Below are 57,671 nucleotides of genomic sequence, written 5' to 3'. Positions count from 1 at the left end.
AAATCCGCCGGGTCGAAGGCGTGGGCAAGCTGCAATTCTTTGCCTCGGAAGCGGCCATGCGTATCTGGCTCGCCCCCCAGAGCCTGGTGGGCTACGGCTTGTCCATCGATGACGTGAGCCGGGCGATCAGCGCGCAGAACGTCCAGGTTCCAGCGGGCAGCTTCGGCAGCTCGCCCGGCGCCGTCGGCCAGGAATTGACCGCGACCCTGGCGGTCAAGGGCACCCTGGACAACCCCGAGGAATTCGGGCGCATCGTACTGCGCGCCAATCAGGATGGTTCCAAGGTGACGCTGGCCGATGTGGCGAGGATCGAGGTCGGCAGCCAGGACTACAACTTCACCACGCGCCTCAATGGCAAGCCGGCAGTGGGTGCGGCGGTGCAATTGTCGCCGGGGGCCAACGCGCTGAAGACGGCCAGTGCGGTCAAGGAGCGCCTGCAGGAGTTGTCAGTCAATTTTGCGCCCAACGTCGAGTTCTCGGTGCCGTATGACACCTCGCGGTTTGTCGACGTGGCCATTGAGAAAGTGATCTATACCCTGGTCGAGGCCATGGTCCTGGTGTTCCTGGTGATGTTCCTGTTCCTGCAGAACGTGCGCTACACCTTGATCCCGAGCATCGTGGTGCCGGTGTGCCTGTTGGGCACGCTGATGGTGATGTACCTGCTGGGCTTCTCGGTGAACATGATGACCATGTTCGGCATGGTGCTGGCCATCGGCATCCTGGTGGACGACGCCATTGTGGTGGTGGAAAACGTCGAGCGGATCATGGCCGATGAGGGCCTGTCGCCGGCCGCCGCGACGGTCAAGGCCATGGGCCAGGTGTCGGGGGCGATCATCGGGATTACCGTGGTGCTGTCGGCGGTGTTCCTGCCCCTGGCTTTCATGGCCGGTTCGGTGGGGGTCATCTACCAGCAGTTTTCCCTGACCCTGGCGGTGTCGATTCTGTTCTCCGGCTTCCTCGCCCTGACGTTCACCCCGGCCCTGTGCGCGACCCTGCTCAAGCCCGTGGCCGAGGGGCATCATGAAAAACGCGGGTTCTTTGGCGCCTTCAACCGCCTGTTCGGGCGCCTGACCGACCGCTACAGCGCCCTTAATCATCACCTGGTCAAACGCACCGGGCGGGTGATGCTGGTATACCTTGGGCTGGTGGCCCTGCTGGGCTTTACCTACCTGCGCCTGCCGGAATCCTTCGTGCCCGTGGAAGACCAGGGCTACATGATCGTTGACGTGCAACTGCCGCCCGGCGCCTCGCGGGAGCGAACCTCGGCCACCGGCCAGGCAGTGGAACAATTTCTCGCCTCCCGCGAGGCGGTCGCCAATACCTTCCTGGTACTGGGCTTCAGCTTCTCCGGGATGGGCGAGAACGCCGGCCTGGCCTTCCCGACCCTCAAGGACTGGTCACTGCGCGACAGCGACCAGTCTGCCGAAGCCGAAACCGCAGGGGTCAATCAACAATTTGCCAACCCCAGCGACGGCACGATCATGGCGGTGAGCCCACCGCCCATCGACGGCATGGGTAACTCCGGAGGCTTCTCCCTACGCCTGCAGGACCGTGCTGGCCTGGGCCGCGAAGGCTTGCTGGCGGCACGGGACCAACTGCTGGGCCAGGCCAACGGCAACCCGAACATCCTCTACGCGATGATGGAAGGCCTGGCCGAGGCCCCGCAATTGCGCCTGACCATCGACCGGGAAAAAGCCCAAGCCCTGGGGGTCGGGTTTGATGCCATCAACCACACCCTGTCGACTGCGTTCGGTTCGGCGGTGGTCAATGACTTTGCCAATGCCGGGCGTCAGCAGCGGGTGGTGGTACAGGCCGACCAGCGCGACCGGATGACGCCTGACAGCGTGCTCAAGCTGTTCATCCCCAATAACCTCGGCGCCCTGGTGCCCCTGAGTGCCTTTGTCAGCACCCAGTGGGAGCAAGGCCCGGTGCAGATTGCCCGCTATAACGGCTACCCCTCGATCCGTATCGCCGGCGATGCCCCACCCGGGGTCAGCACCGGGCAAGCCATGGCCGAGATCGAGCGCCTGGTGGCCGGACTGCCGGCGGGTATCGGTTATGAATGGACCGGTTTGTCGTACCAGGAAAAGATCGCCAGCGGCCAGGCCTTGCAGTTGTTTGCCCTGGCTTTCGTGGTGGTGTTCCTGCTGCTGGTGGCGCTGTATGAAAGCTGGGCCATCCCCTTTGCGGTGATGCTGATCGTACCGGTGGGCGCCCTCGGTTCGGTGCTGGCCGTGACCAGCCTGGGCATGCCCAACGACGTGTACTTCAAGGTCGGACTGATCACCATCATTGGCCTGGCGGCCAAGAATGCGATCCTGATCGTCGAGTTTGCCAAGGACCTGTGGGCCCAGGGCTACTCCCTGCGCGACGCCGCCATCGAAGCCGCGCGCCTGCGCTTTCGCCCCATCGTCATGACCTCCATGGCCTTCATCCTCGGCGTCGTGCCCCTGGCCATCGCCACCGGCGCAGGCGCCGCCAGCCAACGTGCGATCGGCACCGGCGTGGTCGGCGGGATGCTCAGCGCAACGATACTGGGAGTGGTTTTTGTGCCGGTGTTCTTTGTCTGGGTGCTGTCGATGCTCAAGCCCAAGACCGTCCCCCGCGTGGATGACAACACACTGCCAGCCGCACGGGTCGAGGAGTAGGCGGTAACGAAAATCAACTGTAGGAGCTGTCACAGCCTCGCTGGGGCTCGACAGCTCCTACAGGGGTTCATGGAACAGCACCCAGACCGCCACATGATCCAGCAGCAGCCAGGCTCAGCTATGCAACGCCCGTTCGTAGGCGGCCAGCACGGCCTCATGCATCGCTTCTGACAGCGTCGGGTGCGGCAGGATGCTGTCGATCAGTTCGGCCTCGGTGGTCTCAAGGCGCCGCGCGATGGTGTAGCCCTGGATCATCTCGGTGACTTCCTCGCCAACCATATGCGCGCCCAGCAACTCGCCACTGTGCGCGTCGAACAGCACCTTGACGAAGCCCTGGGTAGCGCCCATGGCAATCGCCTTGCCGTTGGCCGCGAAGGGAAACTTGCCGACCTTGAGCGCCTTGCCGGCACTGCGGGCCTGGGCCTCGGTGTAGCCGACGCTGGCGACTTGCGGGTGGCTATAGGTGCAGGCCGGCACGCTGCGCGGGTCCAGGGGATGGGGGTTGAGCCCAGCGATTTTCTCGACACAAATCAGCGCTTCGTGGCTGGCCTTGTGCGCCAGCCACGGCGCTCCTGCCAGGTCGCCAATGGCGTACACGCCCGGCTCGCCCGTGCGGCAGAACTCGTCCACCAACACATGGCTATGCTGCACCTTGACCCCGGTGCCCTCCAACCCCAGCTCCTCGACGTTGCCAACAATGCCCGCCGCCACCAGCACCACGTCGGCCTGCAGGGTCTCACTGCTCTTGCCCTCAAGGCGCAACTGCACCGCGCCCTGCACCACCTGGCTGCCTTGCAGCGTACAGCCGGTGTAGAGGCGGATCCCGTCGCGGGTCAGGGCCTGGGCTACATGGGCACTGACCTCATGGTCTTCCACCGGGAGGATCCGCTCGGCCATTTCCACCACGCTGACCTGGGCGCCCAGCGCGTGATAGAAACTGGCAAATTCGATGCCGATTGCCCCGCCGCCAATGATCACCAGGCGCTTGGGCACATTGTCCGGCACCAGGGCCTGTCGGTAGCTCCAGAAATGCTTGCCGTCCGGTTCCATGCCCGGCAGCATCCGGGCCCGGGCCCCGGTGGCAAGAATAATGTGCGGCGCCGTCAGGCGCAGGCCGCCCTGCTGACCACGGACGTTCAGGCACCGCGGCCCATCCAGGCGCGCATGGCCGTTGAACACCTGGATGCGGTGTTTTTTCATCAGCCCGCTGACGCCCCGCTGCAACTGCACCGCTACATCGCGGGAGCGCTTGACGATCGCCTTGAGGTCCGGTGTCGCCGGCCCGACCTCGATGCCAAAGCTCGCCGCACTGCCGATAAGGCGCAGCACGTCAACGCTGCGCAGCAGCGCCTTGGTTGGAATGCAGCCCCAGTTCAGGCACACCCCACCCAGTTGGTCCTTCTCCACCAACGCCGTGCGCAGGCCCAACTGGCTGGCGCGGATAGCCGCCACGTAGCCGCCGGGGCCGCCACCGACGACGATCACATCGAATTTCATGTCGCTCATGGGTACTTCCTCAGATCAGCATGCCCAGCGGGTTTTCCAGCAGGCCCTTGAACACCGCCAGCCATTGCGCCGCCAGCGCGCCATCCACCGCCCGATGATCCACGGACAGGGTGCAGCGCAGCACCGAACCGACCTTCAGCTCAGCGTTTTCCACGACCGGTTTTTGCTGGGTCGCGCCCACCGCCAGAATCGCCGCGTGGGGTGGATTGATGATGGCGCTGAACTGCTCGACGCCGAACATACCCAGGTTACTGATGGTGAAACTGCCGCCCTGGTATTCCTCGGGGCGCAGGCGCCCGTCGCGGGCGCGCCCGGCCAGTTCAGCCACATCCGTGCTGATCTGCGACAGTGCCTTGCTGTCGGCATTGCGCACTACCGGGGTGATCAGGCCGCTGTCGGTGGACACCGCCACGCAGACATCCGCCTGCTGGTAGCGGCGCAGCGCGGTGTCGGTCCAGGTCACGTTCATCGCCGGCACTTGGCGCAGGGCCACGCCGACAGCCTTGACGATAAAGTCGTTGATCGAAATCTTCCGTGGGGCGGTCTGGTTGATCTGCTCGCGCAGGGCCAGCAGCGCCTCCATGCGACACTCCACATCCAGATAAAAATGCGGCACCGTGGCCTTGCTCTCCACCAGACGCCGGGCAATGGTCTTGCGCATGCTGCTGTGGGGGATGTCCTCAAACTCGCTGGCCGATACCGGTGTCGCCGCAGGCACCAGGGCAACCCCAGCAACGGCTGACGCCTCGACGTCGCGCTTGACGATGCGCCCATTCGGCCCACTGCCCTTGAGGCTCGCCAGGTCCAGGCCCTTGGCCGCTGCCAGGCGACGGGCCAGGGGGCTGGCAAACACCCGCGCGCGGCTGTGCCCTTGCCTCAGCGGCGCGGCCTCGACCGCAGGTTGCGGCACAGGCGCATCAACCAGCACCGACGCACCGGCCTTGGCCAGCAGCGCGGCGATATCAACCTCGGTTTCGCCCCGGGAAAACAGCACCCCGATCGGCGACCCCACTTCCACTTCGCGGCCCGGTTCGACCAGGATCTTGCCCAGCACCGCATCTTCTTCAGCCGTCAGTTCGACCAAGGCCTTTTCGGTTTCAATCTCGGCGATGCAGTCGCCGGCGTTGATCGTGTCGCCTTCCTTGAGGGTCCAGGCCTGGATCGCGGCGTGGGTCGCGTTGGCCGACACCTCGGGCATATGTAAGAGCTTGGCCATCAGGCACTCCGCTGGTTGAACAGGTCAGGACGGTAGGCGGCGATGTCGGTGTACTCCACCAACTCCAGCACGTTGCCTTCCGGATCGCGGCAGAACAGCGCCTTGACGTCAGGGCGCAGCTGGATCGGCGCGTCGCCGGCAAAAAAACTCGCGCCGGCGGTTTTCAGGTCGGCCACCAGGCTGGCGATGTCTTCAACAATGAATGTCAGGTAACTCGCGTTCTGGCGGTCGAGGATCAATCCCGGCGCTTGCCGGCTCGGCGTGTGCTCTGGCGCCAGCAGCTTGATGCGTTCGCCATAGGGCGTCTGCAGGCGCACTACGCTGTAGCCGCCGTCGCTCAGGCCGACTTGCTGCGCGGCGGCAGCGGGCATTTGCACCTGGGTGACAAAGGTGAAACCCAGCACCTGCTGGTAGAACCGGCTGAGGGCCGGCAGATCGACACAGCAAATCCCTACTTCCATTGGAACCAGCATCTTCACGCTCATTGGTGCGCCCCTTTTTCGCGGATGACCTGTTGCAGGCCTTCGATCACTTCCTCGGTGCGGGCACACGCGGCGCGCTCCAGGACTTTGGAAATACTTGGCGAGCCTTCGCCGCCGGTTACGCGCTGGATCGGCTGGTCGAGCCAGTCGAAGCAACGGCGCTGCAATTCGTCAGCCAGCCAACCCCCATAGGATGTCCCCCGGGCACCCTGCTCGACGATCAGTACATTGTTGGTCTTGCGAATGCTCGCCTCCACCGTGGCCCAGTCGAAGCTGGCGCGGTCGAGGAAGCGCAGGTCAATCACTTCGGCGTCGACACCAGTCTGCTCCACCGCCTCCAGGGAATGCCCGACCATGCTCAGGTAGGTGAGGATCGTCAGGTCGCGGCCTTCGCGGCGCACGGCGGCGGTGCCGAATGGGATCTGGTAGTCGAGGTCGTCCACCGGCACCTCGCCGCTGTGGCTGTAAAGGTCGACGTGCTCGATCACCAGCACCGGGTCCTTGCAGGCCAGCGCGGCATTCATCAGGCCGATATAGTCGAACGGCGTGGACGCCGCGACGATGCGCCAGCCCGGGTTGGTCACGTAGATCCCGGCCGGATCCATGGAGTGCTGCGAGCCGTAGCCGGTGCCCATGGCGATCTTGGTGCGCAGCACGAGCGGCACATCACTTTGCCCGCCGAACATGTGCCGGGCCTTGCCGATCTGGTTAAACACCTGGTCGGCGGCAACCCACATGAAGTCGGGGTACATGAATTCCACTACCGGCTTGAAACGCCCGTCCAGGGCCATACCGCCACCCAGCCCGCAGAAGGCGTTTTCACTGATCGGGGTGCCGAGGATGCGCTCTGGAAAGCGCTCTTTCAGGCCACGGGTGGCACCATTGGTGCCGCCCTTGAGACGGTGTACATCCTCGCCCATCACGACGATGCTGGCATCGGTTTCCATGCGTCGGTTCATCACATCAGCGATGGCGTCAATGAACTTGCGTGGCTCCATGGCGCCGCGATAGGTGGCCTGTTCACTGGTGCGCGCAGCGGCCAGTTCGCTGAGATCGCCCCGGATACCGACATCGCGAAAGTCCGGCGATGGCCACAACTCAGGGCGAATCCGCCGCTTGCCCGGCTTGCCCGCGGGGTCGGCTTCCAGCAGAGCCGCTGCCGCCTGGGCCATTGCCTGCTTGACGGTGTCACGCAGGTTGGCCAGGCCGGCATCGTCGATCAGCCCGCGCTTTTGCATTTCCCGGGCCAGGCGCTCCAGCGGATCACGGGCACGCCAGCTCTGCTCTTCTTCCTTGCTGCGGTAACCGAATGCACTGCCGGGGAACGGGCCATTCTGATGGAAGAAGCGGTACACATCAGCCTCGATCACGGTCGGACCGTTGCCGGCGCGCATATGCGCCAGCGCTTGCTGCATGGCCAGGTACACCGCCAGCGGGTCCATGCCATCGACCTTCCAGCTCGGGATATTGAAGCCCAGCCCGCGTGCCGACAGGCGTGGCTCGGCCGTGGCCTCATCAACCGTGGTCGACACGGCGTACAGGTTGTTCTCGATAAAGAAACACAGCGGCAGCTTCCAGGCCGCCGCCAGGTTCATGGTCTCCAGCACCGAACCGATGTTCACCGCGCCGTCACCAAAATAAGTGACCGCCACGGTGTCGGTCTGCGCATGCCGGTGAGCCCAGGCGGCACCGGCGGCCAGCGGCACGCCGCCACCGACGATAGCGTTAGTGCCCAGGGCCCCTGCCTCGGCCCACTGCAGGTGCATCGAGCCGCCACGGCCTTTGCAGAAGCCCTGGGCCAGGCCGAGGATTTCCGCCAGAGTGCGTTGCAGCAGGTCCTGGATCGGCGCGTTGACCGCGGCGTTCGGGTCGATCCCTTCAGGCATCAGGTACACCAGCGCCTTGGCCAGGAACTGGTGGTGCCCGCGGTGCGAGCCATTGACTTCATCGGCCGCGCCCAGGGCGACAATCGAACCGACCGCGCCCCCTTCCTGGCCGATACTCGAATGTGCCGGGCCATGCACCAGGCCTTCACCGGCCAGCTCCAGCACGGTCTCCTCGAAGGCGCGGATCAGGTGCAACTGGCTGAGCAAAGTGCCCAGCAATGCAGGGTCGGCCTGCTTCCAGTCGGCGTCGGTGGTACTGAGCTCGACCCACGGCGAGGCCGGCGACAAGGCAACACTTTTCGGCATTTTACTTCTCCACAAATGAGTTCAATCGCGGGTCACGGCGGGCCCGCACAACGAGGGGCGAACTAAAAGCCGTTGGCCGTCCAGCCGCCGTCCGACACATAAATCTGCCCGGTGATAAAGGTCGCGCTGCTGGACGCGAGGAACAGCGCCAGCTCGGCCATCTCCCCCGGCTCGCCGAGGCGTTGCAAGGGGGTGCGCTGGCGCAGGGCCTCGACGTCGAGGCGCCCGGCCCGTTGCAGTTCTTCCACCAGCGGGGTACGGGTATAGCCTGGGCCGATGGCGTTCATTCGGACGCCGTGCCGTGCCCATTCCACGGCCAGGCATTTGGTCATGGAGACCACGGCGGCCTTGGTCGCGCAGTACGCGGTGCGATCGGCAGCGTGCGACACGCCCCACATCGACGAGGTGTTGATGATCACCCCGGCCTGCTGTTCTACCATGTAGCGCGCCGCCACCTGGGCGCAGAAGAACACGCTGTTGAGATTGATCTCGATGGCGCGCCGCCATTCGCTGGGGGTGATGTCCAGGGACGGCTTGTTGATCGACACGCCAGCGTTGTTGAGCAACACGTCGATGCGTCCAAAGCACGCCTTGGCATGCGCGAAAGCGGCCTCCACAGCGGCTTCGTCGGTGACTGAGGCCTGGAAACATTCGACCCGGGTCGCCGGGAAATTTTCCTGCAGCGCAACCTTGGCGTCCGCCATGGCCTGGGCGTTGATGTCGATCAGCAGCAGGTGCGCGCCATTGCGCGCAAAGCCTTCGGCCAGGGCCAGGCCGATACCGCTGCCGCCACCGGTCACCACCACCACCTTGCCGTGGATTCCGGCGTAGGCGCTGTGTTGAAAAACGTCGGCATCGTGCTGGGGCGTAGCGGGAGAATGATCTGGATGGGACATGGGGTTCTCACTTGTTTTTATGTCTGGTCATACATTTAAACAAACTTGTCAGACCAGTAGATAAAAGCTAACTCGCAGCCAGGGGTCTGTCAAAGGGATTTATCGAAAAAGTAGTACCCGAGCAATTAGAACAACGCCAGGTTGTAGCTGACGATCAGGCGGTTATCGTCCACCGAAGGGCCGAAGTTGGAGCGCACCATGGCATTTCTCCAGCGCAGCCCTAGGTTCTTCAATGGCCCGTTCTGGATCACATAGGACAGGTCGAAGTCCCGCTCCCATTCCTTGCCTCCGTTGCCACCGGCCACCGCCACATTGTCACCATTGACATAGCGCACAAAGGCGCTCAACCCCGGCACGCCGAGGGCGGCAAAGTTGTAGTCGTAGCGCACTTGCCAGGCCTTCTCTTGGGCGGCGGCGAAGTTGCGCACCTGGATATCACTGGGCAGCACGGTGGTGGTCGGGCTCAACCAGATAGTGCCGTCCTCGCCATACATGCGTTGCCAGGCGGCCATCAGGGTATGCCCACCGGTACCGGCACTCAGGGCGGTATAGAACGAGCGGTTATCGATCTGCCCGGCCTTGGCCTGGCCTTCCTCCTCGGAGTCCAGCAAACCGATATTGGCGCCCAGCGTCCAGGCGCCGACCGGTTGCTTGTGGGTGAACTGGATAAACCGCTGGCGGTAGATATCCTCCAGTTGCGCGCCCCACAGGCCGAGCATGGTGCGGTCCTGGTTGAAGCGGTATTCGCCGCCCAGGTAGTTGTAGCGATCGGACGTGGCGAAGGCGCGACCGTCGATAAACAGGTCTTCACGGTCGCTGGAGTTGCGTTGGGTGAAAGAGCGCATCTGCCCGGCATTGAAGGTCAGCCCGGTAATTTCCCTGGACGTCAGCATCGCACCCTGGAAGGTCTGAGGCAGCAGGCGCGCATCGTTGTACTGGAGGATCGGCAAGGTCGGCAGCAATTCGCCGACTTTAAGCTCAGTTTTCGACACTTTGAACTTGACCGCGGCCCCCAGGCTGGAGAAGTCATCCGCCGAGCCATTGCCATCGGCCGGCAGCAACAGGCTGCCGGTGCGCCCACCGCCGCTGTCGAGCTTGACCCCGAGGCGGCCGATCAGGTCGACGCCAACCCCCACGGTGCCCTGGGTGTAGCCGGACTGGGCGTTGAGCAGAAAGCCCTGGGCCCACTCCTCGCTCTTGGCCTTGGCGGAGCCACTGTCGCGGTAGTCGCGGTTGAAGTAGAAGTTGCGCATCTGCACATTGGCCGTCGCATCCTCGATAAAGCCGTGCTCCTGGGCCATAGCCAGGCCCGGCAAGGTGCTGAGCAACAACAGCGGTGGTGCGGTGAAGTGTTTGATCAGGTTCATTTTTATTGTTATTCCCGTTGGATTGCAGACGCAGCGACCCCTGGCGGGCCTCAGGGCCGCCACAGGATCAGCGTGGTAATGGCAGGCGAACCTGCCGGTTGAATGCGGTGTCGGCCCTAGACCGCCAGCCACTCCTTCATCAGGTTCGGGTCGTCTGTCAGCGCCTGGGGCGTGCCCTCGAAGACGATCCGCCCATGTCCCATCACACACACCCGGCTGGACACCTTGAGGGCGATGGTCAGCTTTTGCTCCACCAACAGGATCGACACCCCGCGCCGGTGAATATCGCGAATGGCCTCGGCCACCACCGCGACAATCTTCGGCGCCAAGCCCTCGGTGGGCTCGTCGATCAGTAGCACCCTGGGGCAGCCCAGCAACGAGCGGCACAGGGTGAGCATCTGCTGTTCGCCCCCGGACAGGTTGCCAGCACCGGTATTGCGCCGCTCCCGCAGCCGGGGGAAGTAGTCGAACATCTGCTCGACAGTCCACGCGGTGGCGCCATCATTCGCCAACTGTTGCCCCATGCGCAGGTTTTCCTCGACGCTGAGGTTGGCAAACACCTCGCGCTCTTCCGGGACAAAACCGATACCGGCGCGGCTGATGCGGTACGGACGCAGCCCCGTCAGCTCGCGCCCGGCCAGGCGGATACTGCCGGCACTCGGCGGCACCAGGCCCATTACCGCTTTCATGGTGGTGGAACGCCCGGCGCCATTGCGCCCGAGCAGGCTGACCACTTCGTTGTGGCCGATGTGCAGATCGACACCATGCAGCACATGGCTCTTGCCGTAGTGCACATGCAGATCGCTGATCGACAACAGGTTTTGCGGGGTCGGGTTCATGCGCATTGCTCCTCACCCAAGTAGGCTTCCTGGACACGTCGGTCGGCGCGGATCTGGTCCGGCGTGCCGGTGGCGATCACTTCGCCGTAGACCAGCACACTGATGCGGTCACACAGGGAAAACACCACGTCCATGTCATGCTCGACAATCAGCAGCGAGCGGCCCTGGGTCACCTCGCGAATCAGGTTCAGGGCGTAGTCGGTTTCTTCATGGGACATGCCCGCCATCGGCTCGTCGAGCAGGATCACCCGCGGGTCACAGGCCAGGGTCATGCCAATCTCCAGGGCGCGCTGTTCGGAGTAGGACAACTCGGCCGCGCACACCGCCTGCTTGCCCTGCAGCCGCACCTGTTCGAGCAGTTGCTCGGTCTGTTCGCGTACCTCGGGGTAACACTGGAGCGAGCGCCAGAAGTGGTACTGCATCCGGTGTTTGCGCATCACCGCGATGCGCAGGTTCTCGAACACCGAGAGCCCGGGAAAAATATTGGTGATCTGGAACGAGCGCGACAGCCCCAGGTGGTTGATGTGCTGCGGCGAATAGCCCTGGATTGCCTCGTCTCCCAGGAGGATCTGCCCGCTGCTCGGCTGCAATTGCCCGGAGATCAGATGGAACAGGGTCGACTTGCCGGCCCCGTTGGGACCGATCACCGCATGCCGCTCGCCCGCGCGCAACTCCAGATGCGCCCCACGAATGATATGGGCCTCGCCAAAGGACTTCTGCACATCGCGTAACTGCAGGATCGCATCGCTCATGGTTGTTCTCCTTGGGTCCTGGGCTGGAGGGCGGAGGTGCTGGCCGGCGATTCATCGTCCAGCAGTTGCAACCATTGGCGGCGGGCCAGTTTCAACAGCAACAGCCCGGCCAGGCCCAATAACAACGGGGTGGCCCAGGTCAGCAGCGCACCCGGCAGCCATTCACGGCCGAACAGGCTAATCGCCGGCCACACTTGGTCCGCCACCAGCAGCGCCTGATAGTCCTGGCTGAACACCCGTTGCAGCGTCTCGATGGCAAACACCACCGCAAGGCTCAACAACCCGGCGCTGAGCAGCGCCGAGAACGCTGCGGGGATGATCGCCAACCAGCCGCGCCGACGAATCTGTGCACTCCAGCACAGCACCAGCCCGGCCAGGCCGCTGGGCATGAACATCATCACCAGCACAAACAGCAGACCCTGATACAGCAACCAGGATTGCGTGAGGTCGGAGGCGGCGTTACCAAAGAAGGTCATCAGGGCCGCGCCGAGCACCGGGCCGAGGAATACGTTGACTCCGCCGATGTAAGTGTTCAGCACCACCTCGGCAGAAAAACGCATGTCAAACAGCACGTAGTTGGCCGACTCCAGGTTCAGCGCCTGCAAGCCGCCGGCAATCCCGGCAAACATCGCCGACAAGGCAAACACCAGCACCCGCAGGCGATGCACGTTGTAGCCGAGAAATTGCAGACGGTGGCCGTTCTCGCGCAAGGCGAAGGTCAGGCGCCCCATGGGGGTCAGTGTGAAGGCGTAGAGCAAGGCAATCGACAGCACTACCCAGCCCAGCGTCAGGTAATACACCTGGCTGGCGTCCGCAAAATCCAGGCCCCAGGCGGCGGTGCGCATGGACGAAATACCGGCCTCGCCACCAAACAGCGTGCTCAGGTGCGGCGCCAGGGAGTGCAGCAACTCGGCAAGGGCCAGGGTGATCATGGAGAAGTACACGCCCGCCCGCTTAGTGGCGAACCAACCGGCGCACAGGCCGCAGATAAAGCCGCCCATGGCGCCAATCAGCGGTAACAATGGGGTTGGCAGCAGACCTTCGCCATTGAGTGCATTCATTGCATGCAAGGTGGCGAACGAGCCTACGCCAAAGTACGCCGCGTGGCCGAACGACAGCATGCCGCCCTGCCCGCACAACAGGTTGAAGGCGCAGGCAAACAAGGCGGCGATCAGCATCTGGATGGCCGCGTTGACCATCGCCGCCGGCAGGATGGCGGGCAGCACCAGCAATGCCAGCAACAGCAGCGCCAGGAGGATTTTCGTCAGTTTCATGGTTTATCCCTTCTCGCCCATCAGCCCGGACGGCCGGATCAGCAAAATCAGCAGCATCAGCGCGAACGGAATCGTCGCGGCGACGCTGGACACCTTGAGGATCATCAGCCCGCCCATCTGCTGCGCCCAGTCACCCGCCCCGACCAGGGCCAGCAGCGACGCCAGGCTGAGGTCCACACCCACGGCGAACGAGGAAATCAGCCCGATCAACAACGAAGCGATCATCGCCCCGGCCATCGACCCCAGGCCGCCAACCACGACCACCACAAACACAATCACTCCCAGCTCCAGGGCCATGTTCGGGTTGGTGGTATAGAAAGCGCCGGCCAACGCCCCGGCCAGGCCGGCCAGGGCCGCGCCGATACCGAACACCGCCATGAACACCAGCGGCACGTTATGCCCCAGGGCCTCGGCCATTTGCGGACGATGGATGGCTGCACGCACGACGATGCCGACCCGGGTGCGGGTCAACAGCAGGTAGATCAGGCCGAACACCAGCAGCGAGACCACGCCCATCAACAGGCGATAGAACGGATAGTCGGTGCTGAACACCTGGAACGCGGCGAAGTTGAGGAACTCCGGCACCCGGTATTCAACGGAAAAGTTGCCGTAGAACAACTTGATCAGCTCGGCAATGATGAACGTCAGGCCGAAGGTCAGCAGCAGTTCGTGGGCATGCCCATGCTTGTGTACCCGGCGCAGGAAAAAGCGCTCGACGATGACCCCGAGCAGGCCCACCAGCAGCGTCGAAAGCACGACCGCAGCGCTGAAGCCGACAAACTTCTGTAGGGTGTAGGCCAGGTAGGCACCCACCATGTAGAAGGAAGCATGGGCGAAGTTGAGCACGCCCATCATGCCGAAAATCAGCGTCAGGCCGGCCGAAACCATAAACAACAGCAGGCCGTAGATCACGCCGTTAAGCAGTGAAACAGTGAGAAATTCCATAGGCGACTCCAGCGTTCGCGATGGACAGAAAGGCGCGCCGAGCGGCGCGCCATGCGGCGTCACTCGGGGCGTTGCATCTGGCAGGCATCCTGCACTGGCGCGGCGGCTTGATCGGCACTGAACGACTTGATCGGCACAAAGCCCATATCAGTGCCGTCGACTTTGTAGCGTGCGTCCTTGGACACCACCGACACCACGAACGGCATCAGCAGTTGGTGATCCTCGGCACGCATGCGCACCTCACCCAATGGGTTGCTATCGCTGGCTTTTTCCAGGGCCAGGGCGAAGCTGCGGGTATTGAGGCGGCCGTCTTCTGCCGCCAGCTTCTTGAGCACATTGCCGACCATCTGCAAGGCAAATACCGTCTGCGGCTCGATATAGGCCGGCAGATGGCCAGTCTTGGCCTGGTACTCGCTGGCAAAACGCTCGCCCTGCTCACCCGCCGCCTCGATATTGAACGGGTGGGACACGTAATGCCCCAGGGCAACATCACCGGCATTGGCCAGGTTGCCCGGTTGGTCGAGGAAGGCGGTACCGAAGCGCAGTTTCAGGCCGGCGGCGCGGCTGGCCTTCATCAACAGCAACAGGTCGTTGCCCCAGTTGCCGGTCAGCACGGTTTCGGTGCCGGAAGCCTGGATACGCGCGATGTAGGGCGAGAAGTCCTGGACCTTCTGCGTGTCGTGCAGGCTTTTGCCGACCAACTGATAACCACCCGCCGCGGAGTTTTCGGTGATGGCTTTTTCCATGTCCAGGCCCCAGCTGTAGTTCTGGTTCATGGAATAGACTTTGCTGCCCAGGGTGCCGGCTTCTTTCATGGCCGCAACCAGGGTCTTGACCCGGATCGGCGCGTTGCCGTTGAAACGGAAGTGGTAGAAGTGGCACTTGCTGCCAGTCAGCTCCAGCGCTTCACCGCCGACGTTGAGGAACACCACTTCCTTGCCTTTGTTGCGCAGGTTGTACTTGCGCACATCTTCAGTAATTTGCCCGGCAGCCACGGATGAAGCGCCCTGGACAATCATTTGCGCGCCGCTACCAATGGCAGCCTTGAGTTTTTCGGAGGCCCCCGCTGGGGTGCCCTGGCTATCGAACTCGAGTAGTTGGATCGGCTCGCCATTCCAGCCGCCTTCGGCGTTCAGCCGTTCGATCTGGAAACGCGTCGCGGCGCGGAACATTTGCCCGGTGGCAGCCGAAGGCCCCGACAGGGTCTCGACCAACGCCACCTTCAAAGGATCAGCGCAGGCGAAACCGGCGAACAGGGTCGTGCCAAGGGTGAGCAGACGCAGCGTGGTCTTGGAGTGCATGGAAACCTCGATTTTTTATTGTTATTTACAATCTGGTAGAACATCAGGCCTAACATGTCTGACCAGTTGGCGAAAACTACGTCAAGCCTGTCCCGAAGTCAAAGCACCTGAGTCAAGATTTATGATCTTTTTTGTTACGACCTCAGTTGCAGGCCTTGAGAACAGCCAATCCACCCCGGGATAATTTTTTCAAACACTTGTAAGACCACAGCTCAATCCTTCACTATCAACCGCCATCACTTCGATGCCCGTACCCGTGCTGCCTCCCGGCAGAGGACCGAACAATGAAAAGCGATAACGTGCACCCCAACCAGCCCCTGCCCATGGAGATCGTTCACTGGCTCAGTGGCGAGATCCAGTCCGGGCGGCTGGCCACCGGCGATCAACTGCCCAGCGAACGGCAACTGTGCGAACAGTTTTCGGTCAGCCGCGCGGTGGTGCGTGAAGCCTTGTCGCAACTCAAGTTCGAAGAACTGATCACCACCCAACAGGGCAAGGGTGCATTTGTCGCCAAGCGTGGTGAGCGTCATGCGTTTCGCTTGAAGGAAGTTTCGCTCGGAGAAGCCGACGCCCTGCTGCATATCCTCGAATTCCTGATCACCATCGAAGTGGGCGCCACGCGCCTGGCAGCCTTGCGCCATACCCCCGAAGACCTGAAGAAGATCCGCCAGGCCCTGGTCGGCATGGAGTACGCCATGGTCAATGACCAGTTGGGTGACGAGGAGGATTACGCCTTCCACCAGGCGATTGTCGCGGCCACCCATAACCCGCACTTCAAGTCGCTCAACGAGTACCTCGACCACAGCGTCCGACGCCTGATTCGCGAGGCACGCAGCAACACCGCCGAGATCTACAACGAGCTGATCCAGGACGTGCAGGACGAACACCAGGCGATCTTCCAGGCCATCCAGGCCCGCGACCCGGTGCTGGCAGGCGAGGCCGCCGAGCGTCACCTGCGCAATGCTGCCAAGCGTATGAACATGTACCTGCAGGCCTGATCTGCCTGCAGCACCCTTGACACCGAAAAGCGAAGCCTCCTACCATCCTGTCAGACAACAATAAAATATGTCAGACAGGTTCCTACTTATGAGTCCTACCAGAGCTCTGCCACACATCAGTGGCCAGACCCAACTGATCGGCATCGTTGCCGACCCGATCGCCCATGTAAAAACCCCGCAAGTCATCAACCATAGCGCCGCCAATCAGGGCCTGGACCTGGTCTGCGTGCCCCTCCACGTGCGCGGCTCGAACCTGCACAAGGTGCTGCTCGGCGTGGCCGGCATAGCCAACCTGCATGGCCTGGTGGTGACCATTCCATTCAAGGAAAGCATCGTTGAGTTGTGCGACGAACTGACCGACACCGCGCGGCAGGTCGGCTCGGTGAATGCGGTACGGATCGAGCCCGAGAGCGGTCGGCTGATTGGAGGCAACTTCGATGGCGAAGGCATGCTCGCCGGGCTGCACCAGCAGGGACACCGGCTGGAAGGCAAGCGTGTGCTGCTGGTGGGGGCCGGTGGGGCCGGCAAGTCGATTGCCTGGTCGATTGCCGGGCAACAACCGGCGCGGCTGGCGATCTACAACCGCTCCCCGGCCCGCGCCGCGGCCCTGCTGGAGCGCCTCGAAACACAGTTCCCCGACGTCGAATTAAGCCTGAGCGACGGCAATGCCCAGGACTTTGACGTGATCATCAACGCCACCTCCCTGGGGCTCAAGGACGACGACGCCCTGCCCCTGGACCCGGGCACCCTGCGGGCTGATGCGCTGGTTTGCGAGGCCGTGATGCGCGCCGCCGATACCGCTCTGCTGGCAGCGGCACGGGCGCGCGGCTGCCGCGTACACCACGGGCAACACATGATTTACGGGCAAATCGTGCAGATCTGCCGCTTTCTGGGGGTTGATCTGCAGCACGAACACCTGGCGCGCATTCTCGGCCCGTGAACCCTGGCATCCTTTCGGAGACAACACCCATGTACGATTTCAACAATCGCGTTCTGCTACTGACGGGTGCCAACGGCGGCATTGGCCGTGAAGTGGCGAAGCTGTTCTATCAATACGGCGCCTCGATGGTGCTCACTGACCTGGACGGCGATGGCCTGGCGGACTTCGCCCAGAAACTCGACGCCAGCGGCGAGCGCGTTGCAACCCTGCGCATGAACGCCGCCGACCCACAAGATTCGGCCAAGGCCGTGCAACTGGCCGTCGAGCGCTTTGGCGGCATCGACTTCCTGGTGCCATCGGCCGGTTTGTACCAGTCACAACCGATTCGCCAGATGACCGACGAACAATGGCGCCAGACCCTGGGCATCAACCTCGACGGCGTATTTTATCTGTGCCAGCGGGCGATCCCGGCATTGCGCGCCAACAGCGCAATCGTCAACCTGACCTCAGTCGCAGCCCACCGCGGTGCGTTTTCCAACGCCCACTACGGCACCTCCAAGGGCGGTCTGCTTAGCCTGACCCGCGCCCTGGCCCGCGAACTGGGCCCGAACACCCGGGTCAACGCTGTCTCCCCCGGCATCATCGAAACCCCGATGACCCAAAGCCTGATCGCCACCCGTGGTAGTGACTCGGTGGAGCAAACGCCGCTCAAACGCCTGGGACAGCCCAGCGAGATCGCCTCGGTGATCGCCTTTTTGTGCAGCAACGGCGCAAGCTTCATGACCGGGGAAGTGCTGCATGTGAATGGGGGGCTGTACATCGCGGGGTGAGCCCCCATCAGCCGGCGGCTGCGATCGCCAGGGCCAGTTGTGCGTCGGACATCAGCGGTGGCGTGTAGGTCGAGCGGTAAAACCTGCACGCCTGCTCGAACTGTGCTCCACGGATCTCGCCATCGGAGCCGATGAACGCCAGGGCATCGCTTTTGGATGATTTGAAAAGCTCTGGAATGTATGAAGTTCCTGCGGTGGCACCCGAGGTAATCACGAAGGGCGCTACCGAGGTGAGCATAAGCGCCCCCTGGAACGGGTTGTTGTTTTCCGCGGCTACCGCCAGATTGCCAACCGATGCCAGGAGGACGATTGCCAGGGATTTGCGCAAATGCATGGGTGATTGCTTCCTTGCGTTCAGAGGGGCGCCACGATAACAGAGTTGGGCCATCCACCACGCAGGTGTCGCAGGAGCATGCCCGGGAACGTGTACGACCCGCCCCCGGGCACGCTAGATCACGGCTTGAGCTCAAACAACGCCGGCATCGGCGGCCATTCGGAAGGCACCTTGCGAAAGTGGCTGAACCCGGCGGCTTGCGCCATCTGCCGTGCGCGCTTCTCGCCCATGAACGCCCCCAGCCCTGCCCCGCCGTGGGACAGTGAACAGGTCATGCAGTACAGGGTGCTCTGCGGGTACATCACTCGACCGAACAGGTTCATGTTCTCGTGAAGCTCATCGGACAGGTTGAGCTCAACCATCAGGTAGGTGCCGTCTTCGGCCGTCGCTGCGCGCAGGTCCTTGAGCATCTGCTGGGGATCGGTGGCATCGTGGATCACCACAAAGGTGGTCACAAAGTCGAATTGCTGGCCTCGCAGGGCATCCGAATCGTTCACTTCAAATTGCACCCGGTCACCGACCCCGGCGGCCTTGGCGTTGGCACGTGCCAGTTCGATGGAAGGCAGGTGGAAGTCGCAGCCGACAATACGGGCCTCGGGGTACGCCTTGGCCATGGTGATCGCCGCCAGGCCAGCACCACAGCCGAAATCCAGCACGCTGCCGCCGGTCTTGAGTTTTTCTTCAACGCCGTCCAGGGAGGGAATCCAGTGTTGGACCAGGTAGTGCTTGTACCAAGGCATGGTCATGCGTTCCATGCCTTTCCAGGTTTCCAGCGGAAACGCCTCTTCGGCGCAACCACCGCCATGGCGAAAGGCTTCGATGACCTTGGGCGCCATGCTCACGAACGGCACACTCAGCTGGATGATCCCCCCGGCAAAATACGGCGAGTCTTCGTCGGCGAGTACCGGCACAAACTCGGCGGGCATCTGGTAGCGGCGGGTTTGCGCGTCGTACGTCACATAATTGCCGGTAACCATGCTGCCCAGCCATTCGCGCAAATAGCGTTGGTTGTAGCCACTCTTTTGCGCCAGTTGCTCCAGGGTCACGGCCTCGCCGTCGGCCAGTGTCTTGAACAAGCCAAGCTGGTCGCCGATGTAGAGCATCGCACCGCGCAGCGTGTTGCCGTAATCCTCCATGATCCGTGCGGAAAACTGCTGGACCTTGGCTTTATCAACTTCCATAACGTTTGACATCTGTCTCTCCTTGATAAGATTGCAAGCCTTCTCAGTAAGCAATAGTCAGCGGGCCGTCACGTTGGACAGCACGTTATCGACAATGCGTTCGGACATCCCCAGATGGCTTCGGGGCTCGAACAGCCGCGCCAGGACGCCTGCATCCATGACAGCGACAACCCGGGCATCGGCCTCGATCGCCGTGCGGATCGACACGTGATCGCGCTGGCTCGCCTGGGACACTTCGAAGATGATCTGGTAGGCACTGCTCTTGCCGAGCTTGCGGGCCATTTCGAACACCACGGCTTCGGTGCAGATCGCATCGCCATAGGCCTGGGCGGTGCATTCCATCTTCTTGACGTTAACGGTCAGCCCGTCGATGGTCTCGGTCAGGATCGAGAGTGCCATCAGCGCATAGTGCGAAACGTCCGCCACCGCACACCATTCCAGGCGTGTGCCACGGTAATCGCGCTCGTGTTCGAGGATCATCGCATCCAGCGCCAGCATGACCTGGGCCTTGGCCAACCGCGCCAGGACCACGACCTGCTCGCAGCCTTCGGGGTTGCGCTTGTGGGGCATGGTGCTGCTGCCAATCTGCTGGTCGCTCCAGCCCACTTCAACTTCGCCGATTTCCCAGCGATTGAGCGTGCGGATTTCGTCGGCCACGCGGGCCAGCGATGCCGTGACCATGGCCAAGGTGCTGACGAACTCTGCGACACGGTCTCGGGACACATGCCATCCCGCCAGGGGCACTTGCAGCGACAAGCGCTGCGCGAAGCGCTCAAGCATAGGCATCGCGTGCGGACCAAACGCTGCCATCGTGCCGACTCCACCAAACAGCTGCACCACCAGTACTCGCTGGCGGGCCTCGGCCAGGCGCTGGCGGTGGCGCAACAGTTCGTCGATCCAGCCGGCGACCTTGAGTCCGAAGGTGGTCGGCAACGCAGGGATCGAATGGGTCCTGGCGACCATCAGCGAATCACGGTGCGCATCGGCCAGCGTCGACAGTTTGCCCAGCAAAGTCTCCAGGGCCAGGTCCATCGCGTCGAGGACGTCGCGCATTTCCAGGGACTGGGCGGTGTCCTGGATGTCCTGGGTGGTGGCGCCGTAGTGCACGAATTCACGGGCACTCGGGCTGCAGTTTTTTTGCAGGGCGCTCAGCAATGGCATCAGCGAATGGCCGGTGGCAGCCACGCCCTCGGCCAGCTGGCGCACATTGATACCCGACAGCAAGGCGGCTTTTTCGATTTCCAGGGCCGCCTCGCGCGGGATGATATTGACATCGGCCTGGGCCATGGCCAGCGCGGCTTCCACATCCAGCCAGCGCTGCAAGCGGCAGTGACTGCAGAAAATCTTGCGGCTCTGCGGGCCGGCATAGCCTGAGCCATGGGTTTTCGAGTCGAGAATGTGGCTGTGTTCGTGGCGGCATTGCTCGCCGTCATGACCAAGGCCGAGGTGTTCCGAACGTGCGGTGCAAGATGCACGGGCTGCCATTTCCATCGTTTGCGAATCCATCACATACCCTCCATCGCGTACTGGGGCTGACCGGGGTTTCCTTGGGTTGCCATCACCGCTTCAAGGCCTTCGCTTGAACAGCGGGGTATTGCTTTGTTCGCCACCAGGTCGACCATCTGTGCTGCAAGCCCGGTGTAGGTGGTCGGGTCAAGCAGGTCGTCGAGCGCTTGGCGGGTAAAACAGCCGTGCAGACGCTTGTCGTTGAGCAGGGCCTGGCGAAAAGAAGCGCCCGCGCCCTGGGCCTGCTGGGCGATTTCGTGGACCAGGTGATGGGCCGTCTGCTTGCCTAAGCGAGGCGCCAGCGCGAGCATCACCCGTTCCGACAGGATCAGCCCGCCCAGCAAATCCAGGTTGCTGCGCATGCGCGCTTCGCGTACATCCAGCCCGGCCAGCAGCACGCCCTCCATACGGGCGAGCAAGGCACCGGCGTAGATGAACAGCTCCGGCAAGGCCGCCCATTCGATGCGCCACGTGGTGCCGTCGCGTTCATGCAGTTGGAACGCCGCATCGGTCAGCGCGAGCATCTGTGCGCGCACCAGCCGCGAAAGCGCGCTGATCAGATCCACCGTCGACGGGTTTTGCTTGTGGGGCATGGTGCTGCTGCCCACTTGCCCTGCCCGGCGGCCTTCGCGCACTTCATCGATCTCGGTGCGCTGCAGGTGGTAGATCTCATTGGCGACCCGGCCCAAGGTCGCCGAAGCCTGGACCAGCAGCCAGGCCGCCTCCAGGATCCGGTCGCGGGCGCTGTGCCAACTGCTCAACGGCGCCCCCAGGCCAAGGCTTTCCAGGGTCCGGCGCTGCACCTCAAGCCCCTGTGGGCCAAACGCCGCCAGGGTGCCCACCGCGCCGGTCAGGTTGCCCACCATTACCCGGGCATGGGCCTCATCGAAGCGCTCAAGGTGTCGATCGATTTCATCGACCCACACCGCGACCTTGTAGCCGAACGTGGTGGGCAGCGCTTGCTGCCCGTGGGTCCTGGCGACCATCGGAGTGTGCTTGTGCCGCAGGGCGAGCGTGAGCAAATGCCCACGAATCCCCCGCAGGCGCTGCAACACCAGGCCCCAGGCATCGCGGACCTGCAAGATAAGCCCGGTGTCGAGGATGTCCTGGGTGGTCACGCCGTAATGCACGTACTCACCCAAGCCATCGGCACACAAGGCCTCCAGGGCGCGAATGGTCGGCACCAGGATGTGCCCGGTTTCCATGCTCTCGCGCCCCAAGGCGTCAAGGTCGAGCAGCTCCACACTGGCCACCCGGGCGATTTCCCGTGCCGCTTCGTGGGGGATGATGCCCATCTGCGCCTGGGTCGCCGCCAGCGCGGTTTCAACATCGAGCCACTTCTGCACCTGATTGGCATCAGAGAAGATCGCGGCAAATTCCGGGGACGAGTAAGCGCCCCCGTGGATACGGGACTCTGTTATATGACTCGGCATGTCTGGGTACTCGCGTTGTCCAGGGAGGGCTACTTAACGCGCTGCACGTGTGCCCAGACAGCGTCGTAATAAGCCCTCTCGAGCCGGAAATGCTGGGCCAGGGAGGTCAGGAATGAATTCTGGAACGCGAGGTCCGGAATACGCCGTGAGATCAGCGCCCACTCACGCTTGGCCCGCGGCGGGACCAGGCTGATATGCACCTCGTAGTACTCCGCGTCGTCCTGGCTCAGGCCAGCGTTGCGCAAGGCGTTGTACAGCTTGCCGTGATTGCCGGGGACCACCAGCTCGGTGATGTAGAACACCGCCAGGCCCCAGCCGACATCCGGGTTGCGAAAGCATCGGGCCCGGTTGTTCAGGTAGGCGACTTCCTCGGGCATGGTCGAGATGGCCTCGAAATCGGCAGACAAGCCCACGGCGCCGAGGAGCTTGGCCAACAGCCGGGGGTGGGAGCGCTGCTCGTCCTCTTCGCCCAGCTCGCCGTACAGGTAACGGCCAAGCGCGGCCGCCTCGTCCACGTCGGTCAGGTTGACCAGCAAGTCCGCGGCATCGCGGTACAGGCGGAAGGTGCGGAACCACTGGTGATGCAGGAACACCTGCAGTTGATCACGGGAGGCCTTGCCTTCAAATATGTACTGCGACATCGGGTGGTTTTCCCGCGACTGCGCGGCGATCTCTTCTTCCAGGCGCTGCTGGAAACCGGCTTCGGACAGGGGCGATGCCAGGTCCGCAGACGGCATGAAGCGCTCTTGCACGCTATAGATGGCATTGGCCAGCCAGCGCCGGGTCGAGGCTGTCGCAACGTCATCGCTCAGCGACAGGATGTACAACAGTTGCTGGCACTGCGCGGCGTTCGCAGCATCGCCCTGGTGGCCCGATTCACACAGGGCGCGCAGCATATTGGCAGCGATTTCGATGCGGTTGAACGTCGCATCGGGTTTGAGCGCCTCGGCCAACAGGCGGGCTTCAGCGGTGTGAATATTCTGCAATTGCGGCAACGAGAAATTACGTGGGCTCATCATGTGCTCCATTTTTTTGTTCTGGGGTCGCTGGGAGGATCACGCGGACAGGCGTTGTGCCTGCATCTGCTGCCACAGGCTGTCGAAGTAGGCCTTGTTGATCTCGAAGTGACGCTTGAGCGCACGCATGAACGTGCGCTGGAAGCCGTCGTCGCTGGCGAACTTGGCAATCAGAGCCCACATTTCCTCGGTATCGATCTCATCCTGGGTGCCGTGCAGGCGGTGGAATTCACTAGGCCCCTCTGGCACATCGAGGCGCTGCAACAGCTCATAGATGCGCCGATGGTTGACGCAACTGACCGACTCGACGGCGTACAGCAGCGCCAGTCCCCAGGCCACATCGGTGTGGCGCACACAACGAATGCGATTGTTCAGGTAGGCCTTTTCCAGGGGATGCAGTGCCGGGAAATCGATTGCCAACGGAATATCGAAATACTCCATGAGGTGGGCCAGCATCGCCGGGTGCGAGCGCTCAGGTGTCTCCGCCCCCGCTTCGCCGTAGAGGTTGCGGTAAAACACCGAGGCGTCCTCGATGGCTTCGAAGCGAAAGGCCAGTTCCGCCAACAGGCTGTAGAAGTTGTAGGAGCGGGTCCAGTGGTGTTCCAGGAAGAAACGCACGTCTTGCGCAGGCGGCGTGCCCTGGAACAGGTGCAGCGACATGGGGTGGTTGACCCGGCTGCGAGCGGCGATTTCTGCGTCGACCTGCTTGCGGAACTCATCCACCGGCAGCGCGGTGAAACTTGGCAGGTCGGCGGCGAACTCATCTTCGACGCGGTACACCTCACTGGCCATCCAGCGCCGGGTCGGCTCGGTGCGCGGATCGCCGGGAATGTGCAGTTGCAGCAGTGCTGACTGGTAGTGGGCGTAGGCGCCGGTGTCTCCCGACAGGCCTTGGCGGGTCAGGGCGAGCAGCGCGTCCAGCGCGCCAGTGACTTGGGCGTATTGCGCGCCGGGCTTTAAAGCATCAGCCATCAGCGCCGAAGCGTTGTTGCACTGATGGGCGTCCGAGCGTTGTTGCAGGGTAGCAGTATCCATTGATAACCCCTTGATCCTTGTTTTTATGATTTTTTGCGTACTCGAAAAAAAAGCCTAAAGGTTCCTCCAGTGGCAAGGTCAATACCTGTAGGACAATTCTTTTTAATAGAGTTGAAACAGCCAGCATCCATTGGTGATTCACTCGCCGATGGCTGACCAACGGCGAGGTGAACAGGCTTCAGGACGCCGCGGGAACCGTCACAAGAAATGGCACGGTACGAATCTGGTCGCCGCCCTTGAATTGAATCCACAAGGCGTAAGGGCCCGCATGCGCAGGTTTGGCATGCAGCATCAACTGCGCCGACACCGCGCCTGGCTCGCCATGCCCGGCGTGGGCGGCCTGCCCTGGCATTGGCGCCGCCATGGCATGCGCGTGCACGTAGTCCAGCTCATCGGTACTGACGAACACCGCATGGGCCGCCACCCCCAGGTAGGTGTCCAGGTCCTGGGCCGGCTTGCCATCCTTGAGCACCGTCAGCGACATCATGCTTTCGCTGCCGGCACGCAGGGCCGAAGTGTCCAACTTGACCGTGTAGGGCCCATCGCTACCCTGCTCCGGTTTGGCCGGCGCCTGGGCCACCGCCTCGGTGGCGCCCTGCACCGGCACCTCGAAGCGCACCACCTGCTGGCCGAGCCCGCTCGGTACGGCATCGGCATAGACGTAATAGGTGCCCGGCCGAGGAAACTTCATCGCGACCTTGAAACGACCGTCAGCGCCCAGCTTGGCCGCATGCTCATGGATAAAGCTGGTGAAATGGCTGTCGGTCGCCAGCACATGAAGGCGCTGGGTCAGTTCTTCGTCAAACTGCACGATCGGTTGCCCGGTGGCCTTGTCGGTAAAGGCGATCGACAACTCACGTGTCAGCGGCCCGGTTTCCTTGACGATCAGCGCTCCCACGGCCTTTTCACTCTCGCCGGGCAAGGCGAACGTGCCTTTGATGCTTTCCTGGGCTGCCATCGACGGCATTGCCGCCGCGCCTAGCACTGCCAGGCCAACGGTCAGAACCTGCTTGGTATCCATATGGGTGACTCCTCATTCGATAAATGGTGGCTTGCGCCAGGAAATCTGCCGCCTCGCCGTCCTTCGCCGAACACCGCAAGCACAGCGCTTGCGTACAACAACGGCGTCTAACGCAGCGCCGCAGCGCCGCTGCACACCTGCCCCGCCTGCTCGCAGATCTGCCAGCCACCGCCGAGCGCCTTGTAGATGCCGACCACCGCCAAGCGCTGCTCGGTGCGCGCCACGGTCAGTGCGCGGCGGCTGGTGAAGTCCGCGCGCTCTGCCTCCAGTACGTCCAGGTACACCCCCTCACCGTCCGTGAAGCGCGTGCGGGCCAACCTCGCCGCCTCGCGATTGGCCGCGGCCTCCAGCAGTCGCAGGCCCAGGGTGCTGCCCGCCGCACTGTTGGCCTGGAACGCGTCATCGGTTTCCTGCAGGGCGCGTAATACGGTCTGGTCGTAGCTGATCAATGCCGCCTGGGTGCGCGCCTCGCTGGCGGCAATCCGCGCACGTACGCGCCCAGTGTCCAGCAGCGACCAGCGAATGACTGGTGCAATAAAGTTCGACTGCATGCCCGAATCGCCCAAGGCGCCGAGGCTTCCGGCCAGCAGGCCGATGGAGCCCTGCACCTGGATGTCCGGATACAGACCGGCTGTTTCCACGCCGATCTGCGCGGTCTCGGCCGCCAGCACACGTTCGGCTGCGGCGATATCGGCGCGCCGGGCCAGCAAGCCGGCCGGGTCGCCCACCTGCAGGGTGCGCAGGTTCAAGGTCTCACGACCGGGCCTGGCCTGCGGTGGCTTGAACCCTTGCGGCGCCTGCCCCAGCAAGACCGCTAGTGCATTGGTAGTGGTTGCGCGACGCCGCTCAAGGCCGGGGGCGACCGCCTCGACATTGCGCAGCAAGGCCTCGGCTCGCAGCCGATCGAACTCGGTGGCGGCCCCCACACTGACCAAATGCTCCACCAGGCCCAGGCTGTCGCGCTGGCTTTGACTGATGTCAGCCACCACCGTCTGCTCGGCTTCGACCCCTTGCAGCTCGAACCAGGTCGCGGCAACCGTGGCGGCAACGCTCGCCTGTACGCTGCGCAGCAACGCCTGGCGCGAGCCCGCCTGGGCCTGCGCGGCCTCCACCGAGCGCCGGACGCGGCCAAACAAGTCGATTTCCCAGGCGGCATCCAGCGCTGCGCGCGTGGTTTCAAGGGAGCGCTGCTGGCCGGACGGCGTCTCGACTTCGCTGCGCTGTCGGTGCTCATACCCTAACGCGGCACCGCCGCTGGGCAAGAAGCCCTGGCGGCTCTCGCGCAGCATCGCCTTGGCTTCGTCGAGCCGCGCGGTGGCGATGCCGATATCGTGGTTGGCCGCCAGCGCCTGCTGGATCAGTTGGCTGAGGGCCGGCTCATCGAACACACGCCACCACTGCACCTCGACCTCGCCCGTACCGAGACCGGCGATGGGTGCGCCGAAGCTCGCCGGCCGTTGCGCGGCGGGCAGCACCGGCGCGGAATAATCGGGCCCGACTGCGGTGCAGCCAGTCACCAGGAGCGACGACAACAGAAACGCTTGATAGGCCAATCTCATGACGCGCTCTCCTCCAATTGCAGCTTGGGACTCGCGCCCTTGCGCTGCAAACGCAGGGCAAGGCTGCGCATCACCACATAGAACACCGGCGTCAGGAACAGACCGAACAGCGTCACCCCCAGCATCCCGGCAAACACCGCAACCCCCATGGCATGGCGCATCTCGGCCCCGGCTCCGCTGGCAAATACCAGCGGCACCACGCCAGCGATGAACGCCAGTGAGGTCATCAGGATCGGCCGCAAGCGCAGTTGGCACGCGTGGATAACCGCTTCCAGCGGGCTGGCGCCTTCGGCTTCAAGGCTGCGGGCAAACTCGACAATCAGGATCGCGTTTTTCGCCGCCAGCCCCACCAGCACCACCAACCCGATCTGCACGAACACGTTGTTGTCGCCGTCCACCAACCAGACGCCAATGATCGCGCTGAGCAGACACATGGGCACAATCAGCAAGACCGCCAGGGGCAGCAGCCAGCTGTTGTACTGCGCGGCCAGGATCAGGTAGGCCAGCAACACACACAGCGGGAAAATAAACAGAGCCGATGACCCGGCGAGCTTTTGCTGGTAGGTCAAGTCCGTCCATTCAAAGGTCACACCCTCGGGCAGCACCTCCTGCGCCAGGCGCTCCATGAGCGCGACGGCCTGCCCCGAACTGACCCCCGGCATCGCTCCGCCGGAGATGTCGGCCGAGGGGTAGCCGTTGTAGTGAATCACCCGATCGGGTCCGGAACTCGGTGTGACGGTGACAAACGCCGACAACGGCAGCATGTCCCCGGCCGCGTTGCGCACCTGCAGGCGGCCGATGGCTTCGGCCTGCATGCGGTGGTCCGCGTCGGCCTGGGCCGTCACCTTGTAGGTGCGGCCGAAACGGTTGAAGTCGTTGACATACAGCGAACCGAGGTAGACCTGCAAGGACTCGAACACATCGGCCAGCCGCACCCCCTGGCTCTTGACCTGGGTGCGGTCGATATCGACATTCAACTGAGGCGCGTTGACGTCAAGGCTGGTCATCAACCCAGCGACCTGGCCCGACTCGGTGGCTTTGGTCATCAGCACCTGGGTCTGCTGCACCAGAGCCTGGAGCCCGACCCCGCCACGGTCCTCGACCTGCAGCTTGAAGCCGCCGGTCACCCCAAGGCCGGGCACTGGCGGCGGTGGGAATACGCCGAGGAAACCGTCGGGAATGTTCGCGAACTTGGCTTGCAGGCGCCCGGCGATGGCAACCGCCGCCATGTCCGCAGAGGTACGCTCTTTGAACGGATCAAGCATGATGAACATCACCGCGGCATTCGGTACGTTAACGAAGCCGTTGACCGACAACCCAGGGAATGCCACCACGCTTTCGACCCCTGGTTCATCCAGGGCGATTTTCGACATTTGCCGCACCACTGCGTCGGTGCGATCCAGGGAGGCCGCGTTGGGCAATTGGGCGATGCCTACCAGGTAGTACTTGTCTTGCATCGGTACGAAGCCCGCCGGTACAGCACTGAAGCCGAACCAGGTCAGCGCCAGCAACCCACCATAAACCAACAGCGCCACGCCGCGACGGCCCACCACCTTGCGCACCGTGTTGCCATACGCCTGCGGTGCCCGCTGGAACGGCCGGCTCAGCACCTGCACCAGGTGCGCGGCGCGACCGCGCAGGCTACGCGGATCATGTACCACGGCGGCACCGCGCGGGCGCAGCAACAGTCCGGCGAGTGCCGGGCTGAGGGTCAGGGAGTTGACCGCCGACAGGATCGTGGAAATCGCGATGGTCAGCGCGAACTGCCGATAAAACTCACCTTGCAAGCCACTGAGGAAGGCCGTGGGGATGAACACCGCAGCCAGTACCGAGGTGATCGCAATGATCGGCCCGGTCACCTCGCCCATCGCTCGTCGCGCAGCCTGCGTCGGCTCCTCGCCGTTCTCGATATGCCGCTCGACGTTCTCCACCACCACGATTGCATCGTCGACCACGATGCCGATGGACAGCACCAGGCCGAACAACGACAGGGTATTGAGGGAAAAGCCCATCAGATGCATGACCGCAAAGGTGCCGATAATCGACACCGGCACGGCCATCAACGGGATCAGGGATGCGCGCCAGTTACGCAGGAACACCACCACCACCAGGACCACCAGCAGGATCGCTTCCATCAGGGTGATGGCCACTGACTCCAGCGATGCGCGCACAAACACTGTCGGGTCATAGGCAATCCGCGACACCATCCCCTCGGGGAAGTTGGCCTCCAGGCGCTGCATGGTATCGCGCACCGCCTGCGCCACATCGAGCGCGTTGGCGCCCGGGCTCTGGATGATCTGCAAGGCAACGGCCGGCTCGCCATCCAACAGGCTGCGCAACGCGTACGCATCGGCGCCCATTTCCACACGGGCCACATCGCGCAGGCGCGTCACCTGGCCGTTATCGCCGGTGCGGATGATGATGTCGCCAAACTGCTCCTCGTCCGTCAGGCGCCCGAGGGTATTGACCGTGACCTGGAATGCCGCACTGGAGTCAGGCGCCTGGCCGACCGAGCCGGCCGCCACTTGCACGTTCTGCTCACGCACGGCGCTGATCACGTCGCCTGCGGTCAAGCCACGGGCGGCGATCAGGTCCGGGTCGAGCCACAGACGCATGCTGTACTCGCCCGCACCCCACACCAGCACGTCGTTGATCCCCGGAATCCGCGACAGCTCATCGCGCACCTGGAGGTAGGCATAGTTGGAGATATAGAGCGGGTCGTAACGTTGGTCAGGCGACAGCAGGTGGACCACCATGAGGATGTCCGGGGAGGTCTTCTGCGTGACCACGCCGAGGCGCTGTACCTCTTCGGGCAAACGCGGCAGGGCCCGCGAGACGCGGTTTTGCACCTGGATCTGCGCCATGTCCGCGTTGGTGCCCTGGGCAAACGTTGCGGTCAGGATCATGCGGCCATCGGTCGCCGATTGCGACGTCATGTACAGCATGCCCTCGACCCCGGTGATCACCTGCTCAAGTGGCGCCGCCACCGTCTCGGCGATCACCTGGGGGTTGGCGCCCGGATAGGATGCGGTCACTTGCACGGTGGGCGGCGTCACGGCGGGGTATTCGCTGAGCGGCAAATGAAAGAAGGCCACGATGCCAGCGATCATCATCAACACCGACAGCACGATGGCGAAGATCGGCCGGTCAATGAAAAAGCGTGGGAAGCTCATTGCACGCCCCCCATGACCAGCGGTGCATCCAACGGCGCGCCGTCGATGTTGGCGGCCAGCGGCGTCACCTGCATGCCGGGGCGCACCAGCCCCTTGACCACAATGCGCTCACCCGGCTGCAGGCCCTGCTCAATCACCCGCAGGCCGTTGGCCATCGGCCCCAGCTCGACGGGGCGGTATTCGGTCTTGTCGCCTGCGCCGACCACCAATACATAGCGGCGACCCTGGTCAGTGCCGATGGAGTGGTCGGCCACCAACACCCGGGGTTGCGGCGCGCCGGTGTCCAGCTTGACCTTGGCGAACAGCCCCGGCGTCAGGCGCCCGTCGGGGTTATCGACCACTGCACGCGCACGCACTGTGCCGGTCTTGCGGTCGGCCGCATTCGCCAGGAAGTCCACCCGCCCGGCCCGCGCATAGTTTGCGTCGTTAAGCATCGCCACCATGACCTTGGCGGCCTTTTCCCCCTTGGACGCGGCATCCTCCCGAGTCGCGGCGAGCGAGCGCAGGTAGGTGCGTTCATCGACATCGAAATACACATGCAACGGGTCAATGGAGACGATCGTCGTCAGCGGCGTCACCCCACGGGTGACGTAGTTGCCCTCCGTGACCAGGGCACGGTCCACGCGACCGCTGATGGGCGCGGTGACACGGGTGTAACTCAAATCCAGTTGGGCGGCGTCCAGCGCTGCCCTGGCGGCATCAACCTGGGCCCTGCCGGCGTTCAGCGAAGCAATGGCAGTGTCGAGCCGATCACGCGCCACCACTTTTTTGGCGAACAGTTGCTCGGCTCGGCCATGCTCGGCCTGGGCCAGCAATGCGTTGGCCTGCGCCTCACGCAAGCGCCCCTTGGCAGCGTTCAGCGCGGCCTGGAATTCCCGTGGGTCAATCACAAACAAAAGACTGCCCTTGGCCACGGATTGGCCTTCGGGCACGCTGACCTGTTGCAGGTAACCACTGACACGCGGGCGCAGCTCAACCTGCTCAATCGCGGTCAAGGAACCGGTGTATTCGACAAACGGAGTCACCGGCTGCGCAACCACCTCGGCCACCGGCACACCAGGCGGCTTGGCGGCATCAGCCACAGGCGCGCTCTCCTTACAGCCACCCAGCGTGAACACGACAGCTATCGCCACGGCGCCCAGGGTTATTCGCTTGCCGTACATCGTGTACCTCCTTGTAATTTTCAGGACAAACCAACACTTGAGGTTTTATCCGGCTTGCCATGAGGGGAAGGTCAAGTGTTATGAAAATGACAGGTGGGGTTTGTTTGAGGCTTGAGCGTGCGGGGTGATTTTCGAGCACATACAATCTCGGGTGCGCGGCTGCGGGGGCTAGACGCAGATCGATCAGAGATATCTGACGCGCGCGCTCAGGGAGGATCGGGAGGAGGCGGTTGTTATAAGGGATGGAAGGCTCAAGAGATGCCGGATAGTTTTGCGCGGGTTTTGCGCAGGCACAAAAAAGCCGATCTAGCTGATCGGCTTAAGTGTCTGACTTTAGTCAGGAAATATGGTCGGGACGGAGTGATTCGAACACTCGACCCCTAGCACCCCATCTCCTTTTTCATACGTCTTGAAAGCTTCCACAATTTTACTCTGGAATTTTCTAAGCTAGTATTTACTTGAGCTCCAGCGGTGTTCTGCTCTAAGTGAGTCCAGTAACGTCCACCAAGAGCCGACGGTTTTGTGGGGGTAAAAGTAGGGGGAGCCCGTTTTATGGCCAAAATCACCATCAAAGAACTCGAGTCACTGACTGCCAACGATGCCGGCCGCATCCTCCGGGAGGATGGCAATCTGGCCGGTCGAATCTCAGTCCGCAAGGACGGTGTGTCGGTCAGCTTTTTCTATCGTTATCGCTGGGGCGACCAGAACAAAGAGTACGCCTGCGGAACCTGGCCGCGCAAATCCCTGACGGACATCCGCAAGGCGCGTAACCAGGCCAGGGCGCTCATTGATGAGCAAATCAATCCCAACGAGCACAAGAAAACCGCCAAGGCACAGGCATACGCCGCAGCTAACGTAGAGGCCGAACAAGTAAAAACGACGAAGGTGCAAACGCTGACCGTCCAGGATCTGGCTAACGCTTGGCTGGTGGATGGCGTCGCGCGCAAAGACGGCAATGCCGAGTTGCAACGACGTTTTAATAAGGACCTTTACCCTGCACTAGGCAAGACGTCAGTCAGCAGTGTTTCCGAGCACGATGTTCGGGCATTGATCCGGACAGTCGTTAGCCGCGGCGCTCACCGACAAGCCATCAGTTTCTTCGCCGACCTCACCCAGATGTTCAGCTGGGCCAGAAAGCGTCAGCCCTGGCGGGCCTTATTGATCGAGGGCGATCCGACTGAGCTGGTCGACATCTCACCCTTGATCCCTGCCGACTACGAAGCGGAAAGAAGCCGCATCCTTTCCCCGGCTGAGCTGTTGGAACTGCACAACCGCTTTCAGCAAATGACCGCCGATTACAACGCCCTACCCGCTGGGCAAAAATACGACGGCATACGGCCGTTAAAGAAGGAAACCCAACTCGCGCTCTGGATCAGTCTGGGCACCCTGTGTCGGATAGGCGAGTTGCTGCAGGCCGAATGGAAAAATGTCGATCTGGACCAGCAGATCTGGTTCCTCCCCAGCGAAAATGTCAAAGGCACTCGTGGCAAGAAACAGGACCACCATGTCTTCCTCTCGCCTTTCGCCCTGCATTTCTTTCAGGAACTCAAGACCCTGACGGGAGATTCCCAGTGGTGCTTTCCGAACAAGCAGGATGACGGACATGTGGACGTGAAGGTGGTGAGTAAACAGGTCGGCGATCGCCAGGCCCGGTTCAAAAACCGCAAGGCCCTCTCCAGACGGCGTCACGACAATACCTTGGTCCTTGCCGACGGCCAGAACGTCGACTGGACGCCGCATGACCTGCGCCGCACGGGCGCGACCATGATGCAAGCTTTGGGGGTCAGCCTGGACGTCATCGACCGCTGCCAAAACCATGTACTGGCCGGTTCACGGGTGAGACGCCATTATTTGCACCACGACTATGCCGAAGAGAAGAAAAACGCCTGGAACCTGTTAAGCGATCGACTCAGTGCCGTGCTGTCCTCAACTTACGAGCACACGCCAAACGAGTCGATGTTGTCTTTTCCAGCGTACGCGACGCCAGAGACGCGAACACCGACATAGGCTGTTGCACCCAGAGTTTCCCGGAATTCAACATCCGCGACACCCTGTGTTATGACCTTAAATTCGCGATGAGGAAAGGTGACAGACTGCATGTACACATTCGTGAGCTTCACCGTCGTGGAACTGTTCGAAAAAGTATGGCAAACACCCATGGTCAAACTGGCCCACGAAATTGGTGTTTCCGACGTCGCCGTCGCCAAAGCTTGTCGCAAAGCCGGCATCCCTCTCCCTGGGCGTGGCCACTGGGCCAAATCGGAAAAGCAGCGACAACGCAAACCCAAACCTCCTCAGGTCGAAGGCAATGTCCGATTCCAAGTGCTCGACCGTGACAACTCGCTCGTCACGACTGGCACTGATTTGAACTCACCTATAGTCCGGCGAACGATTGAAGCCCCCTATCAATTAACCGAGCCTCACGCGCTAGTGAGTCAATGGCTAAAGAGCGCAAAAACATCGAAGGTCAAGGACGGCTACCTCGATTACGCAGGCAAGCGTGTCTTGAATGTGATGATTTCGTCGACATTGATAGAACGCTGCGCAATCCTTTTTGATGCATTGATCAAAGAGGGTGAGGCTGAAGGTTGTTCATGGAAGATCAACGCTGAAGGAAAAACAGTCGTCACGGTCAACGATGAGCCAATAGCCGTGCGACTCGTGGAGCGATTAGACAAGCATCCGATCCCACCGCCACCTCCCCCAAAACGCCGCCCAGGTGCTCCATGGGAGCCTAATTTCATGTCCCTACGAAGCCCACAGTTTGAATGGGTCTCAACGGGCGAACTGACGTTGCAGATTGAAGCGCGGATGGATTACGGAGAACGGAAAAACTGGAAGGACACCAAGACCGCGCCGCTCGAGAAAAAACTTTCTAGCATCCTGGCGGGCTTAAGTTCCGCATCAGTTTCTATCAAGGTCCTCAGAGAGAAAGAGGAGGCAAGAAATCGTGAATGGGCTGAAGATGAAAGACGACGTCTTGAACGAGCCCGTGCAACAGAGACTCAACGTCGCCTCAGACTGAGTGTTGTTAAACATACTGAGCGATGGGAACGAGCCGAGCGCTTACGAGCCTTCATAAAAGCGGTGGAAGATCGGCTGAAAACTGCCTCGGTCGCAGATCACGAAATGGCAAATCCTTGGATCGACTGGGCTCGCAAGCAGGCTGATCTCTTGGATCCTTTGCAGGGAAATCTGGCATTAATTAGCACGTTGGACGTGGAGCTAGAAAGCTGGTTCAGTGGCTCACACTACGGACAGGCAGAGAAAGGTTGGTGGTCTGAGTAGTCGACAACGATGTAGACCTCAGGAAACACGACTTTGAATGGGTTCTAATCGCAACGTTTAGACAATTGGTCATCGCAAATTTCCCTACTGCTACGCTGTCCTCACACGGAGAATAACCAATGACGAATTCAGACCTGCTCCCTTCCCTGCTTTTCAAAATCAATCAAAACCAACTCGCCCTCGAAGCTGCCATCATGGAACTAACACTTTGGGTCGAGCACCGCGGATCCGCTGACGTCGCCGAAAATGTTCGCGGTGCGCTAGATACAATCAGCAAAAACGAAGAGTTCATCAAAATGACACTCGCGGTGCTGATGACGCCGAAGTGACATAATCGGGAGAGCGCATATGAGGCGTCGCTTAATGCCTTCGCGGGTAAAACTATCCATACAACTCCCGGGGATGACTGTACTGCCCATGCACCGTAGGCATCTCCAACCTACGCTTTGACTGCACCGTCGAGCAGCAGATCGAATCCACTTTAGACGTCCTTAACTCAAATCATTCAGCGCCTCGATCAGCTCACTCTTACGCATAGTTGAACGCCCGGATATTCGGTGTTTACGAGCTCGCTCCATAAGCTCATTTTTGCTCATATCCTCTAATCGCTGATCAGTACGCGGGGCACCTTGTCGTGTTGCTGCAGCTTGGCGGGCTGATGACTCTCGGGCTTTAGCCTTTTTTGCCTCGGTGGTTTTCTGCGCAGAGCCACCTTTTCGTTCGCCGCCACCTGACTGTTTATTAACTGTTCCCCAAGCACGACTTGCTGCTTCATCTTTGGGAACCCCTTTAGCCTCGTAGCTATCTTCGATATGTTTCGCTTTCCGTTTTTGGTTATCGGTGTACTTGTCTTTATCCCCTCGCGGCATGATCGCATCCTCTTAGTTGCTGAACACATTGCCTACATTTGTGGAACATCCAAATCCAACCACGTTCAGGCCGGCCGTTTAATGGCTTTCCGAATATCACCGCCAAGACTAGCCGCTTTCGCAGTAAAATAACTCATTCCGGATGTGGGCACATCAAGCGCTGAGCAGCGCCCACACAAATCAGGCATTGATCTGAATCACCCTTCTATTGTCGTAAAGGATTTTGGCCCAGCGGTTCACGATTGCCTGGGCCGTCAATTATTGCCTACTCTCGTCGGCCTTTCCTTCTTGCATCTTTACAGAGGACTTGGTGCCACTGGAGTTGTCTTTCGTTGCATTATCGGCGCTGTCAAAGCATCCATGAAGCATGAATACACTGCAAAAGCCCAAGCATATACTCAACTTTTTCATGATCGTTTACCTACTGGCGAGTGAGTCAAATACAGCGCAAAATCTCAAAACCGATCATCGCACCGCTCTAAACCTACTTTATTAAATCCACCTTCAAGCGCGAGCCTGCATACGTCTGGGCGCTCCACTCTTTTTGCACCACCGCTGCGGTCCCAAAGAACTCCTGGGGAATACACTCACCGGGAGAGCATTAAGGCTTTTCTTCAGAATAGGACGCCGGCCCGATGCGAGCCGGCAAAAAGTTGGCTGTTCATTCTATGCTGCTGGCTTGAGTACGACCTTCGTCCAGCCATCGTCACGTGCGTCGAAGTGCTTATAGGCACCTGGGCCCTCGGCGAGCTTGAGACGATGAGAAATGATCTGAGAAGGTTTTGCGCGACCATGATGGATAAGCTCGGCCAAGCGACGGTTGTAGACTTTGACGTTAGCCTGCCCAGTTCGAATCTGCTGCCCCTTGAACCAGAAAGCGCCGAAATCGAAGGCCATCTTGCCTTCTTTGGCGAGTTCATTTTTAGCGCCGGGATCCTGAGGTACGAACACACCAACGACTCCGATACCCCCAGTCGCTTTTGTCGAGGCAACAAGGTTATTCATGGTGAGGTGATTGGTTTCATGACCGTGGCGGTCGCAGCATTGATAACCAACACACTCACATCCTCGATCGGTGCCTTTGCCGTGAGTCAGATTTAAGATTTGGTCCACTGCCTCTTTCTCAAGCGAGTTGATGGGCGTAGCACCCATCTGAGCGGCGAGCTTTAAACGGTCGGGATGATTGTCGACCACGAACACCTGAGAGGCGCCCTTGATCATTGCTGAGTGGGCGGCCATTAAACCCACCGGGCCGGCGCCATAGATGGCAATGCTCTCCCCAGGAAGGAGGCCCGCCAGCTCGGTTGCATGCCAGCCGGTTGGGAAGATATCCGACAGCATGACGTAATCTTCTTCACGCTCTTGCGCGTCGTCGGGCAGCACCAGGCAATTGAAGTCGGCATACGGCACCCGTAGCAGCTCTGCCTGCCCGCCCTGATAAGGCCCCATATCAGCAAATCCGTAGGCCGCGCCCGCACTACCTGGGTTAGCGGTCAGGCAGAATCCGGTCAGGCCTTTTTCACAGTTTTCGCAAAAACCGCAGCCGATGTTAAATGGCAGACATACACGGTCTCCTACCTTGACTCGATCTACGCCGGCGCCTACTTCAACGACCTCGCCGAGGTTCTCATGGCCAAACACTCTGCCGGTTTCGAAAGAGGTTCGGCCTTCATACATATGCAGATCAGATCCGCAGATATTAGTGGCCGTCACCCGCACCAGAACGTCCGTAGGTTTTTCGATTTTGGCGTCCGGCACATTTTGCACACTGACGTCACGGGGGCCGTTGTAAACGATGGCTTTCATTACATTCTCCCAGAGGCAAGACGAAAGGGATTTTTCGTCAGCACATGTTTAGTCTGTCCGAGAGAGCAAATCGTATGTTCAATAAATTCGAGGCATGTCTGACGAGCGGTACATTCTCAAAATCGCTCAAAAAATCTGAATTATTCGCCCTCGTATCCCTCTCTTTTTTATCGATAGAGATTGAGAGGTTGGCTTGAGTTATCTGGATTGGGTTCAGTGGCCCGCCATGGCAGTGACAGTGATCGCCGCGTGGCTTATCGGGTCTCAACGCCCCGCGAGAAGAATGGCCGGGTTCTTCTGTTTTATTTTGAGTAATGTCCTATGGGTCATTTTGAATCGCCCCTGATTTTCTAGACACTCTCCAAGCTCATTGCATAACGCCCATTCAAGATGCCAACGGCGGGTTCGGTGGCAACGTTCTGAGTTCCACAAGTTGGCTGTTTAACACCGCGTTGTCTTGGAGCAGACGTTGTTGCTCTCTGGCAAGTTCGGTCAACTGGGATTCTGCTTGGGTGAAACGGTCCGTCAGAAGACGCCGCTCCCGCTCGGCCACAGCCAACTTCGTCCGCGTATCAGCCAAGCACTGTTCGTCCTGGACATGCCGCTGCTCCAGTGCCTGATGGATCTGTTTCAGCTCGGCGAGTTGCCGCGCCAACTGCTCCTGTGCGCTGCGGCTGAGGATCAGCGACTCCTGGGACGTGTGCAGGGTGCTCTGCAGTCGATCGTGGTCCTGCGCCCAGCGTTGTTCCTGTGCGTGCAGTTCGCCCAGGTGGGTTTGTTGTGCGAGCAGGCGCTGGCGGAGCTCTGTCAGCTCCTGTTCCAGGTGCTGCTGGCGTTGTTCCGCGGCCTGGCGCTCGTCGGCGCGCTGTTGCGCGACCGATGCCTGGTAATGCTCGAACTGCCCCTGCGCTTGCTGCAGGTGTTGGCTCAGTGTGGCTATTTCCGCGACGCGGTCGACCAGGCGCTGTTCGAGCCCGAGCTTTTCGCTGCCCAGACTGACCAAGGTGATTTCCTGCCGCTGCACGGTTTCTTCCAGCCCTTGGCTGCGTGCTTGGGCGGTGGCCAGCGCCTGACTTTGTTGCGCCTGTGCGTTGAGTAAAGCGTCCCGCTCGCTGAAAACCTGCTGCAACTGCTCCTGCAGCACGGCGGTGGCTTCGCGATGGGTCTGCTCCGACTGCTCGACTTGGAGGGTCGCCTGCGCCTGCACTGTTTCGTAGACCCCTTTCAACGCCAGGACCAGCTCGGCAGGCAGTCCAAGCTCCGCGTGCGCCACCGTGTCTTGGTGGGCTGCTTTCCAACGTTTTAACAGCGGCGCGATGGTGCTCTTGCTGCCGGTTCCGCCCAAGGCTTCGCGGACGCTGTCGATCGTTGGATTTTTGCCTTGAGCAACGAGTTGGGCGGCGGCGGCGGCGACGTGGACATACATGATCCCTGGGCGGGCCATAAGCACCTCGGATTTTTTCGTACCGTAGTATGGAAAACGTAATACTGCAGTTTAAGTACAGAATAGAACAGCCCGGCGAAACCCTCGGCGAACCGACGATAAGCGCGGTTATCGCGAGTTAGGCGTTCACGCTCGGCATTCGCTTCTATAATCCGCAGTACGCACGGCCTAAACAGGCGTTTCTTGATGACTACAAGAAATAACGATGAAATAGCCACCCCGTTACTGCTCGACGAGCGAGCAGCCCTTGCGCGTACCAACGGTACGCTCGCTACCCCGGAGCAGTTGGCCCAGCGCTACCAGCGCTTTCTCGCGGCCGCCACCTCCGACAACACCCGCCGAACCTACCGCTCGGCCATTCGCCACTTTCAGGCCTGGGGCGGCGTGCTGCCGTGCGATGAAGCCACGGTGATTCATTACCTGCTGACCTTCGCAGAAGCGTTGAACCCGCGCACTTTGTCCCTGCGCCTGACCGCGCTGGGGCAATGGCACCGCTTTCAGGGCTTTCCTGACCCGACCGCCAGCGCCACCGTACGCAAGACCTTGCGCGGTATCGAGCGAGTGCACGGGCGCCCGCGGCAGAAAGCCAAAGCCTTACTGCTGGAAGATCTCGACCTGATCGTGACGCACCTGGCCACGCTCGACGGGCTCGCGGCGCTGCGTGACAGCGCATTGATACAGGTGGGGTACTTCGGCGCGTTCCGACGCAGCGAACTGGTCATGCTGGAAGTGCACTACCTGCAGTGGGAGCGGGAAGGTCTACGGATCACGCTGCCGCGCTCCAAGACCGACCAGGAGGGTCAGGGCTTGGACAAGGCGATCCCCTACGGCGACAACATCTGCTGCCCAGCCAAGGCTTTGCGGTGCTGGTTGGATACCGCTCAGATTGAGCAAGGCCCGCTGTTCCGCCGCATCAGCCGCTGGGGTGTAGTCGGGGCTGCTCCGCTGAACGTGGGTAGCGTCAATGCCATCCTGGCGGCTCGCGCCCAGGAAGCGCGTCTGTCGCATGCCCCAGAGATGAGCAGCCACAGCCTGCGCCGTGGCCTGGCAACCAGCGCCCATCGCGCCGGTGCTGACTTTCTCGAGATCAAGCGCCAGGGTGGCTGGCGGCATGACGGCACCGTGCAAGGCTATATCGAGGAGGCCGGCGCCTTCGAAGAAAACGCGGCAGGCTCGCTCTTACGGCGTCAGCAAGATCCATGAGTCGACCGGAAGAAACTGCCTATCCGCGTCTTAAAACCGAGTTCAGCCCACAGGAACTCGGCGCGATTTATACACCCGGCCCTCAGGAGAAAGTCTTGATCTTTGGCTGGTATCGGCAAGCCCCTACGCGCGTCTGCCTCCTGATCCAGCTGAAACTCCTGCAACGGCTCGGCTATTTCCTTCCACTCGCAGCCACGCCACCGGCAATCCTTGAACATATCTGCCGCCTTGCAGGATTGCGAGTTCCCGCCAAGGTCGCCCTGCAGCGTTACGACCAATCCGGCAGCAAACCACGCCACCAGCAGCGGCTTCGCGTGCATCTGGGCATTCAGGTGCTGGATGCCGAGGGCGATCAGTGGCTGGACGAGGTCGCTCATCAAGCCGCCACCTCGAAGCAGGAACTACCCGACATCATCAACATCCTCATTGAAGAGCTGGTTCGCCGCCGTTATGAACTCCCGGGTTTTACACGGCTCAGCCGTCTGGCCCAGCAGGCCCGTGCCAGCGTCAACGAGTCGATTTATCAGAGTGTCGCCAATGTATTGCCAGCCTCTGCCACGGCGCGGCTGGATCAGCTATTGGAGCCCCAGGGGCGCAGTGCATGGGATGGCCTCAAGCGCGAACCGAAGCGTCCCGGCGCTCGTGAGGTTGCAAGCTTTCTCAAGCATATCAACGGACTGATCGAGCTGGCCGATGGACTTCCCTTGCTGACGAATATCGCGATCAGCAAGCGCACCCAGATGGTACTGGAAGCGCGAGCGCTCGATATCGCCGAAATGCGGGCGATGAAGGCCAACAAGCGCTACACCTTGGCCGTGCTCATGGTGCAGTCGCAACTGCAGAAGGCCATGGATGACGTGGCCGAAATCTTCATCAAGACCCTGCGCAGCCTGCACCGGATTGCCGAAGAACGCTTGCAGCAGTACCACCTGACCCATGTCCAGCAGGTGGATCGGCTGATCGGTCAATTCCGGGAGGTGCTCACCGTCCTACAAGCGCCTTTGCCGTCAGATGAGCGACTCGCACAGGTCGACGAAACCCTTGAGGGCGATCCTGCCTCCTGGATCGTCCAGTGCGATGAGCACATGGCCTTCGCCGGCAACAACTATTATCCGTTCATGTTGCAGCCATACCGCAGCAAGCGCTCGTTACTGTTTCAGTGCCTGGACGTGCTCGCACTCAAGTCCAGCTCGCAGGACGACGCGCTGTTGCAGGCGGTTGACTGGCTGCAGCGGCATCGCAACAGCCACCGCGAATACCTCACGCTCGGCGCGGACGAGTTTGCCGAAATGGCGCTGGAGGGGCTGCCCGAAAAGTGGCGAAAACTGATCTTCGCCAAGGGCGACACCGCCAGCAGTGAGACCTTGATTCACCGTAAGTATTTTGAGCTCTGCATCTTCTCTCAGGTTATGCAGGAGTTGAAATCCGGCGACCTCTACGTTGAGCACAGTGATCAATACGACGATTACCGCGAACACCTGGTGAGCTGGGATGAGTATCAGGAGGAAGTGCTGCGCTACGGCGAACTGGTGGGCATGGACGTCAATCCGGCCGCGTTCACCCAAGGCCTGCGCAACCAGTTGAGCGCGCTCGCGCAAACGGTCGACGACCACTTTCCGGATAACGAGCATGTGGATTTGACTGAATCCGGGCTGCTGATTCGGCGAACCGAACGAAGGGAGCCGCCGCCCCAGCTGCCCATCATCGATCAAGCCATCACGGCAACCGCCGAACCCAAAAGCATCTTGGACGTACTGACTGAAACAGAGCGTTGGCTTGACCTGCACCGCCTGTTTGGCCCGCTTTCTGGCTTCGAGGCCAAGCTCGATGAGCCACGTAAGCGTTTCATCACCACACTGTTCTGCTATGGCTGCAACCTAGGCGCATCCCAAACCGCGCGTTCGGTTAAAGGTTTCAGTCGCAAACAAGTGGCCTGGCTTAATCTCAAACACGTCACCGAAGAGCGGCTTGACAAGGCCATCGTGGCGGCTATCAACGCCTACAACCGCTTTGCCTTGCCGCGATATTGGGGGAGCGGAAAGGCCGCCTCCGCGGACGGCACCAAGTGGAATGTCTACGAACAGAATCTGCTTTCCGAGTACCACATCCGCTACGGTGGTTACGGCGGTATCGGCTACTACCATGTTTCCGACATGTATATCGCCCTGTTCAGCCGCTTCATTCCCTGCGGGGTCTACGAGGCGGTTTACATCCTGGATGGCCTGGTCAAAAACGACTCGGATATTCAGCCGGACACCGTGCATGGTGATACCCAGGCCCAGAATGCCCCTGTGTTTGGTCTAGCGCATCTGCTCGGTATCCAGCTGATGCCGAGAATTCGCAATATCAAGGAGCTCGTTTTCTTCAAACCGGAGAAGGGAAGCCACTATCGCCATATCAACAGCCTGTTCAGAGCCTCCATCGACTGGGCGCTGATTGAGCGCCACGTTCCAGACATGCTTCGAGTAGCCATCTCGATCAAAGCCGGCAAGATCACACCTTCAATGATCCTGCGCCGACTGGGGACCTACAGCCGGAAAAACAAGCTGTACTTCGCCTTCCGCGAGCTCGGCCGCGTGGTGCGTACGATGTTCCTGCTGAATTACATCAACGATATCGAACTCCGCCGGAACATCCACGCAGCCACCAACAAGAGCGAAGAGTTCAACAACTTCACTAAGTGGCTGTTCTTCGGCGGAGAGGGCATCATTGCCGAGAACGTGCGGCATGAGCAGCGCAAAGTCATCAAGTACAACCACCTAGTGGCGAATCTGGTGATCCTGCACAACGCGCAGGAAATGTCAAGTGTGCTCAAGGATCTGCAGCGGCAGGGACACCCAGTGGATGAGGCGGTGCTCAAGGCGCTGTCGCCGCATCGGACGAGTCATATCAATCGTTTCGGCGACTACACCCTGGACCTCGATCGGAAGATCAAACCGATTGACTACAAGATTCAGTTTTAGCTTTTAAATCATAAGCTTAATTGCATTTTGGCGAATTTGGTGCGAATCCCGGCCAACCCTCTTGTCGATAAGAACGTTCAAGGCAGTCGACGGCGCATCTGGATTGACGCTCAAACTGCATGTTCCACACCCTCGAGGAACTGAATGCCTGGCTGGGCCAACGCTGTCGTGCGTGCGCTCTGGAGCGAGCTGCTACACCCCTAGTGCAACGGGCTGACGGTGGCGGACGTTTTGGAGCTGGAGCGGGTCGAAATGGATGCCGACCGCCTTTGATGGCTACGTCGAGCACACCGTAAGGGTCTCCAGCACCTGCCTGATCTGCGTGGCACGAAATCGCGATTCGGTGCCGTGTGAGCGAGTCGGCCAGTGGGTCAGCAGCCGTCTATATCCCTCCCGGATCAGGGTCATCGCCGATGACACGATGATTGCCAGCCACGAGTGCCTATTTGATCGAGATCAGGTCAGTTTTGACTGGCAGCATTACATCCCACTCATCGAACGCAAACCCAGTGCACTGTGCAATGGCACGCCGTTTGCTGATCTGCCCACTCCGTTGCGGCTTCTCAAGCGGGGCCTGAGACATCACAGCAACGGTGATCAAATTATGACGTAGGTATTGGCTGCTGTGCCCATCGCTGGTCTCGACCCGGTGCTGGTAGCGGTAGAACTGGTGCTTGAGTCGGGACCTTCGGTCCCCCTGTGTGAAGCGCTGAGCGCGGCACGCGCGAAATCGATTGGCGCTTGCGAGGATTGTCTGGCGCCCTGAGTGCCGATCACATCCTAAATGTTCTCGCCCGACTCACCGCCACTGCACCGCCGCTCTCCGTAGAAACCAGCCTACAACTTAAGGTGGCACCCGTTGCCAACACGGCCCGATATTACCAACTCCGTACAACAGATGAGGAGAGCCGCCTGCCGGACTTGGAAATCAGGAATGACATCCTTTGACAGCCTCATCAACGCTGGGACAGGTTTATTCTTGCCTGCTGGATGTCGACAGTTCGCATGCTGAAGATTCCAGACTGAATGGGATTAGACCAGTCAATGGTAAGCTTTTCACAGGCTCGCCCCCCCCCTATCAACAGTGACTTCCGGATGAATGGTATTCTCTCGGCCGGCTATGTCACTGTTACGACGATACGCCAGGACGGTTCGCGGCAAGTGTTTAACTATGCAGACAGCCGGCTTTCTGGAAACCACCAGCGAAATTCCGGAGCCGCATGGGTTCAAAAGTAGCCGTTGCTCTGCCATCTAGTGAACGGACCGTCGAATTCACGGAGCATGCTCACAACAACCTTGAAGTGGATAGCCGTGACCACAACATGCGAGCTGCTTATATTCACATTATTGGGAACACGGCCGTGTCGGTGAGGACCATCATCGGCTGGCTGTTAGCATAGGCGCTTGGCTGGCTGTGGATGGCCCAGCGGTTCGAACATCTGCGCCACGTCGCCATAATCCGGATCGTAGAAAAGAATGTCACGCATCCAGAGCGCACCAAAGTCCAGCGCTTCGACGCGTTGCGCCATCTCGAAATGACCGCGCATGGTCGGGGCCGCTCGGCCGGGATGGGTTTCCAGCGGCAAAATCGGACCGATAGTGAGTGCTTCTGGTTGAAACAGGCGTTGAAAAACGGGATGACGCTCCTGGGAAGGATGAGGAGTCGGCTACATCTGTGGTAAAAAGGGCGTCGACAAAGCGATCGGTAAACCACAACTCCACGTGCAGCTCAGGCCACTGCTTCAGATAGGCATCAAGGATCGGCAGGACATGGCGCTGACCAAAGGACAGCGGGACCGTGAGTTTAAAGGTACCGGTCGGCCGCCCACGGCCCGGACCATGGTCACCTCGACCTCATCAAGATCCTCGATAATCTGCCGCCAGCGCTCATACGCAATCTGCCCCTCGTTTGTCAGGCTCAGTTTGCGCGTCGTGCGATTGAGCAACCGTGCGCCCATCCGGTCCTCCAAGCGAACAATGCGGGTCCATGCCCAGTGTAATCGCCGCGGCGGTAAAGCTTCCCGCCTTCACGGTAAAAACAAACGGGTTGATATCACCGATATTGGTTGGCTTGCGTGGAAGTTTGGCTCCAGGCCAGACATTCGAAGTATTCAATAGTGCTAAAGCTTAGTCGCTCGCGCCCGTGCTTTTGCGCAAGGGCACAAACGGCACAGGTTAACTATCAGAAGTCTTGCGCCGTCGGACGCAGAACAATCTCGTTGATATCGACATCGGCAGGTTGCTCGATCGCGTAAGCGATGGCCCGTGCAACCGAATCAGCCGGGATGGCCTTCTTGTAAAACTCGCCAACGACCTCGGCGCTCGGCTGGTGCCCGCTGCCGAACTTGAGCTCGGAATCCACCGCGCCCGGCTCGATGGTCGTCGTGCGAATATTCCCGCCGACTTCATGACGCAGGCCATCGGAAATAGCGCGCACCGCAAATTTGGTACCGCTGTACACCGATCCACCGGGGCTGAACACCTTGATGCCGGCAACCGAAGAGATGTTGATGAAGTGACCGCTGGCCTGTTGTTCGAAAAGCGGCAACGCGGCCGCGATGCCATACAACACGCCCTTGATGTTGATGTCGATCATGCGATCCCACTCTTCGACGCGCAGCTGCGAAATCGGAGAGATCGCCATCAGCCCTGCATTGTTGATCATCACATCGATGCGACCGAATGCCTCGACAGCCTTGGCGACCAGCGCAGACAAGTCCTCTTTGTTTGTGACATCGATCGGATGGGCAATCGCCTTGCCGCCTGCTGCGGCGATCTCCCGGACAATCGCGTCCAGACGATCCTGGCGACGGGCGCCAAGCACTACATGGGCGCCGAGCGCTGCCAGATGACGCGCCGTTGCTTCGCCCAGACCGCTACTCGCACCGGTGATAACGACCACTTTACCCTGGATGTTTTTACTCATGTTCAGCGCTCCTGTTGAGACCTGTTTGGGTTGATGAGTGCAGTCTGCGCTGGTTTTATTCGTCAGAAAATGGAAGAGTTCGGATTTGAGAATTCCATTTTCTGGAACGGGAGTTGACGCCAATGCTCAATCGCATGGAGCTGATTCGGATCTTTTCGGTGGCGGCGCAATCGACCACGTTTCGCGATGCAGCCACCCGCCTCGGCACCTCTCCGCAGACCGTGACACGCGCCATCAAAGAACTGGAGCGCACGCTTGGGGAGCTGTTGTTCCACCGCAGCACGCGGCAGGTTCACGTCACCGCTTTTGGTGCCAAACTCGCCTTGCAAGCCCGGGAAACCCTGGAACGGGTGGATCAGTTGTTTATCGCCAACAGTAAACAGGAGGCAAAAGGCGTCGTCGGCATCACGGCCCCCCACGCCATTGGCAAGCTGTATCTGATTGAGTTTCTGAAACCGCTGATGCGGGAGAATCCCGGCCTGAGCATCGACCTGAGCCTGGATGACCAGCTCACCGACGCGGTGGCCAACAAGATTGACATCGGTATTCGTGTTGGAGCTGTGCGGGATCGGCGCTATATCGCCAGAACGGTGGCCCATGTCGACCTGAAAATCGTCGCGGCGCCGTCACTCCTCGACACCGTGCAATGCCCTGGCAGCATCGAGGATCTGAAACGCTTGCCCCTGTCGATGCTGATCGATCGCAAAAACGGCCGCCCCTGGCCGTGGGTGCTTGCCGAGGGGCAAACGTTCCTGCCTGCCTCCCCGGCATTTACCTGCGACGATCCAGAAACCGAGCGAGAGATTGTTCTGGCGGGAATCGCCTTTGGGCAAATGCCCGGTTATCTGGCAGAACCCTATCTGTCTGAAGGGCGACTGGTCGAGCTCATGCAACACGATGCCCCGCCGCCTTCCGAATTGATCATGTATCGCCCGCAATCAGGGCCCGTGGCACCGAGAGTGAGGCTGGTGTACGACCACCTGGTCAACTGCTTCTCAGATCTGCGTGTTTTTGCGCAGAGCGCGCGCTGAAAGAGTTGGGTGGAAAAACACCCGTGAGCCTCATCTTCCTTTTTCGTCGTACTGGGACAGGATCGTTTCCAGCAGGCCCGGAAAACGGTGACTCAAGTCTTCCCTACGCAACGAGTTCATGTGGGTCGTGCCGATGGTCTGGGTTTGAACCAGTCCGGCATCTCGCAGCACCCGGAAATGGTGGGACATGGTGGACTTCGCACGGCCACCGTCCAGCTCGCCACAGCTGGCCTCTCCCAGCTCGGCGAGGCGCCGGACAATCTCCAGGCGTACAGGGTCGCTCAAGGCGTAAAACAGACGCTCAAGAACGAATTCACTGAGAGGAAGGTGTTTGAAGGGGCGCATGAGCGAATCATACACGGGTTTGCTCTATGTCAATAGTTCGAATATTATCGAACAAGAGAAATAGTATCCCTCGGAGAAAAACCTAATGTCTGCGCTGTTCCAACCTTTCACGCTCAAGGATGTCTCCCTTCGCAACCGGATCGCGATTCCCCCCATGTGCATGTACTCGGCCAATGATGGCCTGATCAACGATTGGCACACTGTGCACTATGCCACCCTCGCGCGTGGCGGCGCAGGACTGGTGGTCGTCGAGGCGACTGCCGTGTCACCCGAAGGACGGATCACGCCTGGCTGCGCTGGTATCTGGAATGATGAGCTCGCCCGTGCCTTCGTGCCGGTGGTGCAATCGATCAAGGCTGCCGGCGCAGTGCCAGGTATCCAGATTGCCCACGCGGGGCGCAAGGCCAGTGCGAACCGTCCTTGGGAAGGTGACGATCATATCGGCGAGGATGATTCGCGTGGCTGGCAGACCATCGCCCCGTCGGCTGTTGCCTTTGGCGCTCAGCTCGCCAAGCAGCCGAAAGCCATGACGCTGGAGGATATCGCCCGGGTGCGCGAGGATTTTGTCTCAGCCGCTCGCCGTGCACGTGAAGCTGGCTTCGAGTGGTTAGAGCTGCATTTCGCCCATGGCTATCTGGCCCAGTCATTCCTCTCTGAACACTCCAACCTTCGTGACGACGCCTATGGCGGAAACTTCGATAACCGTAGCCGCTTTCTGCTGGAAACACTGGCGGCGGTTCGCGAAGTATGGCCAGAGCACTTGCCGCTGACCGCTCGCCTGGGTGTTATCGAATACGACGGCCGGGATGAACAGACCTTGTCAGAGGCTATCGAACTGACACGTCGTTTCAAGGACGGTGGTTTGGACTTGCTCAGCGTCAGTATCGGGTTCACCATCCCTGAATCCAACATTCCTTGGGCCCCCGGTTTCATGGGCGAAGTTACCCAGCGGGTACGGCGCGAGACGGGGATTGCGGTGGCCTCGGCATGGGGCTTCGGCACGCCGAGCGTCGCCGAAGAAGCGGTGAGAAGTGGTCAACTGGACCTGGCGATGATTGGCCGGGCGCACCTGGGCAATCCTAACTGGTCCTATTCAGCCGCCCAGGCGCTGGGTGTAGAGCGTGCTGCCTGGACCTTGCCCGCTCCCTATGCCCATTGGCTTGAACGCTACAGGTGATCCCGCCGGAGCGAGAGCGCTCGCGTGGCCTTAGGGCTATCAACTTGGTCGAATGCCCAAGTGGGCAAGATTGTTGTCGCGCTCTCACCCGGATTCAGGTTTTTGGCCGCATGGCCGGCATGGACATCTTCGATACACCCGTGCCAGCCAATGCTCCCTCTTCATATCGCACACAGACAGGAGGTTTGATGACCACCCCTCTGACACTGATTGCCACCTTGGTCGCCAAGGCCGGCTTCGAAGTCGAGCTCGAGCAGACGCTGCAGGGCCTGCAAGGCCCAAGCCGAAGCGAAGCGGACTGCATCCAGTACGATTTCCACCGTGATGCCGAGCAGGCTCGCACTTTCCACATGATCGAGCAGTGGCGGGACGAAGCGGCGCTGACTGCTCACGAAGCGACACCGCATTTTCAGGCAGCGCTCCCTTTCATCGAACGCGCTGCTGAAAAGCTCACCATCACGAAAATGTATCGCATCTCCTGAGGATCTTCGAATGAAAGCCATTGCACACTTCAAATGCCTGCCTATTGAACATCCCGACGCCTTGGTGGAGATCGATATACCCGAGCCAGTGCCGGGGCCGCGCGACTTGCTCGTAGAGGTAAAGGCCGTATCGGTCAATCCTGTCGATACCAAGGTGCGGCAGGGCTACGTACCGCACGAGGACGAAAGCCAGCCGCGCATCCTCGGTTGGGACGCTGCCGGCGTGGTCAAGTCGGTCGGCAGCGACGTAACGCTCTTCAAGCCCGGTGACAGGGTCTGGTACGCCGGATCGCTGATCCGCCCGGGCAGCAACAGTGAGCTGCAACTGGTGGACGAGCGTATCGTCGGCTCAATACCCCAGTCGCTGGATTTCAGCGAGGCTGCGGCATTGCCACTGACTTCCTTGACCGCTTGGGAATTGCTGTTTGATCGCCTCGGTGTTGCACGCGATACCACCGACCGGGGCGAAACGCTGCTGATCATCGGAGCTGCAGGCGGGGTGGGTTCAATCCTGACTCAGCTGGCGCGTCAGCTAACCGGGTTGACGATCATTGGTACGGCTTCGCGCCCTGAAACCCAGACCTGGGTCACCGAGCTTGGTGCGCATCATGTCATCGACCATACCAAGCCACTCAGCGAGGAGCTCAAGCGCATCGGTATCGCACAAGTCAGCCATGTCGCTAGCCTGACCCAGACCGATCGGCACTACGAGCAAATCATCGAATCACTGAAGCCTCAGGGCAAGCTGGGCCTGATCGATGACCCGGCCACGCTTGACGCCGTACCGCTCAAGCGCAAGAGCCTGTCGTTGCACTGGGAGCTGATGTACACCCGCTCGCTTTACGAGACAGAGGACATGCAAGAGCAGCACAACATCCTCAACGAAATTGCGCGGCGCATTGATGCGGGTGACTTGCGCACCACCGTTGGCGAAAACTACGGGCGCATCAGCGCAGAAAATCTTCGTCGAGCCCATGCTCTGCTGGAAAGCGGCAAGGCGAAGGGCAAGATCGTGCTGGAAGGCTTCTAAGAGGGCGTAGACAAAATAAATCAAACCGGCTGCACCACCTACCTAATGTCCTGAGCGTCGGGCGGATAATCCTGCACAGAAGCACCCGTGTTATCGGGTGCCTTCCTCAGCGTGGCCGGACTGAAAGCGGCTATTCGTCCTCATGACACTCGTTAGAGAAGCGGAATGCTATAGCTTACAAAAACTCGGTTCTGATCTACGTTACGAGCCGCTTCGCTGTTGGACTTGCCGTTACGCCAGCCGAACCCGACACCTTTAAGCGCTCCGGACTGAAGGACGTAGTCCAGGCTAATGTCTCTTTCCCATTCCTTTTGGTTGTCGCCGGACGTAGTTTTAATATTATCGCCGGAGAGGTACATGACCGAGCCTTTCAGGCCAGGAACTCCCAGAGCGGCAAAGTCGTAAGCATACTGACCGAAAGCTGTGCGCTCGCCTGCGCGGGTGAACGTTTGGATCAGGCGGTCTGTATACAGATACAGGCTTGCTCCACCGGCGCCCTTGTCTATCAGGCTGCCCTGATTGAGTTGAGTGAAGTTGCTGCCATCCGACACACTTTGGTACCCCGCAGTAATCGCGTGGCCACCCAGCGTGTAAATCAACGCGGCACTCCAGGTACGGTTGTCGATCTCTCCATCACCGTTTTTGGTGTAGCCATTAATTCTGTAGCCTGACGTACCGGAGCTATTTGCACCTGACGAGTCAGTTTTGAAGTAGCGCAGGTCGGTTTTAAGGGACTGATTGTCCGAGAGCGCAAGGGTGTGAATCAATCCAAAAAAATGCTGCGTATAGTAGTTATCGAGGTTTGCGTAGTAGTACTGAGCTGTCAGATCCTTGGTGACACTCCAATCGCCCCCGGCGAAGTCAAACTGATTGCTCTCACGCGTACCACCAGCAACGGCCAACCCCGTCTGATCGCTTGAACCACGCCCTGTCGCATGTTCGATCCGACCTCCAGTCAAGGTCAGCCCCTTGAACTCGCTCGAGGTGATTTGACCGCCCTCGAAGGTTTGTGGAAGTACGCGCCCATCGTTGGCAACCAGAATTGGGAGTTTCGGAATCAAGGTGCCGTAGCGAAGTTCAGTTTTCGACATTTTGACTTTTCCGGTCAGCCCCACCCGGCTCCACTCGTCGACGGCACGGTTGTCACTGTCAGAAGGCATCATGGTGCTGCCGACATGCCGTCCTTTGCCGCTGTCCAGGGTAACCCCCAGCAATCCCAGGCCATCGACACCAAAGCCAACCATGCCATCGGTATAACCCGATTTGAAGTCCAACATGAAACCCTGCGCCCATTCTTCGGTTTTGGAAGGGGCGGCAGTGCCATCGCGGTTGTCGTTATTGAAGTAGAAGTTCCTCATCCCCAAGGTGGCCTTGCTATCACTTAGAAAGTCAGCATACGCCTGTGCACTCAGGGTGATACCAAGAAACACCGAACTTGCAGCAATTTTTTTCCTACTCAATTGTATAGCGCTCCCTTTGTTATTTTAAAGTAATAGAAGCAACGCAAAATCTTAGAGGTCAACGCAACGCACACGAAGGACCGGTACTTAGTCAATTTCAACTAGCCCAATAATTGGCACGCCATTTTATTCTTCTGAACATCCTGCTCCATGGCAGCGCGTTGGAAAAAACCACCGAGGTGATCTGCACATGAGCATGAGGTGAACGGATGATCGTCGCATGTAGCGTACCCGTAGGGCGCCGATATGGCCGGTCTGGCTTTCGATAGCAGGTGGGAATCTGGTCATTTTTCGTGGCTCTTGTTGTTTTACAGCGCGAGAGCGCTAGAGCCAAGTGTGTGTGAAAGGCGCAGGGAGCGCTTTGCCTGGGGAGATGGAGTTTTGCGCCGAAGTCTGGAAATTTGTCTTTGCGTCTGATTTAAGGGGCTGGGACCCGACACAATTCCGGTCATGTTCGACGACTTCGATGACTTTATGGATAGCGACCGGGCTCTATAACTTTTTAATTTTGAGCGTTCATCACATAAGTGGCGAATGCAGATCCTTCGCGGTTTTCCACAAGGCACTTTGGCCACGATATTTATCTTAAATACAAGTATTTCATAGGATTAACCTCTCCCATTCTGATATGGTTTTTTTCGACTATCTGAGCCTTTTTCGTGAATCAGTAGTCTATAAAGTGCACGCCCGATGTTCTTTAAAACAACAAAAAGCAGCCAACTAATTTTGGCGCTTGGGCACACTGACGCGCTCGAGAACTCAGACCATCTCAGGATCAGAAATAAAACCTTTCTTTATAAAAAGAAATGGCACAAATAACTATTCACTTGATTTGGAGAGGGCGCCGTGCGAAAGCTTGGCTTGGGCTTACTGGTAACTGGCGTTTTAGGGCAACTATCAGCTCTACTATGGACCTACACGTCCACAGGACCAACTTGTGAAAATAACGTCGACAATTCATACATCCAGCAAAAAGTGACAGACTTCGAGCACGTATTTGACGACATCGCTAATAAAGTTTGCGACAGAAATCAGTACAAATCTTCCCGACGAATTCACGCCCGCATTGAATACGCCCAGCCGCCATCGCGCACTAAAAGCCATTCAGCAACTGGAGTTGCCGGTAGCGCGTAAAGAAAACAATTTTGTCGTCATAGGCCCATATAAACATAAGCAGGACGCGGCTCGAGTCGTGAAAGAGCTGAGTGAAAGTCATGGCGTTCGAGGATGGATGATGGCAGGAAATTGACATAGTCCAATTTAGCGCTGGGCCGACCTTGAACAACCAGCTACTTATTGCATGCCACAAGAGAGCATTCATGATCGCAAAAGAACTTAGAGCCGAACTTGCCCTGAAGAAATTCCTGGACGCCAATCTATGGATTCAGCTTGAACTCAGCGAGCTGAATTACAGCCTCGCTGAAAACTGCGGGCTCTCGCCAGAAGAATATCGTCTTAAATTTCTGAAAGAAGCATTTGAAGCAGAAGCCGACGCGCACGGCTGCGATTGCTGGGACTTCATCCTGCAGTGGGCGGCCGAAACCAAGGAAGAACTTGAATTGATGCGCGAAGAACGCATGAAAGAGATTTATGACTTTATGGACAATTAATAGACGCTACAAATTTCGTAACCTTTAAAAGCTCAGAGTTTCAAGATGAAAGACTAACTTCATCGGCGGGAGCATTACCCAATACTCCCGCCCTCCTCTCGGTTCAAACCGCCGTATAACTATCAACCACACGCCGATACTGGCTGGGGGAAGCGCCGATGTGCTGACGGAAAAACCGTGTGAAATGACCTTGCTCGGAGAACCCGAGGTTCTCAGACAACAGGCCCAACGTGCCACTGCGCTCACGCTCCAGCCAGGCAAAAGCCCGGCGCATGCGCGCGTCGTTAAGCAGCAGGGTCGGGGTCATGCCGGTGTCTTTCTTGAACAGCGCAAAGAAGTGTGCCCGAGACAGACCACAGGCCCGCGCGGCGTTGTCGATCGGGTTCGGATCATCGAGGTGCTCAAGCAACCAGGCGGTGCCACGGCGCACGCGCGCATCCCGGAACTCACCTGTGTTGGGCGCACCCAGTAGCGACAAATGCCGCCAGCTGGAAAAGTCCTCGATCAGTTCGATCAGGAAGTCGAACAGCATGAACTCCAAACGCTCTTTCGGCACGATCCCACAACCATGCGCTTCGGCGACCAGGATGTCGGCCAGGGTGCGATTTCGACTCGACAGCTCGATGCATGATTGGGCAAAAAAGTCCGGCCGACCGCTGAGCGCCAGCGATTGCTGGGCAGTGGCCAGCCAGGCGGGCTCTATGTAAAGCGCCAGGATTAGCGTGGCACCGGCACCCGGCTGCGGATCGTAGAAATGCGGCTCCCAGGCGTTGACCAACACCGCGGTGCGATCACTGAGCGGAACCCGTCGACCGTTAACGTTGAAGTAAGTATCCTCGCCGGACACTTTGACCAGCACATGGCATTCGGAATGGGTATGGGTGACCAGCGAATGATCCATATTCAGCAAGGCGACCCGGCCAAACCTGCCGTGGAAAACCCGTTGGGCAATCGACATCAGATTCCTCCTCGCTTGAAGCGATATTGTTATCGGCCTCAATGCATATCATCGGGGCGCTTATCTATTTCTCAAGCCCGTCGATCGGTCCATGGTTCAGCCAGACTTGGCTGGCCACTATCGCGCGCGAATGACCGAGCGTCTACCTCGACTTTCGCAGCCCCCACGTTCGTCGGAAAAACCGCCTTACAAGGCATGGCGTTCTTTGCCGTGATAAACGCGCAGGATATCGGCCACCACCGCCAGAGCGATCTCCGCCGGGGCCTTGCTGCCCAGATCGAGGCCGATGGGCATGTGCAAACGGGCAATCTGTTCATCCGTCAGACCACCGATGCGCTTGAGCCGCTCGGCGCGCTTGGCCGAGGTTGCCTGAGAACCCATGGCACCGATGTAAAACGCCGGGGTGTGAACCGCTTCCATCAGCGCCAGATCATCGATTCGAGGATCGTGAGTCAGCGCCACCACCGCAGTCGCCGCATGGCAACCACCAGCGGCGATGTACATCGAGGGCAGCACGCGTTGCATCTCCACGCCTTCGAGCTGCACATGCTGCATCTCATCCCGGGGGTCGCAGGCGATGACTTCGCAGCCGATGGCGCGGGCGAAACTGGCGCAAACTTCAGCGACCGGCGACAGCCCGGCCAGAATCAGTCGCAACGCAGGGCCAACACTGATGCGCACCGTCTCGTCGACGACTTGCACCCGCTCGCTGCCGTGTCCGATGTCTGCGTCCAGGCGCAAGGCTCCGCTGCTCAACTCGACATGGCGCAGCAGACGCCGCTGACCCAGTAACGCCGCTTGCAGACTCTCCAGGTGCTCGATCCATTCGAGACTCGCAGCGCGGTGCTCGACCAGCACGATCAGCACGCCACCACAGGGTAATCGCAGACAGTGGCGTTGCTCGACGCTGTCGCCATAACTGACGATCTGCGCCGGTTCGCGTAATTCACCGCGCGTCAGGCTTTCGAGAAACTCCTCCTCGACGCAGCCACCCGACAGCGAGCCGACGTGTTCGCCCGAGCCATTGGTCACCAGCATCGCCCCCGGCGCACGCGGCGCCGAGCCATAGGTGGAGAGCACCGTACACAGCCACTGGGCCTGCCCGGCGCGAGCCCATTGCAGTGCCTGGTCGATCACCTGAACATCGAGATGACGCATGTTTTCTGTACCTCAAGCAAAGCGTGGTGCTGCAGACAGGGTTACGTTTACGGTAACCTGCGAGCAACCTTGTTCAATCGTTGATTCAACATGTCGCCACAACAATTTCTGCAACTTGGGCCGCTGCGCCTGGAATATCGCCAAATTCCTGCGGCTGACCCATCGCGACCGACGCTTGTGCTGTTGCACGAAGGCCTCGGCAGCGCCGATCAATGGAAAGACTTCCCCCAGCGCCTGGCCCAGGCCAGCGGTTGCGGTGTGGTCACCTACAGTCGTCAGGGTTATGGGCAATCGAGCCCGGTAACCCTGCCGCGTCCGCTGAACTACCTGAGCAGCGACGGCCCTCGTGAACTGCGGCAATTGCTCGATGCCTTGCAACTGCCGCAAGTGGTTTTGCTCGGTCACAGTGACGGCGCCTCCATTGTCCTCGCCTATGCCGCCGCCAATGATCCCCGCGTATTGGGCAGCATTGCACTGGCGCCTCACGTGATTGTCGAGACCGAGAGCCTCGATGGCATTCGCCATACCACCGAGGTTTGGCATCAGGGCGAATTGCGCGAACGCCTGGCACGCCACCATGGGACCAATGTCGACGGCGCCTTTCACGGTTGGAGCGACAGCTGGTTGCACCCGGACTTTTCCTTGGACGATCTCGAAGCGCAGTTGGCTTATATCGAAAGGCCGCTGCTGGTCATTCAGGGTCGCGAAGACCACTACGCCACGCCCGAGCAACTGATGGTCATCCAGCGACAGGTGCCTGGGCCGTGCCGCTGTGTGTTGCTGGATAACTGCCGGCACTTTCCCCAGACCGAAGCGACCGAGCGGACCTTGCAGCTGATCTGCGAATTCCTGGAGCGCCTCCCCGCCTGAATGCCCCGAATGTGACTCAACCATCGATCACCTCATCCAGCGTTGCTACGCGCTCCGGTCGTTCGCGCCAGCGACGGACGACACCCAGTTCGATATCGAACATATCCAGCACCCTTCCTACAGTGTGATCGATCATGTCATCCAGGCTGGTCGGCTTGGCATAGAACGCAGGCACTGGCGGCGCGATCACCGCACCGAGTTCAGCCAACTCGGTCATGCTGCGCAGGTGATTGCGGTGCAGTGGCGTCTCGCGAACCATCAGCACCAGGCGCCGGCGCTCCTTGAGCACCACGTCGGCGGCGCGGGTCAGCAGCGTTGAGGTCACGCCGCTGGCAATTTCTGACAGGCTGCGTATCGAACACGGCGCGATGATCATGCCCATGGTTTTGAACGAGCCACTGGCAATTGCCGCGCCGATGTCCTGATTGATGTAGCTAACGTCAGCAAGGGTCTTGATCTGAGACCAGGACATCTCGGTTTCATGGGCCAAAGTAATCAGCGCCGACTTGCTGACCACCAGATGGGTTTCAATCGGCGTGTCGCGCAACAGCTCCAGTAGACGTACGCCATAAACGGCGCCGGAGGCACCGGAAATTCCTACGATCAGCCGCTGCGGCCGGCTATTACTGGGAACGCTCATGGTCGCCTTCCTCTATCGGGCCTTCTTTGTAGAAATGGATGGCGTCGAGTGCGGTGGTCATGGTTTTGCCGATCATCTCGATGAACAGCATTGCCGCCGGGGTCAGTGGTCGACGGGCGTCGTGCACACAGACCATGCGCCGGCTGATCCCCGGCGCGGCCAGCGGATAGGCGCGCAACGCGCCTTCGTGCAATCCGCGATGCAAGACGGTTGCCGGCAGCACGCTGACCCAGTCGCTGCGACGCAAGAAGTCCTCAATGACCGCCAGATCGTCCACCTCCAACTGCGGGGTGACTTCAATGCCCTGGGCGGCAAGGTGCTGGTCGATGACCATACGCATCCCGTGACGACGCGAGGGCAGCACCAGTTTGAATCCCGCCAGACTGGCCAACGGCAAGGGCAACGCTCCGTTAAGGCGATTGGCTGCACCGGTGGCGACCAGTAGCTCCTCATCGAAAATGTCGTGGCCGATCAGGTGCTCATGCTGAAAGCTTTGGTTGATGACCGCGAAATCCAGCACGCCGGTCAGGACCTTCGCGATCAACTCCTGGCTGTAGCCCGAGGTGACGCTCAATTCAACCTGTGGCTGATGCTCGACGAAATGCGCCAGGGTGCTGGCCAACGCGTTGTTGGCGGCAGACGCGATCAGCCCGGCACTGATGCGTCCGCCGATCTGGCCGCTACGGTCGATCAGGGCCTGACGCGCCGCCAGCAGCTGGCCAAGAATCGGCATGAACAAACGATAAGCCTGATCGCCGGCCTCGGTCGGCGCCATGCCCTTGGAGCTGCGCTCGAACAACGTCTGCCCGAGTTCTTCCTCAAGCCTGGCGATCTGCATCGACAACGCCGGTTGCACGATATTCA

At 60.3% G+C, this 57,671-nt stretch carries 48 protein-coding genes and 2 pseudogenes (2 of these 50 cut by a window edge); 17 read left to right on the top strand and 33 right to left on the bottom strand.

Going from position 1 to position 57,671, the window contains the following annotated elements; all coding sequences use genetic code 11:
* Positions 1-2,648: the 3' portion of an efflux RND transporter permease subunit gene (locus HBO19_RS16160; protein WP_170043487.1), read on the top strand. Its footprint begins 499 nt before the window's first position; 2,648 of the gene's 3,147 nt are visible here — the last part of the coding sequence; its start codon lies off the left edge, out of view; its stop codon occupies positions 2,646-2,648.
* Positions 2,649-2,762: 114 nt separating this feature from the next.
* Here the strand turns inward: HBO19_RS16160 and lpdA are convergent, their stop codons facing one another.
* The 11 genes from lpdA to HBO19_RS16105 form a co-directional block, all read right to left on the bottom strand.
* Entirely contained in the window at positions 2,763-4,154 is a 1,392-nt protein-coding gene (gene lpdA / locus HBO19_RS16155) for a dihydrolipoyl dehydrogenase (protein ID WP_170057841.1), read from the bottom strand.
* A gap of 10 nt (positions 4,155-4,164) precedes the next feature.
* Positions 4,165-5,370, bottom strand: coding sequence for a pyruvate dehydrogenase complex dihydrolipoamide acetyltransferase (locus HBO19_RS16150; protein ID WP_170057840.1), 1,206 nt, complete (start codon positions 5,368-5,370; stop codon positions 4,165-4,167).
* On the bottom strand, positions 5,370-5,855 hold the full coding sequence (locus HBO19_RS16145) for a VOC family protein (protein ID WP_170043484.1): 486 nt from the start codon (positions 5,853-5,855) through the stop codon (positions 5,370-5,372). Before HBO19_RS16145 ends, HBO19_RS16150 begins: the two co-directional genes overlap by 1 nt.
* A complete protein-coding gene (locus tag HBO19_RS16140) occupies positions 5,852-8,044 on the bottom strand; it encodes an alpha-ketoacid dehydrogenase subunit alpha/beta (protein WP_170043483.1) in 2,193 nt (730 codons plus the stop codon). Before HBO19_RS16140 ends, HBO19_RS16145 begins: the two co-directional genes overlap by 4 nt.
* A gap of 62 nt (positions 8,045-8,106) precedes the next feature.
* Positions 8,107-8,940, bottom strand: a complete 834-nt coding sequence (locus tag HBO19_RS16135; RefSeq protein ID WP_170043482.1) for an SDR family oxidoreductase — start codon at positions 8,938-8,940, stop codon at positions 8,107-8,109.
* 125 nt (positions 8,941-9,065) lie between these two features.
* Positions 9,066-10,307 (bottom strand): OprD family porin, encoded by a 1,242-nt coding sequence (locus HBO19_RS16130; RefSeq protein WP_170043481.1) that lies wholly within the window; start codon positions 10,305-10,307, stop codon positions 9,066-9,068.
* 116 nt (positions 10,308-10,423) lie between these two features.
* Positions 10,424-11,146 (bottom strand): ABC transporter ATP-binding protein, encoded by a 723-nt coding sequence (locus HBO19_RS16125; protein ID WP_170043480.1) that lies wholly within the window; start codon positions 11,144-11,146, stop codon positions 10,424-10,426.
* Positions 11,143-11,898, bottom strand: coding sequence for an ABC transporter ATP-binding protein (locus HBO19_RS16120; protein WP_170043479.1), 756 nt, complete (start codon positions 11,896-11,898; stop codon positions 11,143-11,145). The genes HBO19_RS16125 and HBO19_RS16120 overlap by 4 nt, the downstream gene beginning before the upstream one ends.
* Entirely contained in the window at positions 11,895-13,172 is a 1,278-nt protein-coding gene (locus tag HBO19_RS16115) for a branched-chain amino acid ABC transporter permease (RefSeq protein ID WP_170043478.1), read from the bottom strand. The genes HBO19_RS16120 and HBO19_RS16115 overlap by 4 nt, the downstream gene beginning before the upstream one ends.
* 3 nt (positions 13,173-13,175) lie before the next feature.
* A complete protein-coding gene (locus HBO19_RS16110; RefSeq protein ID WP_170043477.1) occupies positions 13,176-14,117 on the bottom strand; it encodes a branched-chain amino acid ABC transporter permease in 942 nt (313 codons plus the stop codon).
* 59 nt (positions 14,118-14,176) lie between these two features.
* Positions 14,177-15,418: a branched-chain amino acid ABC transporter substrate-binding protein gene (locus HBO19_RS16105; protein ID WP_170057839.1), complete on the bottom strand. Its 1,242-nt coding sequence runs from the start codon at positions 15,416-15,418 to the stop codon at positions 14,177-14,179.
* A 284-nt stretch (positions 15,419-15,702) separates the two neighbouring features.
* On the opposite strand from HBO19_RS16105, the gene HBO19_RS16100 reads away from it, so the two are divergent.
* The 3 genes from HBO19_RS16100 to HBO19_RS16090 all read left to right on the top strand — a co-directional run bounded on the left by HBO19_RS16100 (position 15,703) and on the right by HBO19_RS16090 (position 18,126).
* Positions 15,703-16,416, top strand: a complete 714-nt coding sequence (locus HBO19_RS16100) for a FadR/GntR family transcriptional regulator (protein ID WP_170043475.1) — start codon at positions 15,703-15,705, stop codon at positions 16,414-16,416.
* An 88-nt stretch (positions 16,417-16,504) separates the two neighbouring features.
* Positions 16,505-17,356 (top strand): shikimate dehydrogenase, encoded by an 852-nt coding sequence (locus HBO19_RS16095; RefSeq protein WP_170043474.1) that lies wholly within the window; start codon positions 16,505-16,507, stop codon positions 17,354-17,356.
* 29 nt (positions 17,357-17,385) lie between these two features.
* The gene (locus HBO19_RS16090; RefSeq protein ID WP_170043473.1) at positions 17,386-18,126 is read left to right on the top strand and encodes an SDR family NAD(P)-dependent oxidoreductase; all 741 of its coding nucleotides are present in this window, start codon (positions 17,386-17,388) and stop codon (positions 18,124-18,126) included.
* A 7-nt stretch (positions 18,127-18,133) separates the two neighbouring features.
* Here the strand turns inward: HBO19_RS16090 and HBO19_RS16085 are convergent, their stop codons facing one another.
* The 10 genes from HBO19_RS16085 to HBO19_RS16040 all read right to left on the bottom strand — a co-directional run bounded on the left by HBO19_RS16085 (position 18,134) and on the right by HBO19_RS16040 (position 31,547).
* Positions 18,134-18,460, bottom strand: coding sequence for a DUF2388 domain-containing protein (locus HBO19_RS16085; RefSeq protein WP_170057838.1), 327 nt, complete (start codon positions 18,458-18,460; stop codon positions 18,134-18,136).
* Between the two features lie 119 nt (positions 18,461-18,579).
* Positions 18,580-19,653 (bottom strand): class I SAM-dependent methyltransferase, encoded by a 1,074-nt coding sequence (locus HBO19_RS16080; protein WP_169956070.1) that lies wholly within the window; start codon positions 19,651-19,653, stop codon positions 18,580-18,582.
* Between the two features lie 45 nt (positions 19,654-19,698).
* A complete protein-coding gene (locus HBO19_RS16075) occupies positions 19,699-21,147 on the bottom strand; it encodes an adenylosuccinate lyase family protein (protein ID WP_169956068.1) in 1,449 nt (482 codons plus the stop codon).
* Positions 21,147-22,580 carry an adenylosuccinate lyase gene (purB, locus tag HBO19_RS16070; protein WP_170057837.1) on the bottom strand — a complete coding sequence of 478 codons (1,434 nt, stop codon included), beginning with the start codon at positions 22,578-22,580 and terminating at the stop codon, positions 21,147-21,149. Before purB ends, HBO19_RS16075 begins: the two co-directional genes overlap by 1 nt.
* Before the next feature lie 29 nt (positions 22,581-22,609).
* Positions 22,610-23,596 (bottom strand): HOASN domain-containing protein, encoded by a 987-nt coding sequence (locus HBO19_RS16065; RefSeq protein WP_169956064.1) that lies wholly within the window; start codon positions 23,594-23,596, stop codon positions 22,610-22,612.
* Positions 23,597-23,635: 39 nt separating this feature from the next.
* Positions 23,636-24,631, bottom strand: a complete 996-nt coding sequence (locus HBO19_RS16060; protein ID WP_169956062.1) for an HOASN domain-containing protein — start codon at positions 24,629-24,631, stop codon at positions 23,636-23,638.
* Between the two features lie 178 nt (positions 24,632-24,809).
* On the bottom strand, positions 24,810-25,652 hold the full coding sequence (locus tag HBO19_RS16055) for a hypothetical protein (RefSeq protein ID WP_169956060.1): 843 nt from the start codon (positions 25,650-25,652) through the stop codon (positions 24,810-24,812).
* Positions 25,653-25,759: 107 nt separating this feature from the next.
* Positions 25,760-27,211 (bottom strand): efflux transporter outer membrane subunit, encoded by a 1,452-nt coding sequence (locus tag HBO19_RS16050; protein ID WP_170057836.1) that lies wholly within the window; start codon positions 27,209-27,211, stop codon positions 25,760-25,762.
* A complete protein-coding gene (locus HBO19_RS16045) occupies positions 27,208-30,384 on the bottom strand; it encodes an efflux RND transporter permease subunit (RefSeq protein WP_170043468.1) in 3,177 nt (1,058 codons plus the stop codon). Before HBO19_RS16045 ends, HBO19_RS16050 begins: the two co-directional genes overlap by 4 nt.
* Entirely contained in the window at positions 30,381-31,547 is a 1,167-nt protein-coding gene (locus HBO19_RS16040; protein WP_170057835.1) for an efflux RND transporter periplasmic adaptor subunit, read from the bottom strand. Before HBO19_RS16040 ends, HBO19_RS16045 begins: the two co-directional genes overlap by 4 nt.
* 552 nt (positions 31,548-32,099) lie before the next feature.
* On the opposite strand from HBO19_RS16040, the gene HBO19_RS16035 reads away from it, so the two are divergent.
* The 3 genes from HBO19_RS16035 (at position 32,100) to HBO19_RS16025 (ending at position 35,164) form a co-directional block, all read left to right on the top strand.
* The gene (locus HBO19_RS16035) at positions 32,100-33,554 is read left to right on the top strand and encodes a site-specific integrase (RefSeq protein WP_170057834.1); all 1,455 of its coding nucleotides are present in this window, start codon (positions 32,100-32,102) and stop codon (positions 33,552-33,554) included.
* 90 nt (positions 33,555-33,644) lie between these two features.
* Positions 33,645-34,835, top strand: coding sequence for a hypothetical protein (locus HBO19_RS16030; RefSeq protein ID WP_170057833.1), 1,191 nt, complete (start codon positions 33,645-33,647; stop codon positions 34,833-34,835).
* 119 nt (positions 34,836-34,954) lie between these two features.
* Positions 34,955-35,164, top strand: coding sequence for a hypothetical protein (locus tag HBO19_RS16025; protein WP_170057832.1), 210 nt, complete (start codon positions 34,955-34,957; stop codon positions 35,162-35,164).
* A gap of 162 nt (positions 35,165-35,326) precedes the next feature.
* Here the strand turns inward: HBO19_RS16025 and HBO19_RS16020 are convergent, their stop codons facing one another.
* From HBO19_RS16020 to HBO19_RS16010, 3 genes are all read right to left on the bottom strand, one after another.
* Positions 35,327-35,704, bottom strand: a complete 378-nt coding sequence (locus HBO19_RS16020; protein WP_170057831.1) for a Rho termination factor N-terminal domain-containing protein — start codon at positions 35,702-35,704, stop codon at positions 35,327-35,329.
* A 666-nt stretch (positions 35,705-36,370) separates the two neighbouring features.
* Positions 36,371-37,510 (bottom strand): glutathione-independent formaldehyde dehydrogenase, encoded by a 1,140-nt coding sequence (locus HBO19_RS16015; protein ID WP_170057830.1) that lies wholly within the window; start codon positions 37,508-37,510, stop codon positions 36,371-36,373.
* A gap of 385 nt (positions 37,511-37,895) precedes the next feature.
* A complete protein-coding gene (locus tag HBO19_RS16010) occupies positions 37,896-38,936 on the bottom strand; it encodes a DNA-binding protein (RefSeq protein ID WP_017735051.1) in 1,041 nt (346 codons plus the stop codon).
* Positions 38,937-39,140: 204 nt separating this feature from the next.
* Here HBO19_RS16010 and HBO19_RS16005 point away from each other — a divergent pair, with 204 nt between their 5' ends.
* The 3 genes and pseudogenes from HBO19_RS16005 to HBO19_RS15995 all read left to right on the top strand — a co-directional run.
* The gene (locus HBO19_RS16005; RefSeq protein WP_232243877.1) at positions 39,141-40,157 is read left to right on the top strand and encodes a site-specific integrase; all 1,017 of its coding nucleotides are present in this window, start codon (positions 39,141-39,143) and stop codon (positions 40,155-40,157) included.
* Positions 40,154-43,120 (top strand): Tn3 family transposase, encoded by a 2,967-nt coding sequence (locus HBO19_RS16000; RefSeq protein ID WP_170057829.1) that lies wholly within the window; start codon positions 40,154-40,156, stop codon positions 43,118-43,120. Before HBO19_RS16005 ends, HBO19_RS16000 begins: the two co-directional genes overlap by 4 nt.
* Before the next feature lie 60 nt (positions 43,121-43,180).
* A pseudogene (locus HBO19_RS15995) lies at positions 43,181-44,068 on the top strand (hypothetical protein); the annotation flags it as partial.
* A 443-nt stretch (positions 44,069-44,511) separates the two neighbouring features.
* Here the strand turns inward: HBO19_RS15995 and HBO19_RS28535 are convergent.
* The 3 genes and pseudogenes from HBO19_RS28535 to HBO19_RS15980 all read right to left on the bottom strand — a co-directional run bounded on the left by HBO19_RS28535 (position 44,512) and on the right by HBO19_RS15980 (position 46,046).
* Positions 44,512-44,667: a hypothetical protein gene (locus HBO19_RS28535; RefSeq protein ID WP_232243879.1), complete on the bottom strand. Its 156-nt coding sequence runs from the start codon at positions 44,665-44,667 to the stop codon at positions 44,512-44,514.
* A gap of 136 nt (positions 44,668-44,803) precedes the next feature.
* Positions 44,804-45,181 (bottom strand): annotated as a pseudogene (locus HBO19_RS15985) (LysR family transcriptional regulator); the annotation flags it as partial.
* A gap of 121 nt (positions 45,182-45,302) precedes the next feature.
* Complete coding sequence (locus HBO19_RS15980; protein WP_017737776.1) at positions 45,303-46,046, bottom strand: SDR family oxidoreductase; 744 nt, start codon at positions 46,044-46,046, stop codon at positions 45,303-45,305.
* Between the two features lie 122 nt (positions 46,047-46,168).
* On the opposite strand from HBO19_RS15980, the gene HBO19_RS15975 reads away from it, so the two are divergent.
* Positions 46,169-47,077 carry a LysR family transcriptional regulator gene (locus tag HBO19_RS15975; RefSeq protein ID WP_170057828.1) on the top strand — a complete coding sequence of 303 codons (909 nt, stop codon included), beginning with the start codon at positions 46,169-46,171 and terminating at the stop codon, positions 47,075-47,077.
* Positions 47,078-47,107: 30 nt separating this feature from the next.
* Here HBO19_RS15975 and HBO19_RS15970 read toward each other — a convergent pair whose 3' ends face one another.
* The gene (locus HBO19_RS15970) at positions 47,108-47,422 is read right to left on the bottom strand and encodes a metalloregulator ArsR/SmtB family transcription factor (protein ID WP_017737778.1); all 315 of its coding nucleotides are present in this window, start codon (positions 47,420-47,422) and stop codon (positions 47,108-47,110) included.
* A gap of 85 nt (positions 47,423-47,507) precedes the next feature.
* Between HBO19_RS15970 and HBO19_RS15965 the strand changes: the two genes are divergently transcribed.
* The 3 genes from HBO19_RS15965 to HBO19_RS15955 all read left to right on the top strand — a co-directional run bounded on the left by HBO19_RS15965 (position 47,508) and on the right by HBO19_RS15955 (position 50,111).
* Positions 47,508-48,599, top strand: a complete 1,092-nt coding sequence (locus tag HBO19_RS15965; RefSeq protein WP_026136919.1) for an NADH:flavin oxidoreductase/NADH oxidase — start codon at positions 47,508-47,510, stop codon at positions 48,597-48,599.
* A 188-nt stretch (positions 48,600-48,787) separates the two neighbouring features.
* Positions 48,788-49,081, top strand: coding sequence for a putative quinol monooxygenase (locus tag HBO19_RS15960; protein WP_017737780.1), 294 nt, complete (start codon positions 48,788-48,790; stop codon positions 49,079-49,081).
* Between the two features lie 10 nt (positions 49,082-49,091).
* Positions 49,092-50,111 carry a zinc-binding alcohol dehydrogenase family protein gene (locus tag HBO19_RS15955; RefSeq protein ID WP_017737781.1) on the top strand — a complete coding sequence of 340 codons (1,020 nt, stop codon included), beginning with the start codon at positions 49,092-49,094 and terminating at the stop codon, positions 50,109-50,111.
* A 152-nt stretch (positions 50,112-50,263) separates the two neighbouring features.
* Here HBO19_RS15955 and HBO19_RS15950 read toward each other — a convergent pair whose 3' ends face one another.
* On the bottom strand, positions 50,264-51,571 hold the full coding sequence (locus HBO19_RS15950; protein WP_034113323.1) for an OprD family porin: 1,308 nt from the start codon (positions 51,569-51,571) through the stop codon (positions 50,264-50,266).
* Positions 51,572-52,568: 997 nt separating this feature from the next.
* On the opposite strand from HBO19_RS15950, the gene HBO19_RS28530 reads away from it, so the two are divergent.
* Entirely contained in the window at positions 52,569-52,820 is a 252-nt protein-coding gene (locus HBO19_RS28530) for an SPOR domain-containing protein (protein ID WP_232243876.1), read from the top strand.
* A 70-nt stretch (positions 52,821-52,890) separates the two neighbouring features.
* Positions 52,891-53,181 (top strand): DUF6388 family protein, encoded by a 291-nt coding sequence (locus tag HBO19_RS15940; RefSeq protein WP_017737784.1) that lies wholly within the window; start codon positions 52,891-52,893, stop codon positions 53,179-53,181.
* Positions 53,182-53,284: 103 nt separating this feature from the next.
* Here HBO19_RS15940 and HBO19_RS15935 read toward each other — a convergent pair whose 3' ends face one another.
* On the bottom strand, positions 53,285-54,139 hold the full coding sequence (locus HBO19_RS15935; protein WP_017737785.1) for an AraC family transcriptional regulator: 855 nt from the start codon (positions 54,137-54,139) through the stop codon (positions 53,285-53,287).
* A 186-nt stretch (positions 54,140-54,325) separates the two neighbouring features.
* The gene (locus HBO19_RS15930; protein WP_099168834.1) at positions 54,326-55,297 is read right to left on the bottom strand and encodes an XdhC family protein; all 972 of its coding nucleotides are present in this window, start codon (positions 55,295-55,297) and stop codon (positions 54,326-54,328) included.
* A 90-nt stretch (positions 55,298-55,387) separates the two neighbouring features.
* Between HBO19_RS15930 and HBO19_RS15925 the strand changes: the two genes are divergently transcribed.
* Positions 55,388-56,167: an alpha/beta hydrolase gene (locus tag HBO19_RS15925; RefSeq protein ID WP_017737787.1), complete on the top strand. Its 780-nt coding sequence runs from the start codon at positions 55,388-55,390 to the stop codon at positions 56,165-56,167.
* Between the two features lie 16 nt (positions 56,168-56,183).
* On the opposite strand, the gene HBO19_RS15920 is transcribed toward HBO19_RS15925, so the two are convergent.
* Positions 56,184-56,807 carry a UbiX family flavin prenyltransferase gene (locus HBO19_RS15920; RefSeq protein ID WP_026136920.1) on the bottom strand — a complete coding sequence of 208 codons (624 nt, stop codon included), beginning with the start codon at positions 56,805-56,807 and terminating at the stop codon, positions 56,184-56,186.
* Positions 56,791-57,671, bottom strand: the 3' portion of a protein-coding gene (locus HBO19_RS15915) for a LysR family transcriptional regulator (protein ID WP_170057827.1). It continues 73 nt past the right edge of the window; 881 of the gene's 954 nt are visible here — the last part of the coding sequence; its start codon lies beyond the right edge, outside the window — the gene reads right to left on this strand; the stop codon is at positions 56,791-56,793. Before HBO19_RS15915 ends, HBO19_RS15920 begins: the two co-directional genes overlap by 17 nt.

The sequence above is a fragment of the Pseudomonas sp. WS 5021 genome, assembly GCF_012985535.1.
GTDB lineage: Bacteria > Pseudomonadota > Gammaproteobacteria > Pseudomonadales > Pseudomonadaceae > Aquipseudomonas.
The sequence above is the reverse complement of the archived record's forward strand: the minus strand, read 5'-3'. Positions and strand labels throughout refer to the sequence as shown.

What these genes read in the sequence shown, in the direction of transcription:
- HBO19_RS16080 (WP_169956070.1), bottom strand. Translation starts at nt 19,653, where the DNA reads ATGTCAAACGTTATGGAAGTTGATAAAGCCAAGGTCCAGCAGTTTTCC.
- HBO19_RS15965 (WP_026136919.1), top strand. Translation starts at nt 47,508, where the DNA reads ATGTCTGCGCTGTTCCAACCTTTCACGCTCAAGGATGTCTCCCTTCGC.
- HBO19_RS16040 (WP_170057835.1), bottom strand. Translation starts at nt 31,547, where the DNA reads ATGTACGGCAAGCGAATAACCCTGGGCGCCGTGGCGATAGCTGTCGTG.
- HBO19_RS16000 (WP_170057829.1), top strand. Translation starts at nt 40,154, where the DNA reads ATGAGTCGACCGGAAGAAACTGCCTATCCGCGTCTTAAAACCGAGTTC.
- HBO19_RS16065 (WP_169956064.1), bottom strand. Translation starts at nt 23,596, where the DNA reads ATGAGCCCACGTAATTTCTCGTTGCCGCAATTGCAGAATATTCACACC.
- HBO19_RS15970 (WP_017737778.1), bottom strand. Translation starts at nt 47,422, where the DNA reads ATGCGCCCCTTCAAACACCTTCCTCTCAGTGAATTCGTTCTTGAGCGT.
- HBO19_RS16025 (WP_170057832.1), top strand. Translation starts at nt 34,955, where the DNA reads ATGACGAATTCAGACCTGCTCCCTTCCCTGCTTTTCAAAATCAATCAA.
- HBO19_RS15980 (WP_017737776.1), bottom strand. Translation starts at nt 46,046, where the DNA reads ATGAGTAAAAACATCCAGGGTAAAGTGGTCGTTATCACCGGTGCGAGT.
- HBO19_RS16045 (WP_170043468.1), bottom strand. Translation starts at nt 30,384, where the DNA reads ATGAGCTTCCCACGCTTTTTCATTGACCGGCCGATCTTCGCCATCGTG.
- HBO19_RS16125 (WP_170043480.1), bottom strand. Translation starts at nt 11,146, where the DNA reads ATGAACCCGACCCCGCAAAACCTGTTGTCGATCAGCGATCTGCATGTG.
- HBO19_RS16090 (WP_170043473.1), top strand. Translation starts at nt 17,386, where the DNA reads ATGTACGATTTCAACAATCGCGTTCTGCTACTGACGGGTGCCAACGGC.
- HBO19_RS16035 (WP_170057834.1), top strand. Translation starts at nt 32,100, where the DNA reads ATGGCCAAAATCACCATCAAAGAACTCGAGTCACTGACTGCCAACGAT.
- HBO19_RS16030 (WP_170057833.1), top strand. Translation starts at nt 33,645, where the DNA reads ATGTACACATTCGTGAGCTTCACCGTCGTGGAACTGTTCGAAAAAGTA.
- HBO19_RS16100 (WP_170043475.1), top strand. Translation starts at nt 15,703, where the DNA reads ATGAAAAGCGATAACGTGCACCCCAACCAGCCCCTGCCCATGGAGATC.
- HBO19_RS16085 (WP_170057838.1), bottom strand. Translation starts at nt 18,460, where the DNA reads ATGCATTTGCGCAAATCCCTGGCAATCGTCCTCCTGGCATCGGTTGGC.
- HBO19_RS16145 (WP_170043484.1), bottom strand. Translation starts at nt 5,855, where the DNA reads ATGAGCGTGAAGATGCTGGTTCCAATGGAAGTAGGGATTTGCTGTGTC.
- HBO19_RS16130 (WP_170043481.1), bottom strand. Translation starts at nt 10,307, where the DNA reads ATGAACCTGATCAAACACTTCACCGCACCACCGCTGTTGTTGCTCAGC.
- HBO19_RS16135 (WP_170043482.1), bottom strand. Translation starts at nt 8,940, where the DNA reads ATGTCCCATCCAGATCATTCTCCCGCTACGCCCCAGCACGATGCCGAC.
- HBO19_RS16015 (WP_170057830.1), bottom strand. Translation starts at nt 37,510, where the DNA reads ATGAAAGCCATCGTTTACAACGGCCCCCGTGACGTCAGTGTGCAAAAT.
- HBO19_RS16095 (WP_170043474.1), top strand. Translation starts at nt 16,505, where the DNA reads ATGAGTCCTACCAGAGCTCTGCCACACATCAGTGGCCAGACCCAACTG.
- HBO19_RS15930 (WP_099168834.1), bottom strand. Translation starts at nt 55,297, where the DNA reads ATGCGTCATCTCGATGTTCAGGTGATCGACCAGGCACTGCAATGGGCT.
- HBO19_RS16150 (WP_170057840.1), bottom strand. Translation starts at nt 5,370, where the DNA reads ATGGCCAAGCTCTTACATATGCCCGAGGTGTCGGCCAACGCGACCCAC.
- HBO19_RS16020 (WP_170057831.1), bottom strand. Translation starts at nt 35,704, where the DNA reads ATGCCGCGAGGGGATAAAGACAAGTACACCGATAACCAAAAACGGAAA.
- HBO19_RS15925 (WP_017737787.1), top strand. Translation starts at nt 55,388, where the DNA reads ATGTCGCCACAACAATTTCTGCAACTTGGGCCGCTGCGCCTGGAATAT.
- HBO19_RS16120 (WP_170043479.1), bottom strand. Translation starts at nt 11,898, where the DNA reads ATGAGCGATGCGATCCTGCAGTTACGCGATGTGCAGAAGTCCTTTGGC.
- HBO19_RS16110 (WP_170043477.1), bottom strand. Translation starts at nt 14,117, where the DNA reads ATGGAATTTCTCACTGTTTCACTGCTTAACGGCGTGATCTACGGCCTG.
- HBO19_RS15960 (WP_017737780.1), top strand. Translation starts at nt 48,788, where the DNA reads ATGACCACCCCTCTGACACTGATTGCCACCTTGGTCGCCAAGGCCGGC.
- HBO19_RS15935 (WP_017737785.1), bottom strand. Translation starts at nt 54,139, where the DNA reads ATGTCGATTGCCCAACGGGTTTTCCACGGCAGGTTTGGCCGGGTCGCC.
- HBO19_RS15955 (WP_017737781.1), top strand. Translation starts at nt 49,092, where the DNA reads ATGAAAGCCATTGCACACTTCAAATGCCTGCCTATTGAACATCCCGAC.
- HBO19_RS15940 (WP_017737784.1), top strand. Translation starts at nt 52,891, where the DNA reads ATGATCGCAAAAGAACTTAGAGCCGAACTTGCCCTGAAGAAATTCCTG.
- HBO19_RS15975 (WP_170057828.1), top strand. Translation starts at nt 46,169, where the DNA reads ATGCTCAATCGCATGGAGCTGATTCGGATCTTTTCGGTGGCGGCGCAA.
- HBO19_RS15920 (WP_026136920.1), bottom strand. Translation starts at nt 56,807, where the DNA reads ATGAGCGTTCCCAGTAATAGCCGGCCGCAGCGGCTGATCGTAGGAATT.
- HBO19_RS28535 (WP_232243879.1), bottom strand. Translation starts at nt 44,667, where the DNA reads ATGCGCGGTCATTTCGAGATGGCGCAACGCGTCGAAGCGCTGGACTTT.
- HBO19_RS16050 (WP_170057836.1), bottom strand. Translation starts at nt 27,211, where the DNA reads ATGAGATTGGCCTATCAAGCGTTTCTGTTGTCGTCGCTCCTGGTGACT.
- purB (WP_170057837.1), bottom strand. Translation starts at nt 22,580, where the DNA reads ATGCCGAGTCATATAACAGAGTCCCGTATCCACGGGGGCGCTTACTCG.
- lpdA (WP_170057841.1), bottom strand. Translation starts at nt 4,154, where the DNA reads ATGAGCGACATGAAATTCGATGTGATCGTCGTCGGTGGCGGCCCCGGC.
- HBO19_RS16055 (WP_169956060.1), bottom strand. Translation starts at nt 25,652, where the DNA reads ATGGATACCAAGCAGGTTCTGACCGTTGGCCTGGCAGTGCTAGGCGCG.
- HBO19_RS16005 (WP_232243877.1), top strand. Translation starts at nt 39,141, where the DNA reads ATGACTACAAGAAATAACGATGAAATAGCCACCCCGTTACTGCTCGAC.
- HBO19_RS16115 (WP_170043478.1), bottom strand. Translation starts at nt 13,172, where the DNA reads ATGAAACTGACGAAAATCCTCCTGGCGCTGCTGTTGCTGGCATTGCTG.
- HBO19_RS16075 (WP_169956068.1), bottom strand. Translation starts at nt 21,147, where the DNA reads ATGGATTCGCAAACGATGGAAATGGCAGCCCGTGCATCTTGCACCGCA.
- HBO19_RS16010 (WP_017735051.1), bottom strand. Translation starts at nt 38,936, where the DNA reads ATGTATGTCCACGTCGCCGCCGCCGCCGCCCAACTCGTTGCTCAAGGC.
- HBO19_RS16060 (WP_169956062.1), bottom strand. Translation starts at nt 24,631, where the DNA reads ATGGATACTGCTACCCTGCAACAACGCTCGGACGCCCATCAGTGCAAC.
- HBO19_RS16105 (WP_170057839.1), bottom strand. Translation starts at nt 15,418, where the DNA reads ATGCACTCCAAGACCACGCTGCGTCTGCTCACCCTTGGCACGACCCTG.
- HBO19_RS16140 (WP_170043483.1), bottom strand. Translation starts at nt 8,044, where the DNA reads ATGCCGAAAAGTGTTGCCTTGTCGCCGGCCTCGCCGTGGGTCGAGCTC.